The organism is Desmonostoc vinosum (genome assembly GCF_059505385.1).
Genome location: NZ_JCACKM010000054.1, coordinates 1 through 42,440, shown reverse-complemented (window position 1 = coordinate 42,440; position 42,440 = coordinate 1). Strand labels below are relative to the sequence as shown.

General features: G+C 39.9%; 40 protein-coding genes, 1 pseudogene and 2 CRISPR repeat arrays. Of the genes and pseudogenes, 18 read left to right on the top strand and 23 right to left on the bottom strand.

The features are described from left to right. Positions 1–173: 173 nt before the first annotated feature. Complete coding sequence (gene dnaX, locus AC5JMF_RS09660; RefSeq protein ID WP_495795492.1) at positions 174–2,618, bottom strand: DNA polymerase III subunit gamma/tau; 2,445 nt, start codon at positions 2,616–2,618, stop codon at positions 174–176. 269 nt (positions 2,619–2,887) lie between these two features. On the opposite strand from dnaX, the gene AC5JMF_RS09655 reads away from it, so the two are divergent. The 6 genes from AC5JMF_RS09655 (at position 2,888) to AC5JMF_RS09630 (ending at position 7,698) form a co-directional block, all read left to right on the top strand. After that, positions 2,888–3,562 (top strand): hypothetical protein, encoded by a 675-nt coding sequence (locus tag AC5JMF_RS09655; RefSeq protein ID WP_495795493.1) that lies wholly within the window; start codon positions 2,888–2,890, stop codon positions 3,560–3,562. Between the two features lie 313 nt (positions 3,563–3,875). Continuing rightward, entirely contained in the window at positions 3,876–4,454 is a 579-nt protein-coding gene (locus AC5JMF_RS09650) for a COP23 domain-containing protein (RefSeq protein ID WP_495795491.1), read from the top strand. A gap of 50 nt (positions 4,455–4,504) precedes the next feature. Beyond that, positions 4,505–5,308 carry a S1 family peptidase gene (locus tag AC5JMF_RS09645; protein ID WP_495795490.1) on the top strand — a complete coding sequence of 268 codons (804 nt, stop codon included), beginning with the start codon at positions 4,505–4,507 and terminating at the stop codon, positions 5,306–5,308. Between the two features lie 10 nt (positions 5,309–5,318). Beyond that, the gene (locus tag AC5JMF_RS09640) at positions 5,319–6,140 is read left to right on the top strand and encodes a S1 family peptidase (RefSeq protein WP_495795489.1); all 822 of its coding nucleotides are present in this window, start codon (positions 5,319–5,321) and stop codon (positions 6,138–6,140) included. A gap of 86 nt (positions 6,141–6,226) precedes the next feature. Continuing rightward, the gene (locus tag AC5JMF_RS09635; RefSeq protein ID WP_495795488.1) at positions 6,227–6,961 is read left to right on the top strand and encodes a hypothetical protein; all 735 of its coding nucleotides are present in this window, start codon (positions 6,227–6,229) and stop codon (positions 6,959–6,961) included. A gap of 296 nt (positions 6,962–7,257) precedes the next feature. Next, positions 7,258–7,698, top strand: a complete 441-nt coding sequence (locus AC5JMF_RS09630; RefSeq protein WP_495795487.1) for a hypothetical protein — start codon at positions 7,258–7,260, stop codon at positions 7,696–7,698. A gap of 71 nt (positions 7,699–7,769) precedes the next feature. Then, positions 7,770–8,746: direct repeats of the CRISPR family, unit length 37 nt; unit sequence GTTTCAATCCCTAATAGGGATTTTAGTTGATTAAAAC. 363 nt (positions 8,747–9,109) lie between these two features. On the opposite strand, the gene AC5JMF_RS09625 is transcribed toward AC5JMF_RS09630, so the two are convergent. Beyond that, a complete protein-coding gene (locus AC5JMF_RS09625; RefSeq protein ID WP_495795486.1) occupies positions 9,110–9,760 on the bottom strand; it encodes an HAD-IA family hydrolase in 651 nt (216 codons plus the stop codon). A gap of 363 nt (positions 9,761–10,123) precedes the next feature. On the opposite strand from AC5JMF_RS09625, the gene AC5JMF_RS09620 reads away from it, so the two are divergent. After that, entirely contained in the window at positions 10,124–11,776 is a 1,653-nt protein-coding gene (locus AC5JMF_RS09620; protein WP_495795485.1) for a tetratricopeptide repeat protein, read from the top strand. Between the two features lie 463 nt (positions 11,777–12,239). Further along, positions 12,240–12,773 carry an ASCH domain-containing protein gene (locus AC5JMF_RS09615; RefSeq protein ID WP_495795484.1) on the top strand — a complete coding sequence of 178 codons (534 nt, stop codon included), beginning with the start codon at positions 12,240–12,242 and terminating at the stop codon, positions 12,771–12,773. Between the two features lie 63 nt (positions 12,774–12,836). On the opposite strand, the gene AC5JMF_RS09610 is transcribed toward AC5JMF_RS09615, so the two are convergent. Together AC5JMF_RS09610 and AC5JMF_RS09605 are read right to left on the bottom strand one after the other, a co-directional pair. Continuing rightward, complete coding sequence (locus AC5JMF_RS09610; protein ID WP_495795483.1) at positions 12,837–14,561, bottom strand: GNAT family N-acetyltransferase; 1,725 nt, start codon at positions 14,559–14,561, stop codon at positions 12,837–12,839. A 377-nt stretch (positions 14,562–14,938) separates the two neighbouring features. After that, positions 14,939–15,427: a hypothetical protein gene (locus AC5JMF_RS09605; RefSeq protein WP_495795482.1), complete on the bottom strand. Its 489-nt coding sequence runs from the start codon at positions 15,425–15,427 to the stop codon at positions 14,939–14,941. A gap of 357 nt (positions 15,428–15,784) precedes the next feature. Between AC5JMF_RS09605 and AC5JMF_RS09600 the strand changes: the two genes are divergently transcribed. The 3 genes from AC5JMF_RS09600 (at position 15,785) to AC5JMF_RS09590 (ending at position 20,506) form a co-directional block, all read left to right on the top strand. Beyond that, positions 15,785–17,683, top strand: coding sequence for a protein kinase domain-containing protein (locus tag AC5JMF_RS09600; RefSeq protein ID WP_495795481.1), 1,899 nt, complete (start codon positions 15,785–15,787; stop codon positions 17,681–17,683). 798 nt (positions 17,684–18,481) lie between these two features. After that, positions 18,482–19,471 (top strand): polysaccharide deacetylase family protein, encoded by a 990-nt coding sequence (locus AC5JMF_RS09595; RefSeq protein WP_495795480.1) that lies wholly within the window; start codon positions 18,482–18,484, stop codon positions 19,469–19,471. 210 nt (positions 19,472–19,681) lie between these two features. Then, positions 19,682–20,506 (top strand): glycosyltransferase family 2 protein, encoded by an 825-nt coding sequence (locus AC5JMF_RS09590; RefSeq protein ID WP_495795479.1) that lies wholly within the window; start codon positions 19,682–19,684, stop codon positions 20,504–20,506. A gap of 362 nt (positions 20,507–20,868) precedes the next feature. Here the strand turns inward: AC5JMF_RS09590 and AC5JMF_RS09585 are convergent, their stop codons facing one another. After that, a complete protein-coding gene (locus AC5JMF_RS09585) occupies positions 20,869–21,204 on the bottom strand; it encodes an EamA family transporter (RefSeq protein ID WP_495795478.1) in 336 nt (111 codons plus the stop codon). A 126-nt stretch (positions 21,205–21,330) separates the two neighbouring features. Here AC5JMF_RS09585 and AC5JMF_RS09580 point away from each other — a divergent pair, with 126 nt between their 5' ends. Further along, a complete protein-coding gene (locus tag AC5JMF_RS09580; RefSeq protein WP_495795477.1) occupies positions 21,331–21,939 on the top strand; it encodes a hypothetical protein in 609 nt (202 codons plus the stop codon). Between the two features lie 273 nt (positions 21,940–22,212). Here the strand turns inward: AC5JMF_RS09580 and AC5JMF_RS09575 are convergent, their stop codons facing one another. The 7 genes from AC5JMF_RS09575 to AC5JMF_RS09545 all read right to left on the bottom strand — a co-directional run bounded on the left by AC5JMF_RS09575 (position 22,213) and on the right by AC5JMF_RS09545 (position 27,533). Beyond that, positions 22,213–22,575 (bottom strand): Dethiobiotin synthetase, encoded by a 363-nt coding sequence (locus AC5JMF_RS09575; RefSeq protein WP_495795476.1) that lies wholly within the window; start codon positions 22,573–22,575, stop codon positions 22,213–22,215. After that, positions 22,572–22,739 (bottom strand): hypothetical protein, encoded by a 168-nt coding sequence (locus AC5JMF_RS09570; protein WP_495795475.1) that lies wholly within the window; start codon positions 22,737–22,739, stop codon positions 22,572–22,574. Before AC5JMF_RS09570 ends, AC5JMF_RS09575 begins: the two co-directional genes overlap by 4 nt. 18 nt (positions 22,740–22,757) lie before the next feature. Next, positions 22,758–23,740: direct repeats of the CRISPR family, unit length 37 nt; unit sequence GTTTCAATCCCTAATAGGGATTTAGGTTAATTAAAAC. 257 nt (positions 23,741–23,997) lie between these two features. Next, positions 23,998–24,270 carry a CRISPR-associated endonuclease Cas2 gene (cas2, locus tag AC5JMF_RS09565; protein WP_495795474.1) on the bottom strand — a complete coding sequence of 91 codons (273 nt, stop codon included), beginning with the start codon at positions 24,268–24,270 and terminating at the stop codon, positions 23,998–24,000. 52 nt (positions 24,271–24,322) lie between these two features. Continuing rightward, complete coding sequence (gene cas1d / locus AC5JMF_RS09560; RefSeq protein ID WP_495795473.1) at positions 24,323–25,327, bottom strand: type I-D CRISPR-associated endonuclease Cas1d; 1,005 nt, start codon at positions 25,325–25,327, stop codon at positions 24,323–24,325. Between the two features lie 106 nt (positions 25,328–25,433). After that, on the bottom strand, positions 25,434–26,024 hold the full coding sequence (gene cas4 / locus AC5JMF_RS09555; protein WP_495795472.1) for a CRISPR-associated protein Cas4: 591 nt from the start codon (positions 26,022–26,024) through the stop codon (positions 25,434–25,436). A 53-nt stretch (positions 26,025–26,077) separates the two neighbouring features. Continuing rightward, entirely contained in the window at positions 26,078–26,923 is an 846-nt protein-coding gene (gene cas6, locus AC5JMF_RS09550) for a CRISPR-associated endoribonuclease Cas6 (protein ID WP_495795471.1), read from the bottom strand. Next, the gene (locus tag AC5JMF_RS09545; RefSeq protein ID WP_495795470.1) at positions 26,913–27,533 is read right to left on the bottom strand and encodes a 2OG-Fe(II) oxygenase; all 621 of its coding nucleotides are present in this window, start codon (positions 27,531–27,533) and stop codon (positions 26,913–26,915) included. Before AC5JMF_RS09545 ends, cas6 begins: the two co-directional genes overlap by 11 nt. Positions 27,534–27,652: 119 nt before the next feature. Between AC5JMF_RS09545 and AC5JMF_RS09540 the strand changes: the two genes are divergently transcribed. Further along, positions 27,653–28,066: a hypothetical protein gene (locus AC5JMF_RS09540; protein WP_495795469.1), complete on the top strand. Its 414-nt coding sequence runs from the start codon at positions 27,653–27,655 to the stop codon at positions 28,064–28,066. Here the strand turns inward: AC5JMF_RS09540 and cas5d are convergent, their stop codons facing one another. The 10 genes from cas5d to AC5JMF_RS09490 all read right to left on the bottom strand — a co-directional run bounded on the left by cas5d (position 28,067) and on the right by AC5JMF_RS09490 (position 37,910). Next, complete coding sequence (cas5d, locus tag AC5JMF_RS09535; RefSeq protein WP_495795468.1) at positions 28,067–28,771, bottom strand: type I-D CRISPR-associated protein Cas5/Csc1; 705 nt, start codon at positions 28,769–28,771, stop codon at positions 28,067–28,069. Next, positions 28,771–29,787 (bottom strand): type I-D CRISPR-associated protein Cas7/Csc2, encoded by a 1,017-nt coding sequence (cas7d, locus tag AC5JMF_RS09530; protein WP_495795467.1) that lies wholly within the window; start codon positions 29,785–29,787, stop codon positions 28,771–28,773. Before cas7d ends, cas5d begins: the two co-directional genes overlap by 1 nt. A 51-nt stretch (positions 29,788–29,838) precedes the next feature. Further along, positions 29,839–33,126 carry a type I-D CRISPR-associated protein Cas10d/Csc3 gene (gene cas10d, locus AC5JMF_RS09525; RefSeq protein ID WP_495795466.1) on the bottom strand — a complete coding sequence of 1,096 codons (3,288 nt, stop codon included), beginning with the start codon at positions 33,124–33,126 and terminating at the stop codon, positions 29,839–29,841. A 17-nt stretch (positions 33,127–33,143) separates the two neighbouring features. Further along, positions 33,144–33,746, bottom strand: coding sequence for a PDDEXK nuclease domain-containing protein (locus tag AC5JMF_RS09520; RefSeq protein WP_495795465.1), 603 nt, complete (start codon positions 33,744–33,746; stop codon positions 33,144–33,146). A 42-nt stretch (positions 33,747–33,788) separates the two neighbouring features. Next, complete coding sequence (locus AC5JMF_RS09515; RefSeq protein WP_495795464.1) at positions 33,789–34,148, bottom strand: DUF5615 family PIN-like protein; 360 nt, start codon at positions 34,146–34,148, stop codon at positions 33,789–33,791. Between the two features lie 2 nt (positions 34,149–34,150). Continuing rightward, positions 34,151–34,396 (bottom strand): DUF433 domain-containing protein, encoded by a 246-nt coding sequence (locus tag AC5JMF_RS09510; RefSeq protein ID WP_495795463.1) that lies wholly within the window; start codon positions 34,394–34,396, stop codon positions 34,151–34,153. A 212-nt stretch (positions 34,397–34,608) separates the two neighbouring features. Continuing rightward, positions 34,609–34,812, bottom strand: coding sequence for a hypothetical protein (locus AC5JMF_RS09505; RefSeq protein WP_495795462.1), 204 nt, complete (start codon positions 34,810–34,812; stop codon positions 34,609–34,611). A gap of 280 nt (positions 34,813–35,092) precedes the next feature. Next, positions 35,093–37,270, bottom strand: coding sequence for a type I-D CRISPR-associated helicase Cas3' (cas3, locus tag AC5JMF_RS09500; RefSeq protein WP_495795461.1), 2,178 nt, complete (start codon positions 37,268–37,270; stop codon positions 35,093–35,095). Next, positions 37,267–37,653, bottom strand: a complete 387-nt coding sequence (locus tag AC5JMF_RS09495) for a DUF5615 family PIN-like protein (protein ID WP_495795460.1) — start codon at positions 37,651–37,653, stop codon at positions 37,267–37,269. Before AC5JMF_RS09495 ends, cas3 begins: the two co-directional genes overlap by 4 nt. Beyond that, complete coding sequence (locus tag AC5JMF_RS09490) at positions 37,650–37,910, bottom strand: DUF433 domain-containing protein (protein ID WP_495795459.1); 261 nt, start codon at positions 37,908–37,910, stop codon at positions 37,650–37,652. The genes AC5JMF_RS09495 and AC5JMF_RS09490 overlap by 4 nt, the downstream gene beginning before the upstream one ends. Before the next feature lie 169 nt (positions 37,911–38,079). On the opposite strand from AC5JMF_RS09490, the gene AC5JMF_RS09485 reads away from it, so the two are divergent. The 4 genes and pseudogenes from AC5JMF_RS09485 (at position 38,080) to AC5JMF_RS09470 (ending at position 40,823) form a co-directional block, all read left to right on the top strand. Continuing rightward, on the top strand, positions 38,080–38,946 hold the full coding sequence (locus AC5JMF_RS09485; protein ID WP_495795458.1) for a WYL domain-containing protein: 867 nt from the start codon (positions 38,080–38,082) through the stop codon (positions 38,944–38,946). Between the two features lie 33 nt (positions 38,947–38,979). Then, positions 38,980–39,189, top strand: a pseudogene (locus AC5JMF_RS09480) (DUF4160 domain-containing protein); the annotation flags it as partial. A gap of 3 nt (positions 39,190–39,192) precedes the next feature. Then, positions 39,193–39,486 carry a DUF2442 domain-containing protein gene (locus AC5JMF_RS09475; protein ID WP_495795457.1) on the top strand — a complete coding sequence of 98 codons (294 nt, stop codon included), beginning with the start codon at positions 39,193–39,195 and terminating at the stop codon, positions 39,484–39,486. A gap of 161 nt (positions 39,487–39,647) precedes the next feature. Beyond that, on the top strand, positions 39,648–40,823 hold the full coding sequence (locus AC5JMF_RS09470) for a homospermidine biosynthesis protein (RefSeq protein ID WP_495795456.1): 1,176 nt from the start codon (positions 39,648–39,650) through the stop codon (positions 40,821–40,823). Between the two features lie 138 nt (positions 40,824–40,961). Here AC5JMF_RS09470 and fabG read toward each other — a convergent pair whose 3' ends face one another. After that, the gene (gene fabG / locus AC5JMF_RS09465) at positions 40,962–41,657 is read right to left on the bottom strand and encodes a 3-oxoacyl-ACP reductase FabG (protein ID WP_495795455.1); all 696 of its coding nucleotides are present in this window, start codon (positions 41,655–41,657) and stop codon (positions 40,962–40,964) included. Positions 41,658–41,780: 123 nt separating this feature from the next. On the opposite strand from fabG, the gene AC5JMF_RS09460 reads away from it, so the two are divergent. Then, the gene (locus AC5JMF_RS09460; protein ID WP_495795454.1) at positions 41,781–42,047 is read left to right on the top strand and encodes a hypothetical protein; all 267 of its coding nucleotides are present in this window, start codon (positions 41,781–41,783) and stop codon (positions 42,045–42,047) included. Positions 42,048–42,440 lie beyond the last annotated feature (393 nt).

Sequence of the window (42,440 nt, the reverse complement as noted above, 5' to 3'; positions counted from 1 at the left end):
TGGGGACTGGGGACTGGGGACTGGGGACTGGGGACTGGGGACTGGGGACTGGGGACTGGGGACTGGGGACTGGGGACTGGGGACTGGGGACTGGGGACGCGGGGACGCGGAGAAATTTTCTCCCTCATCCCCCTCATCCCCCGGTTGGTGAGCGAAGTCGAACCACATCTTTTCTAATCATCTACCTCAGATTCCTCTGCCCATTCAGATGTAACTGTAGAATCAAAGAAATCTGCACCATCGTCTGAAAAACGAATGACTTGTCCATTGAAAAATTCTGCCAAACGCTGGGCTGCGATCGCAACTTCGTCAGGTTCCCAATCGAGAACTGGCTTTTGGGCTTGTACTGGTGGTGCTACAGGTTTTTTCCCATTCCCGTTCCCATTCCCATTTGTTGTATTTGTGGCTAGAGGTTCAATTTTGGCTGGTGGTGGCTGAACTGACTGCGGTATCTGGGTTGGTGGTGGAGTTTGCTTGTGATAACTGGATGCAGGTGGCTGTTTAACCGTTGCAGAACCATTTGTTGATGGAACTTTTTTGGCTGAGGTTGGTGTCGAAGCAGTTCCTTTTTCTAAATCTACCTTAACTTCGCGTTGGCAAGTCTGTTGGAAAGCCGCTGTAATCATAGGTAAATTAGATTTAACTTTTTCAAACCATACAGGTTGGACACCAACACGGGCCAAAGTACCATCAAACTCAATGAGATGGCACATTTGACGTAGTAATGCTTGCCTAGAAGCCTGCTGGATATTACCAAGCACCTGTTGCCAGAGTTGAGTTAAATCATGTTGTGCATCGTCGGTAATTTCCTTTGCAGGGATGAGGGTGGATGAGGGAGGTGGGGAAGTATTTTCTTTGACTTGGTGGCTTGTACTTTCTGCCTCTTGAGGCGGAGGAGATAATGGAGTATTTTCTTTGACTTGGTGGCTTGTACTTTCTGTCTTTTGAGGTGGAGGAGATAATGGAAACGCAGGAGTAGTGGGTTCTGAAATGTCTCTCCCAAAATTTGGAGAAATTGTTCCATTAGAAATGATCTTATTTGTTTGAGATGGCTCAGATGATGGTAAGTGAGGAATGTTTGATGGTGGCGTTAGTGTGATTTTAGGTGAAATAGTCGCGCTTGGCAACAGTCCTAGTAATGTCACCTCTAACCAAAGGTGAGGCTGAGTGGTATTTTTAATCTGTACTTCAGCTGTTCGCAAATGTTGCTGTCCTACCAAAATTGTACTCATATCCAAATTTTGAGCAAACTCAACCAGCGCTTTCCAAGTTTGATGCGTACAAGTAACCAAATCTTGGCGTTGAGGTGCAGTTTTGGCAATTAGTAAATCGCGGTAACAAGCAGCGAGATTCTGAAGAATAGTCAGCGGTTCTCGTCCACGATCTAGGATTGTACGAGTGCAGTCTAAAACTGCTGATGGATTATTTTGCGCGATCGCATATAACAGCGATAATAAGTCTCGTTCACTCACTGTACCAACTAAATCCCAGACTCGCTCTGGTGATACTTCCTCAGTTAATAAAGCTAATTGATCGAGTAAACTTTCTGCATCCCGTAGTCCTCCTTGAGCAATTTGGGCTACCAAGGTAACTGCATCAATAGAAATATTAATATTTTCTTTGTCGGCGATCGCACTCAAGTGTTTAACCATCGCCTCAAGTTGGATACGTCTAAAATCAAACCGCTGACAGCGTGAAATAATTGTTGGTAAAACTCGCTGTGGATCTGTTGTTGCCAATACAAAAACTACATGCTTCGGTGGTTCTTCTAGTGTCTTTAGTAACGCATTGAATGCTGCGCTACTAAGCATGTGGCAATTATGCACCAAGAGGTTATTTGCCACAAAGTTATGATTATCTGCTACTTCAATGTCATAAACTCGCTCAACTCCAGCGAGGTGAACAGATTCGACTGTCTCCAAATTTGTAAATGAGGATGCCGCATCCACATTCACAGGGGATAGTATCTTCACTCCTTGTTTTACGTCCTTTGCTGGTATCCATCCCTGGTTTGTCCTAATTAAATGATTAGCCGTACATCTAATTTCTCGGTTAATTGTCTTGATAACTAGGGTTTGCCGTTCTCCTTGGTCTAACCACCTGACAACTTTCTTGAATTCCCACTTGCTTGATGAGTCGTTGTAACTTAGAACCTTCTTGTTTTTAATTTTGGGATCATCAATTCTTTGAAGTCCCTCATCAGTCAAAACCAGAGAATCTCCAGTTAGGCATTCATCAATCACATAAACTTTATACCGAGATTGTACAGGGGCAAACTGTGCTTTTTCTATCAATTCTCGGATATGATCAACGCCAGTATTACTAGCGGCGTCAATTTCAATCACATCAAGAGAATAACCTTGAGTAATTCCCCGACACACATCGCACACGCCGCAGGGTTGAGGTGTCGGCTTGTTACCTGCAAGACAATTGAGTGATTTTGCTAAAATTCGGGCACTAGAGGTTTTACCTGTACCTCTAGGGCCAGTGAACAAATAAGCAGGAGCAATTTTACATGTATAAATTGCGTTGGTGAGGGTAGTAGCGATCGCCTCTTGACCCACCAACTCAGCAAAACTCTTTGGGCGATACTTATGGTGCAGGGGTTCGTAAGACATGGGACAAGAGACTTCAATGCCTCTCAATGTTGATTAATAGCACCCAAAGGAAGCAAACAGAGCATATATTTTAGTATGGTTTTACCGCCGATGCACTTCATCTTAGCATATTATTATAGTACATTTGTTCTAAAAAATCAAGAGTTATTTGTGATGGGGAATTGGTTATTTCTTCCCCACTCCCTATACATTTATTGACTGAAGTGACGCCATGAGACATTGCGATCGCTACAATCTTAAGGTGTAAGCAATACTCTATGGTACAGCAGATGCTCAAGCGGCTAGTTCAGTGGCTCAAAAAGCTTTTTAAAAGCCTATTTGGTGGAAAAACAACTAAGTCAAAAGCTAGGGTAGATGTACAACAAGAACCAGCACCACCCCTTAGCGACACGGATTTAGAATTTTTGTTTAACGAACTCCTACAAGGAGTACATCAAGCACGAGGGCAAGCGTGGGCATTGAAGTGGCTACAAAACATTGAGCATCGGATTACAACGGAACGCTGGGTTGAGTGGTTACAAAAGTTTGGTGAAAGACTGCTAGCATCACCTACACCCAATAATGAATTAGCTGCGCGGTTAGTACAATTAGGTGACTTGGGTATTGGAGAGGTTGGAGACGTTGCCTACGATATCGGGATGCAGTTGTTGACGCGTAATCCAGGCGAACCAGTTTGGGAATATGATGGCCCAGACGCTGAGATGACTAATTTGCCATCTGAACAAACCTTTTCTGCAATGGAAGAGGTAGATAGTCAAGAAAACCCATCAGAAGCAGAATATCAAAGCGTCACCTTGGAAGAGTTATATGTAATGTTGCAACAAGATGAGAATCTACGCCAGCAAATTGCTCAACAGCTAGCAATTGAAACCGACGACCCACAAGTTATTGTCCAAGCACTAATTGATCAACTATACAATGCTGAGCAATCGACTCAGGAATGAGGGAGATGAGGGGGATGAGGGAGATGAGGGAGATGAGGGAGAAATTTTCTCCGTGCCCCCGCGTCACCGCGTCCCCGTGTCCTCTTCCCCACTCCCCACTCCCCACTCCCCACTCCCCACTCCCCACTCCCCACTCCCTTTTGGTATATTTTTGTCAAATCTTTATATTCTTACACCTACAAACCTGCCAATCTAGAGGAGTGTAGCTAAATTGATTCGATTTTTTGGAAACAAATACCTAGAATAAACTGTCAATTAATTTTAAACTTTCAGTAATATACCTATTGTCTTTTTAGCAAACTAGGCGTCAATTATGAAACTCAGTTTATTTAATCGAGGATTGGCAGGAGTTGCACTTGCTTCTTTTGCGGTAGTAACGACAACTGTCACCATCAGTCAACCCAGCTATGCTGGCGGCACTAAATTCTTTTGCGAACAGAGGAAAGGCATCTTTATAACATTCGCCAGCACTCAGAATAAGAAAAGTGTGCCGATGATTAGATGGACTTCTCAGGGCGCTTTCCCCAAAGAGTGGCCTATGGAACGCCGTTGTCACGAAGTAGCTCGCAGATTTCAAAGAAGTTATGATAACGGTACTTTAAGATACATCAGAACTGGGACAGTGAAAGGTGAAACTGTAGTATGTGCTGCTGTAAACCAAAATGCTCCTTGCACAGATAGCACACTGCTGTTTACTCTCAAGCGTGGAAGTAATGCCAAAGAAACTATGCGTAGACTGTTAAATCGGCGTGGTTTGGTAGCTGGAAACGTACTCAATGAAAGTGGTGGAGACACGCTGAATATTAATTTTGATGCCTACCTCAACAACGCTACAGAAGAACCAACCAACGGATCTATTCAAGAATCAACCAACGGATCTATTCAAGAATGAGGTAATACTGAACTGATGCGATCGCCACTTTGTATTACCTTTAAACTCAGATGGATTGGCATAATTTGACACTGGTGGTCTGTATTAGCAGTATATCCTTGACGCTGTCCGCATCAGCACCAGTTGTCAGTATTTCTGACCCTTGCAATAACCGTGATTGCATCAGTCCTCAGTCAGAAAAACTCTACCAGCAAGCTCAATCAATCACTGTTAAAGTGATGTCCAAAGAATTCTTAGGTTCAGGAATTCTGTTACGCAAACAAGGCTCAGTTTATACAGTGCTGACCAATGCTCATGTGTTGCAAGCAGGCGAACCCCCGTATCGCATTCAAGTCTCAAATGGTAGGATTTACACAGCTAAATTAGCTCGGAGCTTGAATTTGGGAAAAAACGATTTGGCTTTGTTGCAATTTAAGAGTGCTGACATTGTTTATACTGTGGCAACTATCGGTTCCAAAGCTGCGGTGGGACAAGAAGTTTTTGTTGCCGGGTTTCCCGCCAGCGAAGAGGGATCTGAGGGAAAAGACTTTACTTTTACCCCAGGGAAGGTTTCGTTGGTACTACCTAAACCTTTAGAGGGGGGCTATCAGCTAGGTTACACCAATGCGATCGCCAACGGCATGAGTGGCGGCCCACTTTTGAACCGTCGAGGTCAGGTAGTTGGCATTAACGGAATGCAAGCTGATCCCCTATGGGATGTTCCCTCTGTATTTGCTGATGGTTCCAAAGTAGATGAAAGGTTGCATAAGATAATTGTGCGCCTGAGTTGGGCTGTGCCAATGGACAGGGTAGTGCAGATGATGCAAAAACCTGTAAGAGCTAAAGATTCGTCTGTACTTAATAAAGCTGATTAGAGGTCAAATTATGAAGCTTGATCATGGATTAGCAACAGCAATTATGGGAGTGGCGATCGCATTTATTCAACCACAAATTGCTATGCCATTAACAGCTCAAGATGTTAGTAATATTGCTAAAGATATTACAGTAGTGATTAATGGAGCGAGTGACACCAAACTCGGCTCAGGAGTAATTATTTACCGCCAAGGAAAATCCTACAGCGTTCTCACTAATTGGCATGTTGTCGGTGAATCAGGAAACTACATCATCCAAACCCGCGACAAAAGCCAACATCAAGCGGTACCCAACTCAATCACACGCGTCCCAGAAGCGGATTTAGCACTCATTCAGTTTACTAGTGACAAAGTATATAGTACTGCCACCTTTGGCAATTCCGATACCGCCAAGGAAGGCACCACGATTTTTGTATCTGGCGCACCAGAACCTGTACAGGGAATTAAAAATCGTACAGTGTTAGTACTAATGGGACAAATTGTTGGCACGAATACTCAACCAGAGGAAGGTTATACCCTAATTTACAATAACAATACTCACCGGGGGATGAGTGGCGGCCCTGTGCTAGATGAAAACGGGCGTTTGATTGGCATTCATGGGCGAGGTGCCAGAGATGGTGATGGTCAAAAGGTGGGTTTTAATCTGGGTATCCCCATCAATCTATTTGTCGCCTCCAAAACAGCCAGCAAATTAAAAGTGCAAATCTCAATCCCCCAAACCAATTTAACTGACACATCTACAAATTCCAGACCCATTGGACGCCCCACCGTTATTAACGGTTCTGAGGGAGTAACAGGATCTGGCGTTGTTTGTGCTGGCCACCGTTGTGAGTGAACAGTAAACAGTTATTCAGTACACAAGTTGATCATCGATAACTGTTAAATTTCCTTTGAGTTTATTTTAGAGAATGTAAATTACTTATGAAGCGGTTTTTGACATCCAGTGTTTTAGCTGTATTATTTTTGCCAGCATTGCTGAGCTTATCTCATAGTAGCGCGATCGCTGAAACTGAAAGTTCAATCGACGAAGACAAACTCAATACTGTTAATGGAATGCCTTGGGCTAGTAAAGGTTTACCGTTTAGTAAGCTTGTCAATATCAAAGACACCCTTGTTAATTCAGTCCTGGGTAAAGTAGTTATAGATATCCATGGTGAAGACCCATTAAATAGTTTAATTCAAAGTCCCTTTAGTGGCCCACGCCCTGGCAGATTTATAGTTACTTCTCTGTGGGGTAGCAAAATAGAAGGGTGCTTTGTGCAGATGGTTGTACAATCGGCTCCAACAGATGGCAAAATGGAATTAGAACAACTCTCTCCTACCGCCGTAGAGTTAGGAGTTGGAGATCAGATAGTACAATTCTCTAAAAACTCAAATACTAAAACTAGAGGATTTTCAGTTAAATACACATATACCGAATACGAAAACAATAGAGAACGTGAATATTCCAATGTTTGGTATATGACAGATACCGTATTTAGCATTGATGCTAACGCCGCTAATTATTTGAGAAAAGCACCCATCAAAGAAATTCGCGCCCGACTCAGATTTGCTAATGGTGATACCAAAGTATTTCCTCTTGGTAAAGGAACTATAAAACAATGGCAAGGAGCCTACGGGTTTAATTCTTCTTGCACAGCACCTAGTAAGCTTTAGGGACTGACAAATAAATAAATATCCCATCGCTTTAAAGGCAGGGGAGCAGAGAGAAAAAGTCATTTTGATGGATGCGAGAGGTTGTTTGTCAACAGTCAAGCATTCTACATTTAAAAAAGTTGGGTAAAGTGGAAATCCTTACCCAATTTTTTTTTTCGTTCAGTTTTGTTTCTCAATTTGATAAGTTTTTAGGCATTGACGGTTAGAAATCATGGCCTAATGCTACAGATACAAATCTACAAATCCATATAAAATCTAACTTTCGCCATGTCAATAATTTACTTTTTTATTAATTTATGCGTCGTCTGTTGACCTACATTTTAGTTGTGCTATTCTCGCTGTTTGTTGTTATATTTTGGTGGCCTCTCAACGATTCCGATTGTAATTCTGAAGCATTTTTAGCATCAAAAACCAAAAAAATACAAATCCCTGCAACTAAAGTTGTCGTTCAACCGTGGCGTGGTGGACATCGAGTGTACGGAATTTTTATGGTTCCCAATGAGTACAAGCAAGCACCATTTTTTATCCTAACAGTTAAAGGTGTTGGTAATTACTGCTCCAAGTCATTTGGCTACAGTCAACAGTTAGATAACGTATTTGCTCAGCCTGGAACTCATCTAGTGAGAGACTTTGTGAGAACTCGCGTTGCGCTGAGGTTGATTATGCAAGGTTTGTACTCTCAGCTAAATGACAGGCAAAACTGGACGTTAACATATCCTCGACAAAACAATTCGTAATTTTTACGTTAACTAAACCACTTAACAGAAAGTAACTTAAGACTAACCGTTTGATAGGGGAGTACCGATAAGTTTCAATCCCTAATAGGGATTTTGGTTGATTAAAACAGTGACAGTTAAAACCCCATCAACTACCAGAAGAATTGTTTCAATCCCTAATAGGGATTTTAGTTGATTAAAACGGTATTTATAATGTTGCTAGCTTCACATTGCAGGAGTTTCAATCCCTAATAGGGATTTTAGTTGATTAAAACCCTTTGCGAGCATTGTTAGGGTCAAGCTGCAATTGTTTCAATCCCTAATAGGGATTTTAGTTGATTAAAACTTGCTTTAGTTTCGGATACGTTTGTTCTCAAAAGTTTCAATCCCTAATAGGGATTTTAGTTGATTAAAACCTGGGATAGGCACCCGGAACAGGTAAGTGCTACGGCGTTTCAATCCCTAATAGGGATTTTAGTTGATTAAAACAAAGGCGGGGCATCCCGTCCTTTCAAAAGCTAGGGAAATGTCTGTTTCAATCCCTAATAGGGATTTTAGTTGATTAAAACTTCTGTAGAACACACCTCGATTATTACTTCATTTATGTGTTTCAATCCCTAATAGGGATTTTAGTTGATTAAAACCAAACAAGGCACATTACCAGTAGCAGAAGAAGAGTGTTTCAATCCCTAATAGGGATTTTAGTTGATTAAAACGTAAGGCTTGTCTAAGATTTTTAAAACTGATTGGTTTCAATCCCTAATAGGGATTTTAGTTGATTAAAACTGAGCCACTAGCAGTTACCCCACCATTTCCACCAGGTTTCAATCCCTAATAGGGATTTTAGTTGATTAAAACATTTTAGACAGTGAAGTTGGCATAGAATTAGGCGTTTCAATCCCTAATAGGGATTTTAGTTGATTAAAACTAAATATCCTGGCTCTAGGGGGGCGGTGATTCTTGTTTCAATCCCTAATAGGGATTTTAGTTGATTAAAACCTTAGATTTAATTAACTATTTCACAAGTGCTGGGTTTCAATCCCTAATAGGGATTTTAGTTGATTAAAACCGCTGGGGTCTGTGAGGCTTGATATATTTGGTTTTCAAGGTTCAATAGTTGCAACCTATAGCTAAGATACCTTTTCAGAGGTTTGGTTGTCAAGATCGCAAGAATCATAAATAACCTCAAAAGCGATTCTGGTAAGGATTTGGGGTGGTGGTGTCAACCTCTAAACTCCTCAAAGAGGGTTCAAAGCTAGAGAGAATAGGCTTTTCAGGCACAAAATTCTATGTTGTTTGAAAAACACCTACTGGTTGATACCATTTCACGAAATACCTAATACAAATGATTTGTCTCTAATTCTTTCCCCCTGCTCCCTATTTATGTCAATCTTAAAGTGAAACAGTATGGCCTAATAGTTACTAATTCACATTAATTATTTTTACGGTCAATCCAAACGGCTTTTAAACCAGCTGCCTTAGCACCATAGTAGTCTTCTGTAATGCTGTCACCAATATGCCATGCTTCCTCTGGTAGGCATTTATGTTTTTTCAAAGCAACAGCAAAAATTTGTGGATCAGGTTTAGCTGCGCGTGCTTGAGTAGAAATGGTAATAGTTTTAAAAAATGTTCTCAGCCCCAAACCTTGCAATACTGAATAAATCCGGGAGTCAAAATTGGATAATACCCCTAGTTCAATTCCTTGCTGTTGCCAGTTAATCAAAGCTGAGGAGACATCAGGATAGACAAACCAGGGTTCGGCAGTGCCAAAGTGGATGTATAGTTCGCTAAAAAAAGCTGAAAAGTCAGAAAATTCTTTGAGAACACCTGCACTCTCGAAGGTATTGAGCGCAATGATTCGCCACCAGTCAAATTCTCGTTGAGGAATATCTTGCTTGTCTGTATCTAGAAATATTGGTGGTGGCGCTGCCTTAAAACTTTCAATGAAGGTTGTATTTAATATCTCGGCAGAAACATTAACACCAAAATCTTGGGCCATCTGGCTATAAACTTCACCGACACTGCCTTTGACACCAAAGAGTGTGCCAACAGCATCTAAAAAAATCACTTTTGGTCGTTGCATAATACCGAGTGCTGAGTGCTAAGGAACCAGCATCTTTTAACTTTGCCAGTTCTCTATGCTGGGAGTACTATACAGGTATATCCTGTTGCCTGAACTGGCGCTACTAAATAGGCTGGGCTTGTATTATTTAGCTTTCCACTTTAAAAACTAAAAAACCAATAGAACCGCCCATTATATTCATAATCATGTCATAAATCGTGTCTGAGTAGAAGGCTGCAAGTAACCACGCATTTGCAGAGTTGGAGCGCGATCGCAAAAAATATTCTAAAGCTAAATTTTTATGATGTTTTGCATATAACTTGAGATTTTCTCTAAAATCTAAGCATACGTAGGGTCATAGGGGTGGGGTAGGATATCTAAATCATGGCGATCGCAGATCAAAACTTGGAACACACAACACAATTGTCCTTGGATGCGCTGCAACCTGAAGCAGCCCTAGAATTATTCAAATCGCTGATTGGAACAGAACGAATTCAAAAGGAGAATGACCAAACCCCTCAATCTCCAGAAGGTAGTAATGACCAAATCCCTCAATCTCCAGAAGGCAGTGAGGAGTCAAGTTCCCCCCCTGTACAAACACAGGAATCAGGGGAAAGACCGCGCGGTGAAATAGTAGCGTTGCAGTTATGTGAACGGCTGGGGTATTTGCCTTTAGGACTAGAGTTAATCGGGCGATACTTAACACAAAAGCCAGACCTCTCCCTCACAGAAATGTTAGAGAGATTCGATAAGCAGCGACAAGAACAACACCCCCCAGCTGAAACAGCAGCAGTACAACAGGGGGTGTTAACAGCTTTTGAGTTAATCTGGCAAGAATTATCAGACGCAGATAAACAGTTGGGTTGTGTGTTAAGTTTATTTGCTGTTGCACCCATACCCCAGAAGTTAGTCGAACAGTGCTTATCAGGGGAAGACCCCCAGAAAATAGAGGCAGTCAAAGATGATATCCTCATAAGTCTGTGTTTGCTCCAGCGTTCAGATGCAGGATTTTACCAACAGCATCCACTATTAAGAGAATTTTTCCAACGCCAGATAGCAGAGTTAGCTCAAGCAGAAGAGCTAAAACGGACTTTTTGCAGAGTCGTAATTACAGTAGCCAAAGATATTTGTGATTCTCTAACTTTGACGCAAATTGATAGTATTGCCTCTGCGATACCTCATCTGACAGAGGCAACTAATAATTTTCTTCAGTATATTAACGATGAAGACTTGATTTTACCATTCATTGGTATTGCTAAATTTTATCAAATTCAAGGATTATCCGACCAAGCAACACTTTGGTATGAGCAATGTCCAGAAGTCATGAAAAAACGCTTGGGAGAGGAACATCCTCATGTTGCAACTAGCCTTAATCACCTGGCATTATTTTACAATTCCCAAGGAAAGTACAAAGAAGCGGAACCTTTGTATCAACAAGCATTGGCGTTAAGGCGTCGCTTGCTGGGTGAAGAACACGTTGATGTTGCAACTAGCCTTAATCACCTGGCATTATTTTACAATTCCCAAGGAAAGTACAAAGAAGCGGAACCTTTGTATCAACAAGCATTGGCGTTAAGGCGTCGCTTGCTGGGTGAAGAACATGTTGATGTTGCAACTAGCCTTAATAACTTGGCATTATTTTACAACTCCCAAGGAAAGCACAAAGAAGCGGAACCTTTATATCAACAAGCATTGGCGTTAAGGCGTCGCTTGCTGGGAGAGCAACATATTGACGTTGCAACTAGCCTCAACAACTTAGGATATCTTTACGAATTCCAAGGAAGGTACAAGGAAGCGGAACCTTTATATCAGCAAGCTTTGCAACTGAGACAACGCCTATTAGAAAACGAGCATCCTGATGTGATTACTAGTCTGAGTAACCTGGGGTATCTCTACGAGTCTCTAGAACGTTACAAAGAAGCCGAATCTTTATATCTGCAAGCTTGGGAAATTTGCGATCGCCACTTAGGAGCAGATCATCCCCAAACTATCACTTGTCGTGACAATCTGGCAATTCTTCGCGATCGTCTCTCTTGAGAGTGGGGAGTACTGACAGGGGTAGGTTTTTAATATTTGGCGTTTTGATCGACGCAGTGAGTCCAGTGAGTAAAGGAGGGTTTCCCTCCGCAGGCAACTGGCGATCTCAAGAGCGTAAAGCCTACGGCATAGCTTTGCTTAGAGCGACGTTCGCGTAGCGTCTCCGTCAGGAGAAGGAGCGTCACCCAGAGGGGGACGCGGGAACATCGATTTTGAATGATGACGACTAATCGACGGTTCGTATTTGATACTAATGTACTGATTAGTGTATTTTTGTTTAATCAAAGCAAGCCACGTCAGGCATTAGTTCAAGCTCAAGACAAGCATTACAGGTTTAGAGAATACTTGCAGGTTTAGAGAATAACTTATACCAAGCGAGGTGCGATCTTTACTGGATGTTGTACTTAATCGCAAAGCTCGTTATGCAGATAGAGATTTTTTGCTGATATAGTATTTACTCTGGATGATTACAGGAGAGCTACTAATTTACGAGGTCTTTATGCAAACTAAATATATAAAAGCTTTAAGTATCAAGCGAATATATGCTGAACGCATTATCTCTGGCGTAAAAACTATTGAATTGCGAAAACGTCCAATTGGCATGGAGTTGGGTGATCTTATTCTTTTATATGAAACTGCTCCTGATGCTGTTATTAGAGGAGGATTCATAGCAGATAGAACTATATCTTTACCTGTTCCCCAGATGTGGGAACAGTATCATTCTATGATGGCGGTAGAAAAAGAGTTTTACGATAGCTATTTTGATAAATGTGAGTTTGCATATGGTACTTTAATCTACCGCAATTTTACCTTTCCTGAGTTGCATTTGAACGAAATATATAAACTCTGTTCTGGTTTTACACCTCCACAAGCTACAATCAATTGGCGCGAGGATTGGTATATTCATACTAAATGGATTAATGTACTAGAAGATTGCAGAAATGAATTGATGCAGAAAGGACGCCTCAGTAAACAATTAAACCTATTCATCTACTAGTGGCTTTTCAAGTGTTCTAGTCGTCCTATACTAAAGTTTTTAGTAGACTAAACATAGAGTTATTTACCATTCTAATCCCCCTTCTTTTAGAATATCCTCATATTGCTGATAGCTAATACTTTGCATATGTTGAGGGACACCCTTAATACCAAATTTGTTTAATCTAGAACGAGAAATTGGATTAGTAAATGGTACCCACCAACCAAATCTTAGCGCCATTGCACACCCTATACTAGAGCCTTTTTGTTTAATATGATTCTGAATATTATGTATCTGATATACGCCAATACCTCCAAATTTTAAAAAAAGGTCTTCAGGTAAAGCAATATGGCGTTCAAGAATATAACCTATTCCACCAATTATACTTTCTGGGCTTGAGATGTAAAATAATATTGGCGCACCAACAACATCTTTGTCAGCATACCAAGGATAACAATAATAAACATTGTCTGTACGAAGAAAAAGTCTATCATAAGCATAACTATTTAATTGTGTTTGGGTGTTATTAATTTGTATCATTTTATTAGCCCATCTCGGTTGAATTGGTACAAGATAGGCTAACCGATTATTAAAAGCAAATCGAACTGGATAGAAAAGTTTTTCTAAATCAGAAATAGCAAAATTATTAATTTCTTGGTCATTATTAGTATATAAGATTAGTCTCTTGCTTGAGTTAGTCTCATGTAATTTAGCTTGGATATTTATATTTAGAGGAGGAACAAACCAATTACTATTAGCTATAATATTTTCATTATTGGGAACAGAAAAAATTGTAGAAACTAAATTGTTGATGAAAATATTTATATCTGCTTCCGTAATGCGTTGATAAAAGAAATGTTTGGCAAGAACAAGCTCCGCAGAACTCTTTCCATTTATACGCTGATATCTACGTTGAGAAATTCCTTCTATGCGAAAACCATATCGTGTAAAAAATGTTAAAAGTTCTGCATTTTCCTGTGATGTAGTTACAATAACTTTTTCAAAACGATTTTCAATCCACTCCCTTATGCAGTAAAACAATAAATGCTGACCTAACCCTGTTTTTCGGCTTTCAGGTGTTATGTAAAATAAAGAAAGTTTAGCTGTTAGTTGATCTTTTTTCTTCCAAATAGCTATTGCGCTGATAGGATTATTTTCGATTGAAGCTATGTTAATACGGGCATTTTGATCATTTAACGTTTTACTTAACCAATTATCAAAGTCTAAGTAAAAATTTTTTAGCGGCTCTAAAAGATTTTTGAGCGCGTCTTTATCGTCTGCTTGAGAAAGTCTAATAACTGGCGATGATACCTCTGTTTGAGCTAAAGGCAACAACTCATGTTGGATTCTAGCAACAGCTTCCGTAGGAGACAATGTTATGATTCCAAAACTACCCCCATGAGTTCTCACTTTTTTACGGAGTGTCTCATCACGGGTTACAAAGACATTACCACCGCATAGTTTATGTGAAGCCAGATGCAAACAATCACGATAGCCATGTTCGGCATTACCAGAACCCGGTACTGCATTTGACCAAAATTTTTGAAACAAGTTTTGAGCCAGCGAATCACGTTCAGCGCATCGTTGTGGAGAAACGCTGTGAACAGGAAGAATACCTATACGTTGTGCTATTTCTGGTCTTTGGTTGCCTGCATTCCCAATAACCTCTGCTGATAGTTGTTCTGTTACTACTAACTTCACAGCATCCATAAAGCCAAATTTCAACAGCACAACAAGTTCTTGGTCTACCGATTCATGAGTATTAAGCAAATTTAGAACACAAGATGTATCTATAGTGAATATTTCCACAAATACTCCAGAAAATACTAATTATTGATAGCTAATTTTTGTAATGTATGAAGAAATTTAGTTTAGCTTAAAATTTTAGCCGTTAGCAGCCAATAATCTGGTTTTAACCACGCTATGGGTTAGCCACTAAATTTATCTAATACCAGTACTAGTCAAGCTGATCTCACAACCCAGATTCCGTAGGTAAGCGAAGAGATTAATGGTATTTTTTATTCATGACACCATCAGTCTCATAAATTAGAGTACAAGATAGTGCAGCATAACGTCTAGGCAAGCAATTGGACAAAGCCCAGCCCCAACTGCGGCATTTATCGCAGCAAGAGTTCGCTTGTTCAGTTAAGAAAAGCTAGTAATTGGTAGTCAATAGCAGCTAGTTATTATCCCTCTGGTAAACTTAAAAACACCTCCTCAACCATATCCCTTGCTTTCTCATCTAAACGCTGCCAATCCACTTCACCGAACTCATCAATTAAACTAGTATCAATATCAACCGTCTCATCATCTGAACTGTAATTGCGAAAGCACACTTGATAACACAATTCCCACATATCGATACCTACTTGCTGCTCTTGACGTTGCAAGTGCAGATGATATCCTGGATAGGGCATTGGCAGACGAGCAAGAGTTTCTCTGATTTCATCTGCTTGTTCTGGTGTTGCAGTTTCTATTTCTTGCAATAAATTAGTGACCAATGCTTTGATTTCATTAGTGGTGCTAGGCGGCCAAATCAGTACATCTTGATAAGTTCCAATCCAAGAAGATGCATCTAGCTGCTTGCGAATATTATCGATGACGCGAATAAAAGCAGGCTGCATGAGGAGTTCAGCTTGCTGCCATGCAACTGAATTACTTAGTTTAGGTGCCATTGTTAGTCAAAAGGGATACTTTAAGAAAAATTACAAAACTGCGTTTATTAAAAAACTGCGTTTTTAGTCTAAATCTTTTCCCAAGATAGCGGATTTCGTTAAAGAAAATTTGGAGATATTTATTAAGCTAAAACACATCTAGTATTGCAAAATCACTCATGAGGGTTGTTGACATCGAAAAAGGCACGAGGACAAAAAGAAACTCATAAATTTGCTTTCTTGAAACCATTCACTCCGACTGCCTCATCGCCTTGCCGCGTCTCTCGGTCTTCTTTGGTCAACAGTCTACACGAAACTTGCAACTTTTATGTGGAACAGCTGATCTAAAACATTAGGTGGTAAAACTGGGGAGGGGATATGATAGGTAAGCTGCTAGACCATCGTTACCAAGTAATTCGAGTCCTGGCAAAAGGCGGATTTGGTCAAACTTACATAGCTGAGGATACCAGGCGACCAGGTAATCCCATTTGTGTTGTTAAGCATCTTAAACCTACTAGTTCTGATCCGAAAATTTTTGACACTGCTAAACGTCTGTTTCAGAGTGAAGCCGAAACTTTAGAACGATTGGGCTATCATGACCAAATACCCCGCTTGCTGGCTTATTTTGATGAAAATCAGGAATTTTATCTAGTCCAAGAATTCATTGCCGGACACACCTTAACTGAAGAACTAATACCTGGTAAGGGCTGGAGTGAAAGCCAAGTGATTCAGTTATTGCAGGAAGTGTTGCAGATTCTTGAATTTGTTCACAACCAAGGTGTGATTCACCGCGACATTAAACCAGACAATATCATCCGTCGTGTCTCTGATAATAAACTAGTTTTAGTAGATTTTGGGGCTGTCAAGCAATTACAAGTATCCTATGGGCAAACTTGGCGATCGCACAGCGTCTCCCCCGGAGAATCGCCCCTCACAGTCGCCGGACAACCCTCTGCTACAGTGGTGGTGGGTACTCCCGGCTATATGCCCACAGAACAAGGACAAGGCAAACCCCGCCCCAACAGTGATATCTATTCTCTTGGTATTATCGCCATTCAAGCCCTGACTGGAATTCCAGCTACAGAATTACAAGAAGACACCGAAACAGGCGAAATTCTCTGGCAGCATTCAGTAACCGTCAACTCTCGCTTAGCAACGGTGTTGAATAAGATGGTGCGTTATCACTTCAAAGACCGCTATCCAACTGCTACAGAAGCATTGCAAGCATGTCAAGAAGCTACTCATCCAGTATCTGTATTTTCCACATCCCCAAAATCTGCTAACAACAGCAATTATCAACCAAAAAAACCATCTCAAGTATCTCAACACCAAACGATCGCAGTTTCTCCACCAAATCGTACTCCTATTAAACCTGTTCGTAAAGACTCTAACAAACCCGACCCCTGGCCGTTATTAATTGGCGTTTTATTGGCTGGCGGTGCTGCGGCTTTGGTGACAAACATTTATCCCAATGTGAAAAATTTTGCTACTAACTTTACAGGTCAGGATACCACCACCAAAGGCTGTTGGACTGCGATCGCAGCTAATTCTAATATCCGTTCGGAACCAAGTTCGATCAATTCTAATAATGTTTTGCAAACAGTAACCCAAGAAACTAAGTTTGAGGTTACAGGCAAGCAAACCAAACGCGGTTGGGTAGAAGTTAAACTCAAATCTGGGCGGTTAGCTTGGGCACACCCAGATGTCATAGCCAATAAGGAATGGGTTTCTTGTCTGCGGGCCAAAGGTATTGCCATCAAGACAGTAGATGATAATAGCTTAATTGCTACTCGACCCACTCCAAAACCAAAATCTCCCAGTATCACCAGCCCTAACCCCGAAGCATCAGAGCCATCAAAACCCGATGAGCGTAGCACCGATATTATAGAACAAGCAAGACGTAAGTATGAATCTGGAGATTTGCAGGGTGCGATCGCGCTGCTGAAATCCATTCGTGCAAATGCTTCGTTGGGTATCAAACAAACAGCGCAATTGATAGCCCAATGGCAAGCAGATTGGACTAAGGCAGATGCCCTATTTAATGACATCAATCAAGCTTTAAGTAATGGTCAATGGGATAAAGTCTTAGATTATCAGAAGCATCCAGAAAAATTACCTAACATTCAATATTGGCGAGATAAAATACAACCTCTATTTAAACAAGCTGCTGAAAATATTAAAAAACAGGCACTGCCTCAAGTAGATAACCGAAAAAATCTAAATAATAGACAAGAGGAACTTCTCAATACTAATAAACCTTTCATCACAGAGCAGTAAGTGGGTATAAATATAGTAAGCTTGAGATACAGTAGTTCTTAATTATATTAAGTACACCCTAGCCTCTAATCTCAACTAAATGTACCTCACTATAATGAGATGCGTTATATGTGGCAAACGACTACATACTTGCTGTTAGCTTCAAAAGCCAGAATAGGGAATTAAAACTTTTTGAAAAGTCTTTACATATTCCCACAAAAAAAATATATATTTTGATGCAATGATGTGATACTGGTATCGGAGTTTTGAAAAAAGTCACGTATATTTACTGGAAAGGTATTGATTTATTAGTTAAATATATGTATTGTTATAGTTAGATTCTATAAACAGCCCTCATATATAGATGCAAATGCAATAATTTGCATCTGGACTAAGTGCAGCAAGGAAAATTCAACAAAAAGTTAGGATCTCGCCACTGTACTTAACTTAAGTTAAAAAGCGTTTTAAATTTAGCGGTTCAAAGTTTATTTTTTTTTGCGCGACAGGTATTACATGGATGTCTGTTTGATAATTTGAGCAGGCGGTAAAGCATTTAATTTTTAATTAATTTAACGCACTTCTATTGATGAATAGATGTGTGGCTCTTTGTAGAATTTTGACTTTTGATTAGGGCAATTTTAATAAATTATTTTTGGGTCTTCTACGTAGGAACAAACGCTCCGTTATCAACCCAATACCCTCTAAATTATTCAACATCATTCAACAAAAATTAGTTAGTACGACGAACTTGTACTAATACTTAATTGCAATGAAAGATGTCATAAATCTGCACAGCCAGCTACATCTTTAAAACAAATCGTGAAACCTAAATCACCGATCAATAAACCAATAGCTAGTCTTTCTCTAGACTTGGATAATCTCTGGTCTTATCTCAAAGATTATGGTGATCCAAGTTGGCAAGTCTTACCTTCTTATCTAGATATCGTGGTACCTCGTTTTTTAAATATCCTCCAACAGCTAGATTTAACCATCACAGTGTTTGTTGTAGGACAGGATGCAGCAGTTAAAAAGAACCAACCAGTGTTACAGTCTATCGCTGCTGAAGGTCACGAAATTGGCAATCACTCTTTTAACCACGATCTTTGGCTACGTCTATATTCAGACGAAGAAGTTGAGCAAGAACTAGCACTAGCCCAAAAGTATATCCAGCAAGCCACTGGTCAACGTCCTATTGGCTTCCGTGCGCCTGGATATAGCCTCTCTCCCACAGTCTTACGAGTCTTAGCACGACATAGGTATCAATACAATGCTTCGACTTTTCCCACATTCTTGGGGCCGATAGCACGAGCTTACTTTATGATGACCTGCAAGCTAAGCAAAGAAGAACGCACCAAACGCAAAGCTTTATTTGGCAGCTTTAAAGACGGTTTGCAAAGCCTCAAACCCTACCAATGGTGCATAGGTGCATATAAGTTAATTGAGATTCCCGTCACCACTATGCCGATTTTCAAGGTGCCAATTCACTTCAGCTACTTAATGTATCTGAGTAGATTTTCTCCGGCTTTGGCGTTGCTTTACTTCCGGATTGCCCTTTGGCTGTGTAAACTTACTGGCACTCAGCCTTCTTTACTACTACATCCGACAGATTTTTTAACTCAAGAGGATGTACCAGAACTATCATTTTTTCCCGGTATGAACATCCCCACCTACAAGAAGTTAGCGGTATTGCGTAATGGGCTGAAACTTTTAAAGAGTCAGTTCACTATTTTGACTGTCGGACAACATGCCCAGTTCCTGACGAGGCAATCGATATTAATACCTAACAAAGAGCCAGAACTTACACGGTAAAGCATTCAACAGTTATTGAGGTCTAAATAATCTTCACTCAAATAGGTTACTTCTAAGCTGATGCGCTTTCAAGTTGCATATTTCAAACCGCTATAAACATGCGGGGACGCAAATATGTAATTTTAATGACGATTAGCTTAGAAATGAGGTTCAGCAGGATTCTGTCACTGCTCACTGTTTTTTGATTCAAATTATCAAGTAGAGGAACTTATGAGTCTTTTTATTCTCTTACCGGCGTACAACGAACAACAGTCAATTTCTCCCTTGTTCAGAAGGTTTCAGACATTGCAGAGTCTCTGCGACATAGATATCAAATTGATTCTTGTCGATGATGGTAGTACTGATACAACTGCTCAAACCTCGTTAGATGAATCGCACTCGCTAGGTATATCACTCAGATTAGTACAACATTCCCAAAATGCTGGCTTGGGTCAAGCAATCAAAACGGGTTTGACAACCTTTTTGGAGGTTTCTCAAGAAGGCGATTTTGTAGCCACTATGGACTGTGACAATACTCAACCACCAGAACTACTCATCAAGATGTATAACCTCATCGTGGCTGGTAGTTGTGATATTGCGATCGCATCCAGATATAAGAAAGGTTCTAGAGTTATTGGCTTATCAACATTTAGAATGTTGATGAGTTATGGAGTGAGTTGGCTATTTAGAATTATGGCTCCTATATCCGGTGTTAAAGATTATACTTGTGGATATAGAATCTATAATCGCTCTTTGCTGGTTAATCTCTTTGAGTATTATCGTGATAATTTATTCACAGAAAAAGGCTTTGCTTGCATGATAGATTTACTCTTGAAAACAAAACTCTTCAACCCTCAAGTTACTGAAGTTCCCATGGTTTTGAGATACGATCAAAAGCCGACTGCTAGTAAAATGAAAGTACTTAAAACTATTGTCCAAACGCTAAAAATATTGTCAAAAAATATTTGGTTTTCCCAAACAAGCAATAATTCATTTAAAGTATACAAAAATCACCAACCACTAAAAATTCCAGTCGAAGCGGCAGCTCGTCATTAACAACAATCGGCCTGGCTCCCCAAGACGGCAGTGGCTACCCTTAAAAAGGGAGACTTTGATTCCGGTTCCCCTCTTTTTAAGCTACGGTGTACACACAAGTCGGAAAAACACTATCTATAAAAGATTTGAGCTTGGTAGTTTGGTAGGGTGCGTTATAGACGGTAGTCCTAACGCACCGTCAAAGATTTACAGTGCGTTACGCTGGCCCGATAACACACCCGACAACACCACTAGAACAGTTCAAATCTATGCTGGCCATACTTGTGTGTACACGTTAGCCTTTTTAAGGGGGGAAAAGTGCCTAAAGTCACAGCAAAACACTTTTCAAACAACCTCTTAGTTCCCCCTTATAACCAGTCCTTTTATTGATGATTCAATGTGAATATACCAAGACAAATTAACAATAAAGCAAAAATTTGTTTAACTCCAAAAGGTTCTTGCCAAAGTAAGTGAGCTAAGAAGGATACAGCAACATAGCTAATTGCAACACTGGGATAAGCTACAGAAATTGGTATCTTTTTAAGAGCGTATATGTAAAATAAAGCAGCAACAAAATAGGACGATAATCCTACCAAAACATAGGGTTGTAAAAATAAATTTATTTTGTTACCAGAACTTGAAACAGCACCAGCTTTGAGACTAATCTGTCCGCCAATACCGATAATAATTGAAGTTACTAAAGCTAGATAATAATTCACCCTATTATTCCTCAATTCAACTGACAATTGATAAATTTTATATTGCTTGAAATAATTTTCTTATAAAACGGGAAAACTATGGTTATCCCTTTAGAGGGAGTTGTCATGTAAGTACTGTATAGAAAAATGCTTAAAAAACCTCTGCTTAATTTTTTGATTCTACCTATTTCTGTCTCCTGGCTATGTGTGGGAACACTTTTTGATTCTAAAGCTAATGCTTTACCAGGGCAAAGTACAGAGGAAGTCAGTGCTTGGATTAAGGCACATCCAACACTTCGTCCCAGAAGTGGAGAGCAATTGTTAGTCCAAAAAAGTGATACAGCAGCTCAAAGATTTACTTTTTTAGCGTCGGTTCTACCTCCTGGTAAAGTAGCATTTGCCAAAGACCGTAGTATCATCCGTAGTGAGCGCTTTAGTATGTATGATGCCATTAATGGCATGACTTTTCAGCGCCTCCAAGAATCTTTGCGGGTAATTTATGGTTTTGATATCTATCAAGATTATGAGCGCGCTCAAGTAATTTACCAGTATCCTAACCAAAGTGCAATTAACTCGGCGCGTCATGCTAAGACCCCCATTAAAGAGGCTTTGCAGGGAGAATTACGAGTAGGCGATCGCTACGCCTACTGGGTAGAAATTGCCCAACCCAAAGTAGGTAAAGCTTTCACTGGTCAGATGACTATTTTACTCAAAACCGACTTAGATAAGTTGCAAGCTGAATTGCGAACTCGTTAGACTTCTTGCAAAAATACTTGAACCGTCAGAGACTCAAGTCTCTGCCTAATAGCAAAAGTCCGTTGAAACGGACTAAAAATACTGTTATTAGTCGGTTTCAACCGACTTGAGTATCAGCCAGAAAATTTATTTTCTGGCGAGTATCCGACTTTTGCAAGAGGTCTGTTGAAGAAGGGAACGCTTAACGCTTAACAGGGGATTAAATATTTTTCCTTCAACCGCCAAAATTTTACTTGTTTTTCTCAGTCCCTAGTCCCCAGTGCCCAGTCCTTTTCAACTTAATCCCATGGAAGTGAGAGTTTGCCACTGTCCAGAAAAGATACTTTCAGCTGCTAGGGAAATTCGGAGTAAATCTTCCTTTAGTAGGGGTGGCCAATCAATTCCGGCTTTGCGACCTGCGGAAAAAAATTGTTGTGCTTTAACGCTTAATTGATACAAGGCTAAAACCAGTTCTCTATCTAGACTAGAGGCATCTTTGAGAGCTTCAAATACCACTTTCAACGCCAACAAAATCGAAGTTATCTGACCCGGTACTGGCGATTTCCCCTGCTTTAAACGCGTTAAGAGGGCATCTGGGCTTTCTTCAGTTGCGATCGTCTGGTCTATGAGGAATTTGCGAGCTGTTTCGTAATTCATGTATCCAGAGTAGCGCAGATTCGGGTCTTGAGGGGAGTGATGATTGCTGGGTAACTGCCGTATCTGACATTTAAACGATGAGCGATCGCTTTTACTTGGGCTATGGTTCTACCTCTTTTTATTTGGCGTAAACCTTTGTTATTATGATGTCGGCGTAGTTTCATAAGTCATTTTTTATTGTTTTTTCAATCCCTAATAGGGATTTAGGTTAATTAAAACGTCTTAGCCTTGAAGATACATCCGTGCCTAGCCTATTTCAATCCCTAATAGGGATTTAGGTTAATTAAAACATTAATGTAATCCTTCTTGATAATCCTGTGGATTATCAGTTTCAATCCCTAATAGGGATTTAGGTTAATTAAAACTAGCGATTTGCTAACCGTATCTGTTGATTGGAATGCCGATGTTTCAATCCCTAATAGGGATTTAGGTTAATTAAAACCGTTTTTCCAATCAAGCCAGCACAACCAGCACGTTTCAATCCCTAATAGGGATTTAGGTTAATTAAAACCTGTAAATCTGAGTTTTCCGTGTTCAAAGACGGGGTGTTTCAATCCCTAATAGGGATTTAGGTTAATTAAAACTCCATAGCAACGTCATACGCTACACCAATACAACAAGTTTCAATCCCTAATAGGGATTTAGGTTAATTAAAACAAGTCACAAGTTTATTTCATCAATTTAGGTGGTGGTTTCAATCCCTAATAGGGATTTAGGTTAATTAAAACAGGAGTGTAAAAAATCTTTTCGGAGCCATAAACAGGTTTCAATCCCTAATAGGGATTTAGGTTAATTAAAACCGCGTGCTGATCTACCAGGGGGATGAATCCAAGCATGTTTCAATCCCTAATAGGGATTTAGGTTAATTAAAACATTCGTGCGATCGCCCTTTCAAAAACCTCTGTATACGTTTCAATCCCTAATAGGGATTTAGGTTAATTAAAACTTAATCAATCACAGTACTAGTAAGCCTAGTTCTTCTGTTTCAATCCCTAATAGGGATTTAGGTTAATTAAAACGAGTTGCATCCAAATTTAATCGCGGGGAGAAAGCTGGTTTCAATCCCTAATAGGGATTTAGGTTAATTAAAACAGTAGACGGAAAATATATGTTATTAACAGACGTATTGTTTCAATCCCTAATAGGGATTTAGGTTAATTAAAACGGCCGGGGTCTGCAAGCCTTGATATATTTGGTTTTCAAGGTTCAATAGTGGCAACCTATAGCTAAGATACCTTTTCAGAGGTTTGGTTGTCAAGATCGCAAGAATGATAAATAACCTCAAAAGCAATTCTGGTAAGCATTTGGGGTGGTGGTGTCAACCTCCGAACTCCTCAAAGAGGATTCAAAGCTAGAGAGGATAGGCTTTTCAAGCACAAAATCTTGTCTTGTCTGAAAAACACCTACTGGTTGACACCAACCTCAAGCGAAAAACACTGTGGTGTCGATAGGCATTTCACCACCGATGCGCTCAATCTTGCCTTGACAACAAGCGCAAAGGAAGTAAAAGCGAATGCTGTCTTGGTCTGGCTTGATGACTTTTGCAAGACGCGATCGCAGTTTAGCATACTGAGTTGGTGTCAGATCGCACTCAAAGACAGAGTACTGCATCCACTGTCCATAAGATTTGAGGATCTTGTGAATTTTGGTACGCCTCTTGTCTTCTGGTATGTCGTAAGAAATCACTACATACATAGAAAGTAGGGAGTGGGGAGTGGGGAGTAGGGAATGGGGAATGAGAGTTATGTTATTTCATGATTAGAGGTGGATATTTATCAATTTCTTTGAGCAAATATTTAGCTAATAAACGCGCTTGAATTTCTAAAGATTCTTGATAGTTTTTTTGTTGCTGCATTACAGGATGTTTAAATTTATCTTGCTTCTTTTCTTGGTATAGTCGCAGGAAAATATGTAAACCTTCTTTAGTAAGTGAAACTGCACCACTAACGGGTTCGATAATAAAGTCTTTTGGTGCTAACATGCGGCGATTAATAGCTGTGAGAACAACAGCATCTACTATCAAAGGTCGAAATTCCTCCATCAAATCTAATGCTAAGGAGGGTCTTCCATAGCGTTCTGTGTGCAAGTATCCTAAATAAGGGTCGAAGCCAACAATATTTAAAGCACCTTGAACATCGTGACGTAATAAGGAATAGCCTAAGCTTAAAAGAGAATTGACTGGATCTACAGGAGGACGACGGTTACGGGTAGTAAAGTTGAAATTATCAACGCGAATTAGTTGATTAAAACAGCCAAAATATGCAGCACTACCAGCACCTTCTAAACCTCTGATAGAATCGATTGATGTGGCTTGATCGATGGATGCGATCGCCCTCGATATTTGAGTAATACCAGCATTTAAATTTAGTTCTGGATAACGACGCTGTGCTTGTGATAAAGCATAACGATAATTTTTGAGTTTACCTCTGACAAAACCTTGGGTAACGTGAATAGCTTGTGCTGATTCTCCAGCCGCTTTCCATTGTGCTGAACGTAAAAAAATGTTTTTACTCATCTCTGGTTCTAAACGAGCAATATATTTACCTGTAGTAGTGAGAAAAGTTAAAGGAATTTTTTGATTGATTAGTTCTGCGATCGCGGCAGGAGAAATACTTGCTCGTCCCATAACTACTAAACCATCAATTTTAATCAAAGGTACATCTAAAATTGTCTTTTTATCAAATTTAACATTCAGACGCTCATCAGTTTTACCAATAAAAGAATCATCTTGTGTAATGTAAACTGTTCCCATAATTTCATCCTATTAAAAGTCTGTAACTAAGCAAACAACATCAGCCTGCACGGGTTTTATTACCAGAGCAAGATAATTTTTTTAGTACAATTGCAAAGCTGAAAAATTAGTTAGCTTCTTGATAATTTCTGACTTTATCTACAGCTTGGGGTAGACATTGCAAATACAAACTGCATCCCTTGCAGCGTTTGCTGTAAACTGCTTTTGGCATGATTCCAGTTTCTAAAAGATTTGTGACAGCTTGAATAGTCGCGATCGCACTTTGCCGTAACTCTTGGTTAATCTCTACTAATTGGCGTTGATGAGAGTGAGCATAGTAAATATATCCAGTTGTAATATTTTGTCCTGTCATCTCTTCCAAACATAATGCTTGGGCACAAACTTGTAATTCATCATTATCCCATTCACCTTTGCGCCCCCGCTTGTATTCTACAGGATAAAATTGACCGTTTTCGGCTTCAATTAAATCAGATTTACCGATAAGTTTGTATTTTTCTGACTTCAGCCAAATTGCCCTAATTTGCCAAGTTTCTTCTCGCTGCACATCGCCTGGAGTATGAACGCGATCGTGTAAAGTAGTGCCTTCAATTGTGTATTGATTATCTGTAAACTCACCTACACAAAACATCCGCCAGCAACGATGCGAACAATAGGCATATTGATTCAATGCCGCAATCGGAATATATTCAGTGTCCATAGTCAGTTGTCAGTTATTAAAATGCAGAACGTAGAAGTATGGATTATTCATTTTTAATTTTTAATTGATTTACGTACCATTCCCATACCCATTGTTGTTTTTCGTCCGATTCCTGCATACAAACTAAAGTCAGCTAAGGCGTTAAGTTGTTTAATTTGTATTGGTTCAATTTCTCCTAATAATCGATAACTAACTTCGCCGACAATGCCAATAAATTTGCTGCGGGAATCAGCTATAATTTCTGTGCGAATATTGATAAAAGAGGGAAAAATTGACTCGACAGCAATGTGAGAAAATTCTATACCACTGTATTTGTTCCACCGTGAAAGCAGAGAGTTGAAGACACATTCTCTAGTAGGGAGAGTATTATCATACTGTCCTTGGCGAAAGGCTGTGGGTGTAGCGAAGGTCAAATTAATAGAGTAATTGCGATCGCTTGCTTGCTCGTACAATTGAGCATAGGTGCAAGCATTCGCCCAAGGTTGGGTAGATTGGGGTGTACCTTGAATGCTGGTAATGTACAAGTCGGCTGGGCCAAGATGCCAAGGGTGATTGGGATTAAGATTAAGCCATAGTTGCGTTAGTTGGCTAAAGAGAGTGTCATCTAATAAAGAGATGCGCCACCAACAAGGTGTACCAGTAGGGATAGGTTGTTGATGCGAGAATTGCAGTGGCATACCAGATTTTGATTTATACTGACTGCGTTCCTGTCCTCTCATTACTTGTAGAGGAGAGAGAGTGAAAGCTTTGTCGGCGGTGGAGTCGTGCAAGCGATCGCCCAATTCTCTATCTACAGAACTAACCAGGGTTAAAAATAGGGCGTGCAGATGTCTACCAGTGAGATATTGTGGTGGAATGGGTGACTGTGGTAATAAGTTTAATATTAAGCTATGAGGCATACTTTCGTTTTTTACTTGTATACTGAGTGCTTCTTGACTCTACAGTAAAGTGCGGTATTTCCTGAAGTTCAGCTTCATCCAAACTATACTGTTCACAAACCAAGCTTAAACGATTTCCCTGTGTTTTGACGGCATTGACAGAATGGGTTAAATCACCTTGAAAGTAGACTAGGGTGTTAATTTGCGGCTTAATTTGCCCAAGTTGACGTTTATGCGATCGCAATACCAATTCTCCTCCGTCCATGTCATCAGGTACACGCACATAAAGAACACTGACAAGTGCAGGCGGATCAATAGTTTTACAATAGGAACGCAGAGAACGATCAATGTGCGGATCGACGCGGGAGCCTTCCTTTAGTTGTAAAGGATTGAGGTAAAATGCATTACAACTTGGTTGGAGAGCTAAATCGAGGTATGGCTTGAAATAGGGGAACTGTTGTTCTACTGTGGGGAGGTGCGATCGCCTGAACACCACAGAAAATCCCTTAGTACCAACAAAATCGCGGTTGAGGTTGTTGACAGCAAAGTAAGGACAAGCTTGGATTTCTCCCCATAAGTCGTTGAGGTAATTGTTGGGGAAGGCGTTGGGTTGTTGTTGATAGTGTTTCACTGTGGATGTGAGAGAATGGGGGGGCGATCGCTGAATGTGGTATTTAAAAGTTTAAGACTGTGGAGTAGTGATAGTAAGATGCTTTTAAGTGAAAAAAGACTGCATAGGGAGAAATACCAATGAGAATTGATAATTATAATGCAGCAAAAGCACTAACTGAAAAATTAAAAGAGAGCTTACCAATTAAAGCACGCGCAGGAAAACCATTTTTGAAGACATTAAAGCAACGAGGAGAGGATGCTGATCCTAATCGGGAGTTTGAGATTGATTTCGTTGGCTATTCTGGAGATGAAGGCGGGATTATGTGCGGTTTAGTCAGTGAAGCACATAATCCAGAAAATAAAGAACGCTATGTTATTTCTATTACTCATCTTAAGATTGATTCAAATCATCCCTTAGCTTCAGAAGTACAAGAGTATCAACGCCAGCGAACTCGTAAGTTAATGTTGCAAGATCAAGCAGGTTTTGCCGCCGAGTTGCTGGCGCAGGCGTCTGCAAAGAAGAAAAAGCGTAGTTCCGGTTTCGGGAAGTGATTAACCTTTAAAACGATATGCCATCCGAATTGGAAGTTTTACCTCTTTGTCATCAAAATTATAGTATTGACCTCGCATTTGCACATTCTGAATTAAACTAACTGGAGGCATGTTTACCACATCATAGCTAATAACTTGATTAGTAAACATGACATCTAAGGGATTTAAAGGATATGTACAGGTGAATAAACCTTCGGCAGTTTTAGGTTTAGTTAATGGTTCAGCTGTTACCTCAGCCTTACTCATCCATTTCCCTAAACGAATCCATTTTGGTAACTTAAGTTCTTTTTGAGTAATCACAAAAAACTCAAATTTACTTTCTGGTGCTATTTCTTTCGCTCTACCAAAACTAGGAATATTTTTTTGGGTTTTCTCCATCTCAACATGGTAGTTGTTGTTAGCATACTTCCATGTGTTGAGGATAGCAGAATGGTTGAGCGATCGCGCCGGAGTTACATAAATTTCTTGTTGATTGAGCGGCGTTAAATGCTCCTCATATTTTGGTACTTGTTCAGGGCAAAAATAGCGATAAGAATGTTCTTCAGCAACGGTAGTAGAGTAGACTGTGCTATCAACTAAACCCAGTGCATAACAGAGAGCATAATTATGAATTACTGGCTCTGTTTCGTATAATCTGCCGATTTCACGAGTTGCAAAATAGAGGCTGTCGTGTAACTCTAATTGACAACGGTAAATAAATACCATTACTCTTTCCCCGCTTTAGCAGAAGTTTTCTTTTTAGTGATATGCTTACTTGCATAAACTTTAGCTTCAGCATCAGCTTTTTGCAAAATTTCTTTGATTCCTTTTTCACTTCCTGTTAAAGTTTTGACTTCATTAATTAGGGATACAAAAGCATCACCAATGAAATCAGTATGAACTATAAATTCATCAGCCATTAACGCCTCAATTGCACTTTTAGCAGCAGTGATTACATCATCTTCATCCAGAGGATCGGGTGGATTTAGAGTATTGTTAGCCTTCATTTGGTCGTATATTGCTTGAGTCCAACGCAGATTACTAGTAATTTCTCCATCTGCAAACACAACACCAATTAACTCATTTCTAACGCGGCCAGTACGGGTTGTTTGCGCTCCATAATGGCGTGTACGCATGATGTTATTAAAAACGTAAAGAAAGCTAGCTTCAGTAGGGTCTTTCAGGGTGACAATACTAGGAAAGAAAACTTGAGGTCTGATGTGGTCTTGTTGATTTATTCGGCTGGTGACTTCACCCGGTTTAGAACCATTTTCACCCTTAGAAGCCATTGTGCCATTTTCAAAAGGAGCATTAAGGGTGAATGTTTCATGAGATTCATCGAAAGCTGTAATTGAAAATGCCGTATCTACTACAACTTTTGATTTTTCAGAACCAGAATCACCAATAGCAAAACCATAAATAATGCAATCAGGATTATCCATTGCAAAATTCACGTTATATTCGCATTCATCAGCAGTCATCAAGCCATAGTTACGTAACAATTCTCGACCAACTAAACGCTCTGGAGTAGATTGCTTGCGCTTGAACATTGACAGTCGGCTAATTGTAGTTTTGTCTTTTACTCCGGCTCTTACTCGTGCTTTATTTAGTTCTCCATCTGTCTGAAATAGAGGATAAGATTCAGTGATGCGAATTGTCAAGAAATGGGCATATTTACCCATTGGTTTGTAGGGAATTTCAGATTGAAATAACTTTGATTCAACAGTTTTTAGAATTGTCATAATTTATCTCCGCAGAATTATTTACTAATTGTTTAAGCAAGATGAGACTTATTAATTGTCGTCATCAGTAGATTCAGTTGATTTATCGTCTTTACCTGCATTTTCTTTATCGTCTTCTAAACGGTAAAGAAACTCACAAGTATCACGAATTAAGTTGATTTGTCGGCCTGCTAAACGAGCGCGATCGCCTGCAAATGATTTTTCAAACACCTCCGCTACAAAATATCGTGCAAAATCTAAAACAGCTTGCCGTTCCTCCTCGCGTTTACTCATCACCCAACGTCCTTCAGCAGTAGAAGAATGAACGCGATCCATGAGTTTAAAAACTTCTGCTGCAACAGCCGCAACTAATGTATCTCCTTGAAACACGCTTGACTCAGCTTTGAGTATAGTTTCTGCTGCAATATCAATTGGTTTCAACACAGCATTAGATTTGGGATTATAACGCTTATTAGCTCTGTAAAATCTCCGATACAAATCTGTTAATTTCTTGGGATGATTTAGACTTGATACTTCTCCCACAATTAATTGCTCCATATTGTTGTCATATTTCACACAAGGGTCAAAACAAGGATAAAAGTGATAGGCATAAAGCCTAATTTTCTCAATTCGCGCTGTTTCTACTCCTTGGTTACGCACCCAGCGATTGAGGTAAGAGAAAACGTACAAAGGACTGGTTTCAAAATCTTTTGCTAGTTCTGTAAATCTCCCCCAGTTGGCATCGTAACCAGTTTTACCTTGTCTAGCATTCACATCAAGGTGAATAGCATAGGCGGCGGTAAGGACATTTAAAGGCGCTGGATATTGGATACTGTTTTCATTCCAGCCTTCAAGAATGTAGTCAAGACGGAAGCGATCGCGTCTTACTAATGCACGGAAAGCATGAGGCGCACTATCGAGGAAAACGCTTTCCTCAAATTCTGCACCATCATTAAAAGGTGGAATTGGTGACTCTGAAACCACAGTTTTAACATCTAAAATCATCGGGAAGGCAAACGCTAACCAACTAGGCATTACCCAAGATTCTGTATCTGTGCTGTCTCGTCCTGGTGGCAGCGCCATGAAGTAGAATGTTAAAGGCTGGTCTTCAGGATAGGAAAGCTTAAATGTGCGGTCTTTTTCAGGCTGGAGGTTTTCGTCGATTAAGAAAGTATCTACACTTTGGTATTTTTCTCGTTCAAAATTAGCTTGTAAATCCTTGCTGATAAAATGATTACGAACGCTGGTATCAAAGCGAGTTTGAGCAATACCACTGTAAGCTTTCTGCAAAAACTTGTTAGTTTCAGGTGTGAAATAATAAGTGGGATAAAAATAGAGATAGCGATATTTGCCATCTTCAAATCTTTTACCTACAGCTTGAGTTTGATTCATTAATATTTGCCTGAGCATCATCTCCACACCTGCAATACTGGAGATATTGCGCTTGGCATTAGAACCTCCTAACATTTGCTTGTTTGTATAAACTTGCGGCGTAAATAAAACTGCTGATTCCATCTGCTCAGTAACAGTGTAAGCTGAATGAGAAATTGAGCAGATTAATTGCCGTCCACGTCCCGGTTTTTTAGCAGCATTATAGTTACCCAACTCACTTAAGAATGTATCAAATTGAGTTTTAGCTGATAGCTGTTGATTTGCACTAGATAACATCACAACTCTTGATACCCAAAGCCTTAAATCATCCCAACCATCAGGTAATTCATACTGTGCAAGTATTGGAGAAATTAAGCTTGTTAAGTAATGAATGACTTGCTGACAAGTTTCTCTAACATCTTCAACACCTGGATGTTGTTCAAGATATTTAGCTGCTAAGTAATACCATTCGTAAGGTACTCCGCCAGTATTCCCTTTTAATTTATTTTCCTTCAGGCTTTCGTTAATACGCTGAATTTCTCGAATTGCAGGTAAATATTTTGCTAAATTCCAAAATTCTGCAACTTTATGAGTCATGTTTAAAGGAGGAACGACTGGCGATTTTTTGTCTTTCTTATTAGCTGCTTCAATCCGATTTACAGTTTCCTCCCAAATCTTGCGGCTAATTAAATCTCCAAATTCTGCTAATTGGTCAATACGGATATCATCAGCAAATTTAAAATCATAATCTGCTGGTAAAACATTTTGTTGCTGAAACTTGACTAAGTTATCACTACGGCTTTTAGCAACAGAAGCTTTATTAGTATTTAAAATGCGTAATGTTGCATCTAAAGCCACTTGCATTAAGCCTAAAGAATCAAAAAATAAATTGTAATATTCAGCATATTTCATACCTTTACCATCTCTACCAAATCCCGTTTGTCTAAGACGTAATTGACCTGCACAAAGAGATTTAATATTGTTCACTACTCGGTCTGGTAAATCTGACGGCGATATTGCAGGAGCATTACGCGCAGCCAGATAAATTACACCTGTTGGCAGATATAACAAAGGTTCATAGTAGATATTTCCATCAGTATTCAGACTTGTATGAGCCTGAATTAAAGAATTATTAACTACATTAGTTAAAACGCCCCGATTCTCAGCAATACTGTGATAGGTGAATTTCAACTGTCCATCACTTAAAAAGTGGAGAACTTCTTTAAGTTTCGGGTGTTCTGCATCTTGGGGATGTTTAACAATTGAGGCGAGAGAGTCAGCTAATAAAGTTAAACCTGATAGTTGTCGCAGAGTGCGATCGCGCAATACTGGATTCAACCCAAATTCCGAAAAGTTCCAGTTAGTATCCCAGCGACTTTGTGCATTATAAGCCATGCACAATAAATCATCAATATATTCTTGATAAGCCTCTGGATTGTTTGGATTGATAAATTTATCCAGTCCTAATTGGCAAACTTTTTTATCAATAATTGGACGATGTTCTGCTAATGGCAATTTACGGCAATCATTCGGCACGTCAGGGAATTTTTCAAAGTCATGTAAAATAAACCCAGCAATCACTAACCGTCGTTCTCTTTCTTTCACCACTCGTCGGACTGTTGTATCGAGTTGCTGTAACCGTCTCTCAATTAAATTAGCTGGGAATAATCCATTTAATAAGTGTGTATTCAATGATTGATCAGCAGCATTATCTCGTCTGACTTTAGTTTTTCCTGCGGCTTCTCGTTGCTGATCGATGGCATCAAAATACTTTCCACCTTTAGCAGTTACACCAATTGCTATGCGTAAGAGATTTGGTAACACATATTCAGCAAAATCTGCCATTACCGAATCATCAGGATTTTGTGCCTGAATTGCTTCGCGTAGTAGTTTTAAACTGAGTAATTCTGCTTGGGTTTCGATAGTGCGGTCTGAAGAATTACCATCAAATCCAAAATCGCCTGATAACCAATCTTCATCATTAGTCATTTTATAATTCCAATTTTTTACTCTACATCTTCTAGCAATTTGGCAACTTGCTCTGGAGCCGGAAGCTGATTTTTTAGTTCTTGAGGCACTGTTGAAACTACTTGATAAGTAGCTACACCAATTGGTTTATTTGATTCTCTCAATGCATACTCAACAATAGTTTTATCTTTGGATTTGCAAAGAATAATTCCGATTGAGAGGTTTTCGTCTGGTAGTCGAGATAAATCATCCAAAGCCGCCAGATAAAACTCTCGTTCTAGGTCATCTTTGCACTTCTCTAAAATGACTATATTGTGAGTCCATCCAATTTCTGCCACCATTGGTGGCAGAATTTCTTTCGAGTGGTAAGTCAGGTAAAAATCTTGCATTCTCCAAATATTACGAGCAGAAAATCCGCTAATTCCAGGAAACTCTGCTTGTAAGTCTTTTGCTAACTGTTCTACTACGGATTTTCCCCAACTAGCACCTTGCTGTTGAGTAACAATTATCTGTCCAATGTCCCAGTAGAGGTTAATCATCTCACGATTAACTGCTTTGAGGGCTTCGTACTGGGCTGAACGAATACGCTGTTTTATTTCCATTAGTAAATGTCTGTAAGTGTCTGAAATGGGGTTACTCATAACTGAAATTGATGTTATGGCTTTTTCAAATTTGTGAATTTTTCAGTTATCGCTTGCGGCTGGTCGAATTCTCACCCTACCTAATTCAGCAGTTACAATTGCACCAGATGCTAATTCATTTCCATAAAGCGCAAGTACTTGCAAACAAACTGATGATTGCTGTCTGGAATTGAGATTGACTAAGCGCAATATGCCGCAATGGGGAATCCCACGCACAATTGTTAACTCTCCGAAGTCCTTATCTCTTGTTATCAAAATTCGACTTTCGCGGTAAGCTGTTGCCAAAATTTCCTCGTCTCCTGGATCTTCAGACCAATCTCCAGTCCAAACAGCGTCATAACCTGCGGCTATTAAATCTGCACGTACTCCTCCCCACACACAAGTATCTACAAGTACCTTCACTATTAAGACTCCACAGGTATTAGTTCAATTCGCTCGTGGCCTACAAGCCGACGAGCATAGACTAAACAGGCTAGTACATCTTCCCTTTCTAACCAGGGATAACCCTCTAGCAAAATTTCGATTGTATCTCCGGCCGCTAACATTTCTAGAACGTGTTCAACCGCCAAACGACGACCTCGAATAATTGGTTTACCGCCAAAGATTTTGGGGTTGACTGTAATTCTTTCCAAAAGTTGTTGCTCGTTCATGGTTTACCTCAAAACAGAGAGAGAAGCGTCAGTTAAGATTTACTGCTTGAAGTTTGCTTTTTAGCTATACTCATACCAGCCATCAGCTGAACGCTTCTGGGGGTTGAGATGACTTACGCCTGAACTTAATGCCGCAAGCTATTATGAGCTTCTCTCTCTGATAAGAGATTTTCTGTTTATATGAAGAAAATTCCACATAAACCACAGAGAGTTTACACTGCTATTAATCGGTATTTATGTTTTTGACCAACTCCAGCCCAAGCTGTCTCAATCTCGTAACCTAGTGTGCGAGCTTTCTTAAGGGCATCTGCAAAGGGATAACCAACTTTTACAGCTAGTTCATCGCCCAAGTGCCATGCACCATCCCGCAGAACTTCAATCAAAAGTTCAACCTTTGTTTTTTTGCGCTTTTTCATTTATTTATTGTGTTTGACTACTATATGATTAGACGCTACCCAAAACGATAGCTACTGTCAAGACAATAAGTTATAGACTTATTTGACTTGTTAAATATGTCAGAACTAGATAGCGGTTATTACCTCCTCTATTTTTGTTAGTCTTAAGATGTAGACGGAGACTCACTACAGAAAAAGTGAGCTAAATCCCTATCAGGGATTGAAACAAATACGTCTGAACTTACTGGCGTAAGCTTATTCTCCGTCACATTAACCAAAATCCCTATCAGGGATTGAAACCTCAAACAACCCATATCTCATCTCCTTTGCTTTTAAACGTGTACGCCAAGGTATCCAACAGCAGTGCAGATTGACCAAAAGCGATCGCACAACTTGCACTAACATCATGAAAGCTATACTGATCGCTAATTGGGTAAATCTGAAAATGCATCGGCAATCTTAGCCGCATCCGCACTTCAGCCACGGGACGGCGAATCACGTAACAAACCAAACCCTCTTTTTTCAAACGTTTGTTAATTCCTCCAATCCAGTGGTTGTCTGGTTGCCAAATTTCCACACCTGTTAAAACCTGAACTTTCCAAGCATCGGCTATTGGCTGCAAGTCCCCAGAGTAGGTAAACTTCCAGTTCAGCCGTTCCTCGCGGTAGTCACGCAACTTCATAAATGCTAGACAGTGATCAAATCTACCTTTAGCGATGGGTTGTCCGGTGCGTTGGGCGGTTTCTTGGAGTGTCCGTATAAATGCTGCTTCCGTCCACATTTCAATTTCTAAATTGCCCAAAATACCCGGTAAATCATAGGTTTTAAATCTGTCTACCTCATTTTTTTCCGTTAAATCATACAATCCACATTGCAGAGAGCTAGAACCACGAAAATTATAAGCATCTTCAGCAATGGGATTCCCGGATTTACCTGAAATTGCTTGCCAATCTTTTGCCCATCCTGAAATGCGTCCACCTAAAGATTTTAAACTAGTTTCAAAAACCTCCTCACAAGCTTGTTGAAACTTCTCTCGGCTTTGTGCATACTGTTGTTGAATTGTGCGATCGCCTAATTTCCAAAACAAGTAAAATGACTGTACAGCCCCCCAGCGACGATAATAGCCGTGAAAATCGTTGATTTTGCGATATTGCTCTCTAATTATGTTGTGAAAAGAGGGGCGATCGTAAATACTATTTACAATTAAAGGTGGCGAATCTACTTGAAATAAACGCTCTACTAAAAAATTAGGAACAAGAGCATAAACTGTGAAATTTTCAAACTTAATTTTTTGACCATCTTTTTCATATTCATCATGTCTTCCTAATCGTCCCAATCGTTGGATAAAAGTACCAGAGTCCGACGATTCAAACATTAAAAAATTAATTTTAAAATCAACCCCTACATCAATTGTGCTAGTGCCAATAACCAAATCAGCCGCTAGACTTTGCTCCTTTTCTACTTTTCCTGAAAGTCCCGTATTCTCTCCTACCTTTAAGCCATGAGGCTGTAAAAGTTCTTGAAAAAATGGAGTCAGGCGCTTGACTGCTGCAATTGAGTTCAAAATAATTGCACCTTTACTTCCTGGATACTGCTGAAACTGAGTCAAAATTAAATCACTATTTTCTCTAAACCAAGTTTCAGAAGCTTTAAAAGAAGGTTCCAATGGAATAAAATTCAGCGAAATTGTTCTTGCAACTAGCCGCCATTCCTGAGATTCCAATTGCTGCCCTTGCTCTGGTATATCAGAAAACTGATATTTATTTGCTTCAAGCGGATTAATTTCTTGACAACGAAATCCTGCTACTTTTAATCTATCAATTAAATTTTTATCTGGGGTAGCTGACAGAAATAGAAATTTTTTGCGACGATTGGTACAGCGAATTAACAACATTGTGTTAATCACGCTGGCGATTTGAGGAGCAGCAAAAACGTGAAATTCATCAAAAATAAATAAGTCAAAATCTTTATCAATTCTGCCCCATAGTTTATCGGGACTATCGCCACGAATTATATAAGCCCCACGATGTAGGTAGTGAAAAATATCAGGGTTGGTAAGTAAGGCTTCTCTTTGGTTAGTGAGAGTTGCGATCGCAGCTCCTTTTTTCAATCCTTCATTTTCTGCATAAATTTCTAAATCAGCGCCAGAAAGACGTACTACACGCGGCTGATTTTCTGGCTTAAATTTCTCAATATATCCTTTAATCTGCGTTTCTTGATCGCGTGCGAGTTCGTTAGTTGGGTAAAGGCCAATAGCAGAACCTTCTCCTTGAAGAACTTCTAAATAAGCAGCCAAGCTTTTACCATCACCAGTCATCGCTGTATTAAACACTACGTCAATATTTGGATCGCGCAATGCTTCCAAAGTCGCTGCTTGATGCCAAGAAAGCGACCAATTTTTTGGTAGTTGCACTCCGTCGGGTGTTGGGACGGTTTGAGAATAAACAGGCTTGAGAGTAATATTGTATACTTTTGTCATTTGTCTTTTCCTTCCACTTCAATATCTTGATATTCCTGGATACTCCCTTGTCGGATTATCCATAATTTACCAGTCACATCTGCTGCTTCAAGTCCAGCAATTAGAGTTTCTGTAACTGTACGGTAATCTTCAAAAGTAGGGCGGGGTGATAAACGAATGACTATAATTCCTCTATAGTGAGAAGGAATATATTTAAGACGATTTCCAAATTCTCTATCTATTGTTACTAAACACCTATTCTTACTCTGACAAATATCAATTAATTCTTCATCGTGAGTTGAAATTAAACCTTGTTCTCGGACAGTAGCAATATCATGTCCTGTAAGACGTAATAATGTAGCTACTCGCAGACTACCAAGATTTTCATCAAGTTTAATATTCACTTTTTTGATTCTTTTTGTAATCCTAAAGGAATTTCTACATAGCTATCTCTTGTCATCTCCGCAGCGTATGCAATACAAGCAAAGATATCTTCTCGTTCTAAACCAGGATATTCTTCCAAAATAGTCTCTATTTTTTCTCCACTTGCTAGAAGGTCGAGAATTAAACTAACCCATATACGATGACCTTTAATACAAGGTTTACCGAAACAAATATTTGGATCAATGGAAATTCGGGATAGTAAATTGTCCTTAGTCATTGGAGCTTCTCCAAATTTGTCGTAATTCTTCTCAATGAATCCTTTTCTCCTAATTTTATATTCGGACTTACACTTAAATAGTGTCCGTAACTGGTTGTTAAAAACTATATTGGCACGCAAAATAGAAGTTGGCAAGAGAGTAAATGTATAAAGTATACGGACACACTTTATGAGTCGAAAAGGTCAATCTATTACTCTGTCGATATCAGAACGCGATAAAGCCGAACTAGAAGCGATCGCCTTAGAATTTGGTATGATGTGGGGCGATCGCCCGAATATCTCCAAATTAATAGAAGCGATCGCTCAACGTAAGTTACTCATCGGTAACAATAACAATTGGAAAGAATCACGCATCCGCGCATTACATAGGTGTATTGGTGCATTAACAGACATTGGACAAATTGAACAAGCCCAAATCATTGCCAACTTACTTCTCGAACGTAGCGAATTATCAATACCGCTAAGAAACGAAATCGAACGTTTCCTAGAGAATCTTCCCCCAGCTTGGCGTTTGCAAATAGATAACTACATCCTGCGTCAGCAGCCATTTCAGCTTTCTTATCAAGATGCGGCGGGGCGTTTGTTAAACTTTACTGTACGCCATGCCAAAATCACACCCCACGAAAAGCGGCAATATCTCGATTGTTGGTGCGAAGAAACAGAAGGAAACTTTGATATCCCAGAACTAATTCATAACTGGAGTTTACGATTAGACAGAATTACAGATGCGGCTGTAACTTTAATTTATGGCGAGTGGCGTACTAATTTGGATGAAATAAAAGTAGAAATGCACTTATTTTCTGGTTTGGCTTTTGCCTATCAAGTTAAACCAGAAGATGATATTAATGAATGGCTACCAGATAAACCGCGAGTCAAGCGAGTTATCAGGCGAGTATCGAGTACATTTTGGTTTAGCCGCGAAGTAATGCAATACGCACCAGATTGTGTAGTGATATTACCAGAGAGTGTACGCGATCGCCTTAAACAAAAACTCCTCACCCTCTGTCAGTTGTACGATATAGAAACTAGGGAGTGAGAAAATGCCATAAATTAGTCGTTTTTTTATAACGACCATCCACCACCACACTTTCATGTTCGTTACAACAAGCAAAAGGCCATAGTCAGTATCCAAACCTTAGAAGTTTTGGAAGGTGAACTGACACCTAGACTTTTTAAACTGGTAACAGAATGGGCATTGATGCATCAAGTGGAACTGATAGAAGATTGGGAACTAGCCAGAGATAATCAAACTTTAAATAAAATTTCCCCATTGGAGTAAATTATGCTTAAAGATATTATTGCGGTTGAACCCAGAGAAAACTATCAACTGTATGTCTGCTTTGAAGATGGTACTAAAGGAGTAGTTGATATTAGCAAAATTATCAAATTTACAGGTGTATTTGCCCCTTTGCAAGATCATGATTATTTTGCTACAGTTCAAGTCAATCCTGAATATGGCACAATTCAATGGAAATCGGGAGCTGACCTCGACCCAGATGTAATTTATTCTTTGATTACTAAACAACCAATTCCTCAGTATCGGCTTAGTACATTCTCGGCTAATTCTGCTGATTGAAGATTACCAGAGAATGTAAGCGATCGCCTCAAACAAAAACTCCTCACCCTCTGCCAGTTATATGATATCAAAACTAAGGAGTGAAAAAAGTTTTGCTGACACTTGCACTGAAAGCTAGATAACATTAGATCCGGCGCATGTTTACTGTTCAGGAGTGCAAAATGTCTAAAAAGCTGGGTCAAAAAATTGCACCTACACCCATATCAACCGATATTGGTGTGGTGGATTTGATTGATAATTACTTCACTGCTTACAACTCAGCGCGTTTGCGGGAAATCTGCCAACTTTTGAGTCGCGATGTGCTAACAGAAGGCGTCACAGTAGGAGTCAGCCTTTCCGGTGCAATGACACCAGCCGGATTTGGTGTTTCTGCTTTAGCACCTTTAATTCGCAATGGCTTTATTGACTGGATGATTAGTACTGGTGCTAATCTTTATCATGACATGCACTATGGATTGGGGTTTGAACTGTTTGCGGGTAATCCGTTTTTAGATGATGTGAAGCTGCGTCAAGAAGGCACCATCCGTATTTATGACATTATTTTTGGCTACGATGTGTTGTTAGAGACTGACGCTTTTATCCGCAAGATTTTACAAGCAGAACCTTTCCAAAAACGGATGGGAACAGCAGAATTTCATCATTTACTGGGCAAATATGTCCACGAAATAGAAAAACAATTGGGAGTACAGCATTCCTGCCTGCTAGCTACAGCCTATGAATATAGCGTGCCAATTTATACGTCTTCTCCTGGGGATAGCTCAATTGGGATGAATGTAGCTGCTTTAGCCTTAGAAGGTTCGCAATTAGTCTTAGATCCTTCTATTGACGTGAACGAAACAGCTGCGATCGCCTACAATGCTCGTGAATCAGCAGGTAAAAGTGCGGCTGTAATTCTTGGTGGTGGCAGTCCTAAAAACTTTTTGCTACAAACCCAACCGCAGATTCACGAGGTATTAGGATTAGAAGAACGAGGACACGATTACTTTGTGCAATTTACCGATGCTCGCCCAGATACTGGTGGTTTGTCAGGGGCAACACCCTCAGAAGCTGTCAGTTGGGGTAAAATCGACCCCGAAGAATTACCCGACACCATCGTTTGTTACACCGACAGCACGATCGCCCTACCATTGGTAACAGCATACGTGATGAACAAGTGCCAACCTCGTACCCTCAAGCGGCTGTATGACAAACGCGAAGCCATGTTAGACAAACTACGTACAGACTATTTAGCAGCCAAAACCCAACCCTCAGACAAAGTTCCATCAGCAATGGCTGAGAGTGCCTCACAGCAAATAGCAACATATCCCTGCGGTAGGCTGATTCCGAACAGCCCGTAAGAGGGATGAGGTAGGGCAGGGGGCAGGGAGCAGGGGAGAAATAACTAACACTCACTCCTCACGGGCTAAACGCCCCGCTACCGCTAACATCACTCCCAATTCCCTACTCCCCACTCCCTACTCCCTACTCCCCATTCTTTAAATATTCCCGTAAACAGGAATTGCTGCACCACGGATATCTTTAGCAACTTCTGAGGCTAAAAAGCAGATGACTTGAGCTAGAGATTGGGGTTTTACCCACTTGTCAGCATTTTCTGCACCCATCGCTTGGCGGTTGCTGGGGGTATCAATCACGCTAGGAAGGACAGTATTTGCAGTGATATTAGTACCTTTAGTCTCATCTGCGATCGCTTTTGTCAACGCAACCACACCAGCTTTAGCAGCAGAGTATGCTGCTAATTGACCAGCAGGTTCTACAGCTGCTTTAGAACCCACTGTTACAATGCGTCCATAACCATGTTTCAACATGCTTTTCAGGCTATATTTGCAAGTCAAAAAAGTTGTATTTAGGTTTAAATTAAACTCGTGTTTCCAACTGTCAAAACTGTATTCGTGAGTTTTTCCCATTGAAAAGCCACCTACCAAGTGAATCAATACATCCACTCGTTCTATCTGATTAATCAGATTTTCTACTGAAGCTTCATCCTCTAAATTAGTAGAAACAAAGTGAATTCTGGCAAAATCGGCAGGCTGGATAAATTGTTTGAGGCGTTCAATTTCCTTGGGGTTACGGTAGGGAATTGTCACCTCTGCACCTTCTGCAATCACCGCTGGTGTCACTCCTAAACCAAGTCCACCAGTGCCACCTGTCAATAAAACTTGTTTGCCTTTCATTAGTTTCACACCCTTGAAAACTTTTATTTCTCAGTTCCCTGTTAAGCGTTCCCTGCTGTATTTTGCGTAAATGCCCGCTTAGCTGTTGATTAATTTAAGTGTAATTGTTAATAACTAATCTCTATGAAATCTTTTAATCCAGAAGTAATTCGTGCTTTAACTCCTATGTTTTTGGCAACTATTGGAGCTGCAGTTGGTATTGCTGTAATTGTTTCACCAAATATTTCTGACGCTAAATGGTCTGCTGGGCTTGGTTTAGCTGGAACAGCTATTGCTGGTGCTGCTGGACTTGCTCAAACATCCAAGAGTGAACAAGACTTTTCAGTAAAACAACAAGGAGATAACCTAGAAGTTGAAACCCCAGCAACTCAGCGCAGTGAGGAACATTAAAGAACATTAAACCCAATACGTTTCAGTTAGGGCTAAAAATCTGATTTTGCATAGGTTGGGTTGAAGAACGAAACCCAACATTCTCGCAGCTTTGTTGGGTTTTATTATCGCTCTACCCAACCTACAATTATCCTTAACTGAACCGTATTGGTTTATAAATCACTTCTATAGCAATCCTAATAAATTAGGCACATTCGATTATATCCCCCGCATGAATGACGGGGGATATAAGCATCACGTCTCATAAATAACCTTTGACAATATAGCCCAACTAAAAAGCCTGATAATTATCGCCAGGCTTTTTAATAGAAAAGTGAAAAAGCAGTGGGGGAGGGAGCAGCTTTCAAGGGTAGGTTTTTCATATTCAGTCTGAAAAAACCTATTTTTTCGTTC

Coding starts and splice junctions, on each gene's coding strand:
- AC5JMF_RS09570 (WP_495795475.1), bottom strand. CDS start 22,739: ATGAAACTACGCCGACATCATAATAACAAAGGTTTACGCCAAATAAAA.
- AC5JMF_RS09590 (WP_495795479.1), top strand. CDS start 19,682: ATGAGTCTTTTTATTCTCTTACCGGCGTACAACGAACAACAGTCAATT.
- cas6 (WP_495795471.1), bottom strand. CDS start 26,923: ATGCCTCATAGCTTAATATTAAACTTATTACCACAGTCACCCATTCCA.
- AC5JMF_RS09485 (WP_495795458.1), top strand. CDS start 38,080: ATGAGTCGAAAAGGTCAATCTATTACTCTGTCGATATCAGAACGCGAT.
- AC5JMF_RS09575 (WP_495795476.1), bottom strand. CDS start 22,575: ATGAATTACGAAACAGCTCGCAAATTCCTCATAGACCAGACGATCGCA.
- AC5JMF_RS09625 (WP_495795486.1), bottom strand. CDS start 9,760: ATGCAACGACCAAAAGTGATTTTTTTAGATGCTGTTGGCACACTCTTT.
- fabG (WP_495795455.1), bottom strand. CDS start 41,657: ATGAAAGGCAAACAAGTTTTATTGACAGGTGGCACTGGTGGACTTGGT.
- AC5JMF_RS09470 (WP_495795456.1), top strand. CDS start 39,648: ATGTCTAAAAAGCTGGGTCAAAAAATTGCACCTACACCCATATCAACC.
- AC5JMF_RS09650 (WP_495795491.1), top strand. CDS start 3,876: ATGAAACTCAGTTTATTTAATCGAGGATTGGCAGGAGTTGCACTTGCT.
- AC5JMF_RS09600 (WP_495795481.1), top strand. CDS start 15,785: ATGATAGGTAAGCTGCTAGACCATCGTTACCAAGTAATTCGAGTCCTG.
- AC5JMF_RS09605 (WP_495795482.1), bottom strand. CDS start 15,427: ATGGCACCTAAACTAAGTAATTCAGTTGCATGGCAGCAAGCTGAACTC.
- AC5JMF_RS09630 (WP_495795487.1), top strand. CDS start 7,258: ATGCGTCGTCTGTTGACCTACATTTTAGTTGTGCTATTCTCGCTGTTT.
- cas2 (WP_495795474.1), bottom strand. CDS start 24,270: ATGTATGTAGTGATTTCTTACGACATACCAGAAGACAAGAGGCGTACC.
- AC5JMF_RS09475 (WP_495795457.1), top strand. CDS start 39,193: ATGCTTAAAGATATTATTGCGGTTGAACCCAGAGAAAACTATCAACTG.
- AC5JMF_RS09615 (WP_495795484.1), top strand. CDS start 12,240: ATGATTACAGGAGAGCTACTAATTTACGAGGTCTTTATGCAAACTAAA.
- AC5JMF_RS09520 (WP_495795465.1), bottom strand. CDS start 33,746: ATGAGTAACCCCATTTCAGACACTTACAGACATTTACTAATGGAAATA.
- dnaX (WP_495795492.1), bottom strand. CDS start 2,618: ATGTCTTACGAACCCCTGCACCATAAGTATCGCCCAAAGAGTTTTGCT.
- AC5JMF_RS09510 (WP_495795463.1), bottom strand. CDS start 34,396: ATGAACGAGCAACAACTTTTGGAAAGAATTACAGTCAACCCCAAAATC.
- AC5JMF_RS09655 (WP_495795493.1), top strand. CDS start 2,888: ATGCTCAAGCGGCTAGTTCAGTGGCTCAAAAAGCTTTTTAAAAGCCTA.
- cas7d (WP_495795467.1), bottom strand. CDS start 29,787: ATGACAATTCTAAAAACTGTTGAATCAAAGTTATTTCAATCTGAAATT.
- AC5JMF_RS09460 (WP_495795454.1), top strand. CDS start 41,781: ATGAAATCTTTTAATCCAGAAGTAATTCGTGCTTTAACTCCTATGTTT.
- cas1d (WP_495795473.1), bottom strand. CDS start 25,327: ATGGGAACAGTTTACATTACACAAGATGATTCTTTTATTGGTAAAACT.
- AC5JMF_RS09580 (WP_495795477.1), top strand. CDS start 21,331: ATGCTTAAAAAACCTCTGCTTAATTTTTTGATTCTACCTATTTCTGTC.
- cas5d (WP_495795468.1), bottom strand. CDS start 28,771: ATGGTATTTATTTACCGTTGTCAATTAGAGTTACACGACAGCCTCTAT.
- cas3 (WP_495795461.1), bottom strand. CDS start 37,270: ATGACAAAAGTATACAATATTACTCTCAAGCCTGTTTATTCTCAAACC.
- AC5JMF_RS09490 (WP_495795459.1), bottom strand. CDS start 37,910: ATGACTAAGGACAATTTACTATCCCGAATTTCCATTGATCCAAATATT.
- AC5JMF_RS09540 (WP_495795469.1), top strand. CDS start 27,653: ATGAGAATTGATAATTATAATGCAGCAAAAGCACTAACTGAAAAATTA.
- AC5JMF_RS09635 (WP_495795488.1), top strand. CDS start 6,227: ATGAAGCGGTTTTTGACATCCAGTGTTTTAGCTGTATTATTTTTGCCA.
- AC5JMF_RS09620 (WP_495795485.1), top strand. CDS start 10,124: ATGGCGATCGCAGATCAAAACTTGGAACACACAACACAATTGTCCTTG.
- cas10d (WP_495795466.1), bottom strand. CDS start 33,126: ATGACTAATGATGAAGATTGGTTATCAGGCGATTTTGGATTTGATGGT.
- AC5JMF_RS09505 (WP_495795462.1), bottom strand. CDS start 34,812: ATGAAAAAGCGCAAAAAAACAAAGGTTGAACTTTTGATTGAAGTTCTG.
- AC5JMF_RS09640 (WP_495795489.1), top strand. CDS start 5,319: ATGAAGCTTGATCATGGATTAGCAACAGCAATTATGGGAGTGGCGATC.
- AC5JMF_RS09645 (WP_495795490.1), top strand. CDS start 4,505: ATGGATTGGCATAATTTGACACTGGTGGTCTGTATTAGCAGTATATCC.
- cas4 (WP_495795472.1), bottom strand. CDS start 26,024: ATGGACACTGAATATATTCCGATTGCGGCATTGAATCAATATGCCTAT.